The organism is Alkalicoccobacillus gibsonii, from assembly GCF_016798245.1.
GTDB lineage: Bacteria > Bacillota > Bacilli > Bacillales > Bacillaceae_D > Alkalicoccobacillus > Alkalicoccobacillus gibsonii.
In genome coordinates this window covers 1-57,671 of sequence record NZ_JAEUZA010000009.1, presented here as the reverse complement: position 1 = coordinate 57,671, position 57,671 = coordinate 1, and the positions used below count along the sequence as shown (strand labels likewise).

Below are 57,671 nucleotides of genomic sequence, written 5' to 3'. Positions count from 1 at the left end.
CCTTTGTATTCTCTAAAGAGAAATTGAGGGATTGTTGCTAAATAGTCATCAGCAGGTAGTAAATGAAGCTGATCATCAATCATTTTTATGTAGGGTTTTGCATCGCCTTTCTTAATGGCCTCTAAAACAGTCTCTCCTTCAAATTCAGCCAAGTCTTCTACACCGCTTAAGAATTGAGACAAGTTACCTTGTGAATCCATATCTACGGCTAGGACACGAAATCCTTCTTCTTTCAAAAGAAAAGCAGTAACGCCACTTGTCATGGTTTTACCGACTCCACCTTTTTGAATACCAAACATGATAGTATGTGCCATATCATTAATCACCTCACAGTAAATATAACATGGTTTAGCCATACTAACAAGTAAAACTGAACAGTATTAATGAACATTAACAGTATTCATATTAAATACTAAGAAATAGATTACTTATTAAATAAGAGAGTTTAGGAACAGTATCATTGATGAGTACAAGTAAAAAAGATTACTGTTCATTCTTACATTTATGTTTAAGTAATACTACACACTGAAAATTAAACGTATTAATTAGTTTTAATATTATTAAGTTTAATGTTTCATTAATATAATTAATGTTCAGTATTACTGAACATAGAATGTGTTATGGTAAATATTTAATTTGGTGTATAGAGAGATATTTAGCGAATAGAAAAATAAATATAACCAAAAGGAGAGTCTTAGGTGGCTCTCCTTTTGGTTATATTAACAACCTAATTCTAAAATTTATATTAAGTACTACTGTTCATTAATACTTAATCTATTAAATAAAAAGTATTAATAAACCAACTAGGCTAGCACAGAGCACTGCAGGCTTATTCATACACGCAATTTCATATAGTAGGTGCAACCTTGACGTTTACTAGTCAGCTTTTAAAAATACTAACTCAATTTGTTTGATCATATCATAGCAATCAACAATATTTAATCTGGTGCAGTTAGAGTGAAATTTAATGATGTAATTGTATTTTTGTAGATAAACATAGTCATTACGCTTTAATTAAGAAGATAGAGAAAGGTAAAAATGTTCTTAATCAATGAATATATTCATTCTTACTGTTCAGTCATATGTAATACGTCTACATATCACTGATCTACTTTATGGTTACTTTTAAGTGACCATTAAGACTTGCGATCATCCACATAGTAGTGCCATATCTAATAGATTTGAAAGTTCAGAAGGTTAGCCTTCGAATAAAAAAGTAGGATCTTTCCAGTACAGAAGATTCTACTTTTTAACAAGTATATAATGAAAGCTTGCTGTTATGGTAACCCTCATGATGGAGGCCATATTATTCAAATTGTCGACCATTAAAACTTCACATTCAGAGTTTGATTGATTTAACACCGATCAATTTTGTAAATAGAGCTTTAATTAATATTAGCGCGAGTTAAACATATATATATAACATTTAAACTATTACTTTATACTGTTCAGTAAAATGTAACAGTGTTAAGTAATTTTGTTTTAATTATTTTTTAGTCTTCTAAGTACTGGTACATTAAGGTTTTTAAATCTGCAGTTAGTGTAGAATGACAAAATACTTAATGTAAGGGGTTCACATTCTAACAAAATATGCTAGGATTAAACATAATACATACAAAAATAAACAAAAACAAAAAAACCCCCCACTGCATTTTTAAAGTTTGAACTGTTTGGCGACGGTAAACTTTAAAAATTCTCAACCAGTGATGGAGGCTTTTTTCTGTACTCATATTTAGTTATGATTGAGTTAATCATACCATAATATTGGCGTACATTAAAGCTTTTTCCTCTATTTATTGCTGGATGTTAGTGGGCATAAGTAGGAGGATTTTTTATGTCGTACAGAGAGCTGTTACTACATGAATGTCGTTCACTATCCAGGTTTAAGAGCCTTGATGCGTTTAACAAATCATTCATGTATGCCATGAAAGAGTATAAAGATCAATTCAGCAAAAGTGAATTGGTGGCCCTTAAAGAGATTAAGAACCGTGGCGTAACCGCTTACGGTGTGGTAGGAGCCAAGCTAGGAACCATTATTAAAGACGCTGCACACCGTTTAGGTTTTATTTGTCCATCACGTCGTACCTTTGAGCGCGCGATCACGAAGGCAAAAAAGCTAGGTATCTTAAAAGTGGTCAATCGGAAACAAAAGGACCAAGCCGGGAAGGAAAAAAATATCCTCGGTCATAGTATTTATGTATTTGAATTGTTTTCGTCTGATACACAATTGGCGGAGCGAGAGCCGGAAAAATTGGCGGAACGAGAAAATGCTGAAAATCCTTGTCCTACTAGTCATTCTGACGAGAAAGAGGAGTCTGATACTAGTGAAGTTAATACTCGTTCTTTAAAATCTTTAAAGATACGTACCTTAGACGCGTCTTTCACTCCATCTTATGTACCTGTTGAATTTAAAGAACATGTACAAAGATACTTTGATGATGCTGAACTGATTAAAAATCTATGGTTGCGTGTGAAGATGGATAAGAAAAAAGAGAGTAAACGCCAAGCGCAGGTGGAGAAGAATGGCGGGACTCTAGCAGACTACTACGCATTAGAAGTATTGGCCGCAAAAGAAGCATTTAAACAGACGATCTATGCGAAAAAGAAAAATAGAATACAATCGAATCTGTATAAGTATTTCTACGGAACCTTTCACAAGGTTCTCTCGAAACAGATCAATGACCACTATCCGGATTCAGATAATCCATTCTTAAAAGCGATGGATGTCATCTTGAACATGAAAGATGCTGCGGTGAAACCAAAACAACAAGTGACAGCTTTATTTAGCCATGAAGAGGAAACCACCTTAGATGATTTTGAGGCGATTAATGCGGAATTTAACAAAACCACGAAAGGTTGATGTGTATGTATTCGCAAGCGCAAGAGTCGGTAAAGTCGTTTATCTTTAGTCCGAAAATCAAATGGTTCGTGATCGTAGGCGTGGTTCTTTTCCTTTTGGCGACGTATACACAAGAGGTGTTGTTGTTAGGTATGGCAGCTGTCGTATTGTTTATGGGGGCAATCGTTTTATGGTACGTTGCGAAGTATGTCCTACTCATTGGTTTGTTGTTTGCGGGTATATTTGGGTTTATTGTGATTGTAGGGTTTATATTAGGTGTTTTTCTATAAAAAAAGAGCCTTGTAGGGCTCTTTTAAAGTGGGATATCTACTTTTGCTGATGAAGTATTAAAGGGTACAACTGTCTTTCCAGCATTTTGTTCTACACCTTGAAAAGAAAATGCTAGTATACCTAAGATTATTACTGTAAATAAAATATTTTTAGTTTTCATTATGAAATACTGACCTCCTTTTCTAAAGTGATCTTTCTTAGAGTTTTATAATCTCTTGAAAGTTCCATGTACTTATAGGCTTCTAAGAAATTCCCTTTAGAGCTGTAGAAACAAGCAACATCGGCTGATAGCTCCGAAGCCTCGTAAGTCATATTAGCTTCAAGAAAATTATTAATTTGCTTGTTAACAGCCTCAATATCAAAATCGACATATAAGCTATATAGGAACTGACTTCTGCAATTGAATTCAAAATCTTTATGATTGGTTAATGCTTCTATTCCCTGTTCTAAGAATGTACAAGCTTCTGTATAACGGGATTGTTTAAAAAGGACATTAGCAAGATTTATTTTATTTTGCGTGACAAAAAGGTTATTATTTACGCTTAAACTGTACTCTTCCTCACACAACAAAGTAGTAAATGTTCTTTCAGCTTTTTCCAACTGGTTACTTCTAATAAAGTGCATTCCAAATGATCTTAAACAAAAAAAGGTCATATCAGTAACAAATAAACTTTCCTCCAGTAATTCTGTGTACTTCTCTTCTGCTTCTTGAAAGTTTAATGTTTCTGATAAAATACTTGCGAGTAAAAGTCTGCATGAGATTTCATTTAGTTTATAGAAACAATCGGTTGAAAATATATTTTTAGCTCTCTCTAGATATAGACTGGCTATTAGCGTTTCATCAAGTCTGTAATACAGAATACCGATACGTTTCAAAAAGTCAGCTTTTTCAAACGTATCTTCTACTGTGTGAAGAAGTGATTCTACTTTTTGATAATGCTTAATAGCAACAGAATACTCTTCTTTCTGAAATGCTAATTGGCCAGCGTGATCATGTATAAGAATTTCTATTGAATCATCTAAGGTTGATTCTTGATTCTGAGCCCATAAATTAGTTTTATCTTGCAATGTATTTTCGTTAAAAGTGAGATTGTGCTTTGATGACATTAATCTATATAAAGTGTTTAACTTATCACTTGAATTTAAAATCTTCTTCACATCAAAAGAATTATCTAAAAATTCTTTCGAGCTGGTCGCCTTATGTTTCTTAAAAGAGAGTATATAATGATGCCATTCATGGATTAAATTATATAAATCTATTTGGGTAATCTTTTTGCTCAATAGAAACCTCTCCTCGTAATAGGAAACTTTCTACTAATAATACCCTAATACTGTTGTTTTTTATCAAATGATCAGAATTTCCCAACCTTTGAACCATTAGTTATTAATACTTATAAGTAGACTGTGAAAAAAGGTTGAGGAAATTTAGAGGTAATATGTGGGGTTTTTTAAAATTGATCTAAATTCTGAAACTTTTTATATAAAGAATCGTACAATTTTAGAAAGGGTGCTTTAACCCTATTTTTATTAAATTTGTAATTGCTTTAGACTTAGTCTTGATACCATGTACTTCTTGATAATCGTCGATCTTATCTAAGAGGGGCTTGGGGTAAGAGAGATTGAGTTGCTTGAATGAAGTATTCTGTTTGGTTCCATATTCACTTAATGTATTAGTAACAGAATCTGATTGATGGTATAGGCCTAATCGAATTAATTCTAGAATGGCAACATTTCTAAAGGGAATGAAGTGGTTGATCTGATATTCGTCTATTTCAATTAGTAGACTATCGTAAAATCTCATTGATACAATTTCAAGTTTATAGGGGAATTTCGATTCATTTTTAGACAATTTCGACCACGCCCTTGCAATTTTAGGAAAGATATTCTATAATGAAATTGTGTTAGTTAAGCACAAAAAGTAATTTTGTTTTAAAAAAAAGCGAGACATTAACAAGCGGTGTTCCAGCACCACTTGTTAACAATACCAAAAGTTGTGACAACCAACTCTAGGCACTCTGTCCTCGCACTTACTATAAGTATAACGGATTCATGAACTAGCTTCAAGAGAACCCGTGTACGCAAACACTAGTATGTGCAGCCATTGTTCTTGGAGAATGATGGTTTTTTGCCTTTTGAGCTTGGCTTGCCAACGCACAAAGGAGGAAGCACATTGCAAGAATCGACGTTAGCTTATGTAGATATCGCCCGTCAAGCTGATACAGTTAAAACATTTGATGGTCGTATATGGCGGGTTAAGGGTTTGGTTGGAGTGGATGATCAAACCGGGAAGCGTAAACATCTTGCTGAACTTTATTACAATATCGCCTTAATCAAAGATAATAAATGGCGTACGATTGCTAGACGAAAGAAAAGGTGTTTACCCCTTAAACTTTGGGGAAAGTAAATTATGACATGACGCGGTTTTGAACTGTGCTGAAAAGCGCAGGAGTTCTTTCATAACTCCATAAGATGATATCCCTTTGCTTTAACTCGGCTACGTAGCGGGGGATATACGAGACTCTTCTAGGGTTAATTGACAACTAGTGTTAGAAGAGAACAGTTGATAGGTTGATTACGTGAGACCTATCTGTAGTCGTGATCACATAGCTCGTTGATGATGATCGCAAGTTCACCTGGTGAGGCATCGTGTCCGACGAAGCCAGGAGAAGGCGAGATCGCATATCGTCATAAGGTTGCTGAATGTGCCAGATATCAGCATTACATTGTGGCTATACTGCCACAAAGGGTTCCTTGTTCCGGCCATAATACAAGGCGGTAAGTAGGGCGTCGCTATGTCGTTAGCTGCTTATCATGTCGCTTCACCCGTACGATCGGACCAGGTGGTTCATTCCTAGTAATACAGGAGTCCTCTGTCCACATCTCAACGTCAGATATGTCATGTGTCTGTTTGCTTTTCGGTACAGTTCAAAACCGCGTCTAGATAAAATCTCATTGGAGGCAACCTATGCGAAAAAACCGAACAAAACTCAATCAACGAATGCTGCCATTTTTCCTTGGAGGCTTTTTGGTGTTAGGAGGTTGTTCTGTGTTTGGTGCAGGGGAGCCGATACAAGAAATTAATGATGAAGAAGCAACCACTTTTGAAGATGGATTTATCTATATATACCGTGAAGAAACAGAAGAAGAAAAGTATCTTGAACAACTAGAAGAAGCATTTGGTGAAGTTGGGGAACAACTCACTTTATTTAACATAAGAGAACATGCTGATGGTAGTGCTAGAATTTCAGATTACGGCCTTCATAATAACCGTTATGCTGTAGCTTCATATGATAATGGTGAATTAGTTAATCAAATAAAGTTAGATGAATTAAACAATGAAGTCGATCCCGATGTCATTCATCGTGCGTTAGTTGATTTCATAGAGTTTAACCAGGAATAAAAAACAAACAAAAACACGAAGTACGCCTTTTGGTGAACTTGGTGTTTTTTTTATACCTAAAAAAGGAGGATTCATCATGCGTACACGATATATGAACTTAGAGAAGATTGATCAGCTCCACAATGGGTTAGAGATTGAGGTAGTCGGGACAGATCACATCAAGTATAATGGGGCGAAAATTGGAGAGGTTGGAGGGCGCGGAACGGTTCGGTTGACCCACGAAATGCGTCAGCGTCATCCGCTGTTATGAATTCAATATTTCGTTCTATCCGGCGGCGTACGAAACTCTATAAGAAGCCCGATACGATTGGTGATACGTTCAATCTTCATAATGAGACATGGTTAGTCATTGGTATTCAAAATATTTCCATCGTGTACAGTACGCTAGATATCTTGTACGTCTGTCAACGAATTAGTGAAGATGCCATCATCCCCCAACCACTTGTAGGTGTTGGGGAACCGCTTGTACCGTTTACATTGCGTATTGAAACAGGAAAAGAGCACATATTGGAAAATGTTCGCCTTGGTCGACTTTTTTATGATCAACAAAAGCGACCCTATCAATCGGTTGAATATGGGAATGTTGATATTGCGTATACAGATGTTGTAATCACCATTTATGCGCGACCTATTCGAGCTGTATCAAGACATGAAGCTCGATCGAAGTATCGAAATCAACAGAAAAAGACATTACAATTGTTCTCACAGTCATAAATAAAAGGAGGAGTAATGGTGGGGAAGAATGCACACAAAGTTGATACAGAAACGACCCAAGACATGGCCGAGAAGGCAAAAAAGAAACTTTTTCAAGCCTTTGAAGCCAAAGGGGTTCATATTTCAGAGAGCTTCAATGCATCCATACGGGGCGAAATGAAACAGACGGTTGAGCGAGTAAAGATACCGGATTCCTTAAGTCCATTGGGATATATTTTAGAACGTCAACATCGATTAGAAGTATCCAAATTTAGTGACATTAATCAAATGAGACAAGTCTTTATTCTCGCTTATCATTTGGGAATCTATCATGTGGAACAAGATATAGAGAGACTGACCGAAGGTTGGAAAGGGGAGTGGGAGTCCTGGAAGATTAGGAGGAATCGGTATAAAAAGGCCTGGTCTTATGCGTTAAATTGGATGCAAGATGCTGGTTTTATAGATGATTCAACAACTATACCGAAAGAACTGGAGCTGGAGTTAGATGCAGCTAAAGTCGATACGAAACCACTTTCACCCATGAGAAACATTGTGAATGACATGGCAAAAAAACAATTTTTGGGATTGTGAAGCCTGTCTTATTGCTTTATGCGTGGTCTGCGGGGATTTGGATACTCTTTGCGAATCATGTGCCACCGTTTCATTTGTTGTCAACCGATCAAGGATTAGCTGATCTTCAACAGCCTGGTGTATTTACAACTATCATGATCGTAGTTTTAACGTTTATGATTCTCTACTATGCTGCGAAAAACCTATTGAAACAAATGCGTGAGGATGACTTTATTCTTGAAGAATCAAAAACGACTGAGACAACAGTCATTAATGTAATGACCTATCGCGTGTAAATCTTTACCTAATAGTTGAGGTGATTGCTTAAAATGAATGAGAATGAAGGATTAGATTTAGCGTTTGGAAAGATGCAGGACTTTATTTTTATGGAGTTAATTGTTTTTGTAACGGTGGTTTTTGGCTTCTTAGTTATTTACAATCTGTTCATCAATCGAAAAAAAAAGAGAGACTAAGAAATTCCCAAAAATATCAGCTAACAAAATTGTAGTGAGTTTGTGTTTATTGTTTTAGCATTAGGAGGGAAAAGATGCAGATTCATCAAATCGTCGGTCTAACTTCTGCCGGGTTACTTACTTTGCTAGTTGCAGCTTATGCCTATTTTCCCGCATGGTTTCATAATAATGAATGGAGAGAGAAAAAGAGGGAAAAACAAGAACGAAAGCATGAGCTCATAAAAAACCATTTCAATATAGAGGAAAAAGATTATGTACTAAGGGAAGATCGAGGAGTTACCAATCAATACACATTGTATGTTGAAGGAAAGCAATATCACGTTCAATTCCAAGAATCCAATGAGGACACATGCTTTAAAAAACTCGTTCACGTACCGTTGAACACCAAATTTAAATAATTGATAACAGGGAGCACCGTATAAGGTGGTCCTATTTTTTTATCTCTAAAAGGAGGTGAGGCCTATTGGAAATGGCAATCAGCACTCATTCCAACGCCTTTTTATAGTGAAAGGCTCAAACCAACAAACAGGAGGAGATCATATGGCAACGCAACGTGAACAGAAAGACGAAAAGGAATTGACGCAACAGCTTCTACGCTACCAGGGGCAAGACTACCAGGATTGGTTGCATGAGAAACACGAAGAGTTTAACCGAGAGAATAGCGATGTGTTCAAGAAACTACTGACAAAGGCCATCAAGGAAAAAGAAAAGCCGAAGGTTGAGCCACCAATACGCCAGGAACAAGAGAAACCGGAAGCACAAGAGACGAATCAAGACCAAAATCAGTATGAAGGAGTGAATGCGTAATGTTATTAGATATGTTGATGCTGTTTAATGTAGAAAATTCGGATTTATACCAGTCAGGGGAAGGGTTACTTCGTTGGATACAAGGATTTGGAGTTCTTGTAGCCGCTGCCGGGTTTATTGTTGGCGCGTACTTTCTTATGGCTGGTGGGGCGCGTGGAAGAATGTCGTGCATCGGATGGTTTCTTGGAGCCGCCATTGGATTGATGATCTTACTTGGAGCGTATGACATTGTTGACGCACTCACGGATAATGCGCAATTTAGTAATTAAGAAAGTGGGGATGAAATGATCACCATCGGGTTTACTAATTCAACGGTTGAAGGCATTGAAAGTTTTGAGAAATACCCTTTTCGCGAAGCGTATGTGCTTACACATGCGCTAAACGTTCAACCAAAGAATGAAGGGAAAACGGTTGATTTTGTGTTACTTCAAGAAGAAGAAACCTTGTATCGTGGCACGTTTGAATGTGGCCGCGATGAAGTTGAAAATATCTATCAACATATTACCTTTCATTTAAGAGAGCTGGAGGTCAAAGGGAACGATCGAGAAATGCGCGATCGATTACTTGCGACGCTGTACCAATCCTTGCACGACGAAGCACAGGCCTATGAAATTCGTCGGGAGGAACAAAAGGCAGCCGAACAACAAGCACAAGAGGAAGCCCAGGGCGAGAAAGCAGAGTCTCCGCCCTGGTTCAAAAATATTAAAGTGATGTACCCCGCGTTTGGCGGTGTGATAGTCGCGCTTCTTTGTGTCATTTTGCTTACAGGGAACCAACCGCACCCCCAGGCGTTAGCCAATCAGATCGAAGAGGAACCACTTTTAATGGATGAAGAAGCCTATCAAGACATTCTCTTAAACAAAGGAAACGGTACGTTAGCGAAATTAGAAGAAGCAACAGAAGAAGAACGCCAGGAACTAACGGAGGAAGAACAAGAGATTGTCGCCAAACTCTATGTTGATCATGCTGATTATGAGCAAGCGACAAACTACCTTCATGCCGAACAGGTTGCGGAACTAGTAAAAGATAAAGGGATGGATACCCTTAAAACGTTCAACGAGTCGCATCCAACAACGACTGGCCAAGTCACGTTAGCCAAGCATTATTTGAAACAGGGTGAGATTGATGCAGCGAAAGCGGAGGCCGAAGGCACAGACAATGACGCGTTAAACACTGATCTATCAACCTATGAAAGCATTCAAAGTGATATCGCTGGCTTACGTCAAGTGATTGAAGATGAACGCGACCAGGACGAAGATGATCAAGACGAAGGCAAGATCAAAGGCTGGGAAGAAGAAATCAAAGCCAAAGAACAAGAGTTAACAGCTATTAAAGAAAAACAATAAGGAGGTGGTTAAATGGATGTTGCAACACGTGAAAGGTATACGATACGTGAACGATTAGCCAGCTTCCCGGTTCTTTTCCTTTTAGGAGCTGGCCTTTTATTCCTGGTATCGCTCTTAGCCAATTTCATCCTTCGTGCCGGATTACATGCGTGGGAGATGATCGGTAACCTAAGCAATCCGCCGCCTCTCTTTTCCTTAAGGGAGGCGGTATTTCAATGGCAGATTCTCGATTATCCTATCTTTTATGGTGTAGTTGGAGTCATTGCCGGAATTGGGATTGGTAAGGTTCTCTATGATTTGCGCCAGTCCTATAAAAAGATTGGGACTAACAATGAAAAAGGGTCGCAGCGGTTTTCAACGGAAAAAGAGTTGCGGAAACAATACAAGGCAATACCGGAACGAACGCGCACGTTCAAAGGGCAAGGGGGACCAGCCATTTCAAGGACGAATAAATGGAACGCGATTGATAGCTGGCGGAATTATCAACAATTAAGCGGCTTTCAGAAGGTCATGAAGCCCTATCAATTGTTTCAAAAACAATCTTATTTATTGGTCGATGATTCAGCGGTCAATAACTTGATTATCGGGACCACTCGTTCCGGTAAAGGAGAAATGTTTGTGTTTCCAACGATTGATGCGTATTCACGCGGTACAGAAAAGCCGAGTATGGTTTTTAATGACCCAAAAGGGGAACTATACCGCGCGAGTAAGGAAACGCTTGAAAAACGGGGTTATCACCTGGAAGTCATGAATTTGGATAATCCAAATGAGTCCATGAGTTATAACTTACTCCAACTCATTAAAGACGCGTATAAAGACCAGGATTACTCAACGGCTCAATTGTTGTGTCAAACACTCACTCACTCGCTTTATCACGACCCGAACTCAAAGGACCCCATGTGGAATAACCTTGCGGGCCAACTAGTCAATGCCATGATCTTGGCCATCACCGATAAATGCGTAGCCGAAGAGCGAGAAGATCAAATTTGTATGTATGCCGTTGCCAATATGTTGACGGAACTTGGTGGCATGAATATTGAGATTGATGATGGGATTTTCGCCAATGCGCTTGATCTCTATTTTCAGAACTTGCCGGAAGGCACAGTCGCCAAGCTCCAGTATGCGTCCAGCAAATTCTCCGAGGGGAAAATGCGCTCCAGTATCTTTGCGACAGCGATGGATAAGCTCCAAATTTTCACCTTCGATGAAATTGCCCGTATGACCAGTCGAAATTCGATTGACTTAGATAAGATTGGGTACGGGAAGAAGCTAAAAGGAACGGCTGCACCTTATGAGCGTGTTCATGTGACGTTCGCGAACGGTGTTACTGAAAAGGCTAAAGCCGGACCGTCGGGACGATGGAAATTGTTATTTGATCAACCTGTAGCCGAAGGTGACACGATTCAGATCGAAGATCAGTCGTACCGAGTGGAGGCGATTGACCATGAAACGGGCGAAGTCGCTTTTAACCAAGTGAAAGAAGAAGCAGCCAGCGCGGTGACGTTAGAGGAGGTCGTATACTTTAACAAGCCAGTGGCTCTTTTTATTATCATTCCGGACTATGACACGTCGGTTCATGTGATTTCCTCTATCTTCATCCGCCAGCTGTATTTTGTCCTGGCGAAAAACGCCGGACAAACGAAAGGCGGCAAGTGTTATCGCCAAGTGGTGTTTATGCTCGATGAATTTGGAAACATGCCATCGATTCAAGATATGCCTAACATTATTACCGTTTGTTTAGGTCGTAATATCCGGTTCAATTTAATCGTGCAAGGCTTCTCTCAACTACCACAAAAGTACGGGAAAGAAGCCGCAGACACGATTATCGGAAACTGCGGGAACCAAATGTACATTCATTCGCTTGAAAAAGAAACGGCCGAGAAATTTAGTTGGCTGTTAGGGAACAAGACACAGCGCACTACGTCGCGTAGCGGGAACCCGTTAGCGTTGGCGAAGAGTGAAAACGACAGTTTAGATGCGAAGCCACTTTTAACACCAAACGAGCTCATGGAGTTAAACGAAGGGGAAACGGTTGTCTTGCGTAATATCAAACGACAGGACAAAAAACGGAACCGAATTCGTCCGCGACCGATCTTCAATCGAGGCAAAACCGCGATGAAATATCGTTGGGAATATCTCACCGATGATTTTGACACCGACGTTTCCATTATGGATGTGGATATCGCGTGTAGTCACCGAGACGTGAAGCCGAAGGATTTAATCATCTATTTTGAGGGATTCTCTACGCCAAGGCCAAATGGTGAGGCAGACGATTCATTTCAAGACTTTATGCAAACCTTAAATAACAACATCCCGGATACCGCTGAACAACCGGAAGAAACGAACGAATCACCGAAACCAGTTGAGGACGCTTTTTCCTTTGATGAAGAGCTTCAAGACGATGAACAAGAAACCGAGGAAGAGGAACGAATCAAAGATATTTTACCTCAAAAAGTATGGGGTTTGATTGAACAAAAGATTATACCTGTTGTACGTATAAAGAAGGATGATGTTGAAAATTGGACATTGGAAGAGCTAGACGAGCATATCAAGGTGTTAGCTAGCGAAGATGTGATTGATAGTCATACATTGCGATTTGTTCAAAGTGAAATTGATGCTTTAACCCAAAATCACGAGGAGGAATTACCCATATGAGTACTTTATACACGATCATTGAAAAGCACAGAGAGTCATTAGAAGAAGGAAACGAAGTTGTGATTGGCACAAACGATAGTGTGGTCTCCATCATAAAAAAAGAGGACCCCAACGCCATGCCGGATTTAGAAATCTATGTGAGTCCATTTAATGAGACGGTCCCTATGTCGACGGACTGCTTACTAGATCAAGAGTAAAACGGCTAGTGAGCGGAAGGAGGCGAGTGTATGGAAGAAGAAGAACTGTTGAAGAAGTTGCTTCAATTTGAGGATGTGATGACCCTCTCAACACCGATCAGTTGGCTGTTTCGTCAAATTGGGTGGGCGTTGATTAAGGGATTAGCGGTCTTAATGGATGCGATGCAAGGCCTAACTAATTCCATGACGGACATGTTAGGCTTTTTTAATGATGATTCGGTGCAGGATTTCTTAGGCGACATGTTACCGTATATGGTTATTGTCATGGCTCTTTCCCTTGCGTGGATAGGGATTCAATTGATGATGAACCGAAAAATTCAAACGCACCAAATTGTTTTTAACGTGTTCGTCGCGGTGTTTGTCATCATGGGGCTTTCAACCGTCATGACTCATTTTGAGACATTCACCAAAGCCGCAAACGATGAAGTGAGCACAAGTGGCGACGGAATGATGTCCGATGCCGTGATCAAAGAAAATCTAACGGACGTAACGCTCTATGATCAAACTGGATGGGAAACAACCGACTTAGACTCACTTGACGATGTTGAGCCAAACAATATTCAAGAGAGTCGCGTGCGGAATATTGATATGGTTGAAGTTATAACCGAAGATACGGAAATAACACCCGGTCAAGAACTATCCGAAGATGGTCAACAAATGATGCAAGCAAAAATAATTACAGACGCAATGGGTAATACAGGACTTGAAAAGATCGATAATGGCGGCATGTTTTCAATGTTTTCGTTCGATGAATATTACTACCGATTTGAGTACAACTTTTGGACGATTTTCGTCACCTTGTTTGTCGGGGCAGCAACGCTGTTATTCGCCACATACAAATTGGCGCGTCTGGCGTATGAAATTGCTTTCAACAAGATTTTAGCGTCAATCTTAGCCTTTGTAGACCTGCAAAACGGACAAATGTTAAAGGCAGTCTTAAAGAACATCGTGAATATGTTTGCGATTGTGATCATGATTTTCCTATCACTCCGGCTCTACAACATTTTCATGGCCTACCTTCCGACAACGGATATGAACCCGGTAGCGAAGCTCATTGCGATGATCGCCGTTAGTGCAGCGGTCGTTGATGGACCGAAAGTGTGTGAACGTATTTTCGGTATTGATGCCGGCTTAAAATCCGGATGGGGCATGGTCGCTGGCGGTTATGCGGCTTCACGCGGAGCCACAGGGCTTGGTAAAGCGGCTGCGGGTCTTGTCACGAAAAGTGCAAGTGGAGGCGTAGTGGCTGCGGCCAGTGCGCTTGGAGCTGTTTCGGGATTAAAAAGTAAAGGCAACCCATCGAATGATGGAAAAGGAGGTCCGGGTCAAGGACAAGGTAACGCACCGACAGGAGGGAACGGGTCCGGCACACCAGGCAAGGTCCAACAGGATATGGAACAAGCAAAGGGAGGCAAACAACCTGGAGGCAAGGACACCGAAGCTCAACCAGCCTTGCATACGCAAATGAAAGGGAACGATCAACCGAATGCACAAGGCCCGAAAGGGAAACCAACGCCTGGAACGACGGGAGATACGAGCGCGCCTTCTTCCCTTCATAGCGATATGAATGAGAAACAGAATACCGAGGGTGCAGGAACTGAACCAGGACAAACGACATCGAATGGAACCAATCCAATCCATTCCGGAATGAACGAGACATCGTCCGGTCCACAAAAGCCGTCGTTACATGCCGATATGAATCAAGGGTTAAAGACAGCCGGAGACGTTGGAAAAGCGGGCGTTCAATCGCAAACAGCACCAGCAAACGCGGCAATAGGAGCGGCTGGAGCAGCTTCAAGAGTGATGCCGACTGGTTCACAGCCGACAACCACGCGTTCAAATGGGTCACCAGGTACACCAAAATCAAATGCACCACTCCATAAACCAAGCGCACCGGCTGCGTCAACAGCACCTGTACAGGGACCGGCGATGCCGGAAGCTCCATCACAGGGTCCAGCGGGTCACGTTTCGAGTATGAATGAACCAGGTGCATCGAGTGAACCTGTACATGGCTCGGCACCAACACCAGGAGCCTTTGATACACCAACAGGTGGTGAGTATGTGCCTCGACCGTCTGACATTCCTTATCAGCCACCGAGTGCACCTGTGAATCATGGAACGGAACCAATGGAGCCGGCTCAATCAGCACCACACCAACCGGAGATGCCACAGGCACCGCAGCAATCGGCACCACAACCACATGTCGAACAACGAACACTTGGCCAATACTTCGGACAACGAAGTCGTGAAATGGTTCAAGGCACGAAAACGTATCAACGTGCGAAGCGCAGCTATGATCTAACGAACAACACCACAAGGAATTGGAAGCAAACGCGTATTAATGCCAAACAATTGGAGGCCAAGCGTCGGCAAGAAATTAAAAATCGAAAACGTGCATAGGGAGACTCTAATGAGTCTCTTTTTGCATCTAAAAAGGAGAATGCGATATGAGACATTCATCTGTAGTGATTGGTACCTTGGGAAAAGGTCGAAAGACCACCATGTTTAAAGAAATGGTCAAACGACATCCACATTCCATTCTGGAACAGTTCTTTCCCATTCAAGCAAGGTACCGTTTATGAGTAAATACATCATTCCAAATGACATCAAAACGGAAATCAAAATGTATAAAGAAATTTATATGTTCGACTTTTGGATGGTCGTTGGTACAGTGGTCATTTCATGGGCTCTTGGACGACTCATTGAGCCAGGGTTTAAAATTCCGTTTTATCTCTTCATGGTGGTTGTCATTGTCACATTATTATGTCGGCCACGATCGAACCCGAAAAAACGGATGTATCAAGCCATGACTTACGCACTGAATCGGTCAAGACAGACCTATCAATCCATCGATGAACCACGGAACCGAGAGGAGGGCTAATATGTTTGATGAAAAACAAATGAAAAAGAAACGGTCCAAGTGGTTTTCAAAAAAGAGAGACCAGGAACAACAGGCCGTTTGGTTTGATGAATCCAGTAAAGGTACACGCGAATGGAATAAGCGGTTTGGTTCGAGACAGGAGAAACCGATCAAACGGAAAGTCGAGTCCTCTACCCGAGATATTCACCCGTTGGCTGATTACGTCGAAGGCGTCTATCAATTACGGAATAACAATGGGTATCTTGATATCTTTCAAGTGACCACAAAAGACCTTTACGCGCAGAATGAACAGGATACGGACTTAGATGTTTATACGTTTGAGCGTCTCATACGAGCGAACAGTGAAGATATGAAGGTCGTCGGCTTAACGTATCCCGTTGATACAGGAGGGCAACAGGGGCATTTGATTCGCAAGCGTGATCGGGCGACAGACCCGATACAAATTCAGTTCCTCCAACAGAAAATCGACGAGCTGGCGTACCTTCAAGCCAACCGTACCAATAAAGAGTTTTTCTTGTTCATCTTTGGAGAAACTCGGCAAATTCTTCAGGAGCGAGTGAAAGTCGCTAAGAACCTAACGAGTGTCAGTTTTCCCTTACAGGAACTAACGAAGAGTAAGCGCGACAATTTGTTGTATAAGCTCGGGAATCAAAATTCTAAACTGGCTATGAGGTGATGGCATGAGTCTACTACAAGAACGGAATCAACCGAACGAACAAGAGAAGAAGAAAAAGAAAAAGCATCAAATGAATGATGCGCTGCTGGCCACGATTCAACCGGCTGGCGGGGTAAAGTTCGAGGAATCGTTTATTAAGAAGGGAGATGGATATGAAGCGTGCTTGCACGTATACAAGTATCCGAAACGTGCGAATGACTTTTGGCTCGCTCCTCTCTTTGATATCGAGAACTGCATCACTACACTTGATTTTGCGAGGGAAGATACATTTGAGATTCGCGAAGCGATGAACAAGTCTATGGCTGAACAAAATGCCCGCTACATTCAAGAGACGGACAATTTAAACAAGATGGAGGCGCGTGATGCGTATGACGAGTTAGCAAGTGTCTACAATGCGATACGAGACGATGGGGATGTGATTAAGAGTATCACGCTGCGGATGTACGTACACGGTCGTACGCTTGTTGAATTGGAACAGCATTTAGCGAATACCGTTCAATTCTTAGAGAACTTAGATTTTCGCGCCACGGTGTTACTGAATGAACAAGAGTATGAGTGGAAAGCCTTGTTTCAAGGCTATAGTACACAATTAAAAGACTATAACAAACGACAAGGTAAGCAACTCCCATCCAGTGTGTTGGCGGGTAGCTTGCCTTTTTATTTTACCCAGCTTCATGACCCGTACGGGTCTTATTTTGGTCAAACGAACACCAACGGCTATGTGATTTTGGATGTCTTTCATAAGGACAAACAAAGACCTTCATACAATGGCGTGGTGATCGGAAGTATGGGAAGTGGTAAATCAACCTTACTCAAAAAAATTGCGTCTGACCGAGCCGATCGGGGGGACTTTATTCGAGGATTTGACGTGACGGGCGAGTTTCGTCCAATGGTTGAGGCACGTGGAGGCAAAATCATTAGTTTAGATGGGTCGGAGGGAAGCATCAATCCTCTTCACGTTTTTAAAACGCATGAAAATCAAGCCACGTGCTTTACGCAGCACTTATCGAAAGTGGCGAACTTTTATCGCTTTATTGCGCCGGAAGCAACCGATATGGAGATCAAAGAATTTGAGAATCTAACCAATCAGATGTATGTGGAATGGGGGCTATGGGCCGAAGATGAGAGCGTGAGGGTGACTGATCGACCAAGTAACGAATACCCCATTTTAAGTGATTTAATGATGCGTATCAAACAAGAATTATATAGCGACATTGAGAAAGAAATCATGCATGAAAATTTAAGTAACAACCGAATGACACGCCTGGAGAACATCATTTTAGTGTTAAATACGATGGTTCGTACGTATGGACGATTGTTTAATCAGCACACGTCATTGGATAATTTCCAGGCACAACAGATCGTCTATTTTGAGATTAAGAGTCTAGCGCAGATGCAAAGCAGCGTGTTCCAAGCGCAGTTGTTTAACGTCATTAATCTTCTATGGGATGAACTTCTGCAGAAAGGGGTTCCGCAGTACGAAACCTTTAACCGAGGGGAATTAGCCGTGGAGGATGTGGTGTATTACTTGATTGAAATTGATGAAGCGCACGCGATCGTCAATACCAAACAAGAATCACAGGCTGCGCTCGGTATGTTAACCAACTTTGCCCGTCAAGCGCGTAAGTATTTTGGTGGGATTATCTTTGCCTCTCATACGATACGTGATTTTGTCCCGGAAGGGTCATCCATGGAAAACATTGCGGCAATCAAGACCCTATTCAACCTTAGTTCGTATAAGTTTTTAATGAAACAAGATGCGGAGAATGTGCAACAGCTGCGAACCGTGTTCAATGATGAATTATCTGATCATGAGATTCAATCGATACCAATGCTTGAAACAGGGAGTACGATTTTGACGATTGCGGGAGCAGGCAATATTCGCTTCTCCATTGAATGTTCACCGGAGGAGTTGGCCTTGTACGGAGGAGGGTTGTAAGTGTGGCTTTTAACACTCATTCCACCCAAGTGGTGGGCGGTCATTATTGGGTTAATCCTGGCTTGTTTGTTCCTTATCGGAGCGACAAGCTTTTTCTTCTTTTCGGCCTTACAAGGTGATCAAAACGAAAGTGAATTGGTTGGTGAAGAAGGTGGTCATGATGGCATCGCGCAAGTGAGTGCAGAGCTGGAAGCACTCCGACCCATCTTTAATCAATACGCGGCTGAACACGATATGGAGGACCATATTGATGTGTTAATGGCGATGGCCATGCAAGAAAGTGGAGGACGATTAGAGGACGTGATGCAGTCTAGCGAGTCGCTCGGCCTACCGGTGAATACACTTGGCCAGGAGGAATCGATTGAGCAAGGCGTGAAGTATTTTAAGCAAGTGCTTGGCGAAGCCAATGGCGATGTGAAGCTCGCGCTTCAAAGTTATAACTTTGGTTCGGGCTTCATTAATTACGCCAATCAACACAACGGCGGCGCGTATTCAAAAGACCTCGCGATCGACTTTTCACGCATGATGTATAACAAGCTAAGTCACACCGGAGCCTTCTCGTGTATTCGACCGGAGAGTGAATCAACGGGCGCGTGCTACGGCGATATTGGCTATGTCGATGCGATTTTCTCGTACCTCTCAACCCCGAACGTTGGTGGTGGTACAGGCGATGGAGAAATGGCGTTTCCGGTCGATGGAGAGGTACGGAAAACGTCTGATTTTGGCTACCGTACCGACCCCTTTGATGAAAAACAAACCGTGTATCACAAAGGAACGGATTACGCGTGTACGGAGCACATTACACCGATTCTATCGATTGCTGATGGCCAGGTAACGAACGTAGAAGTACAAAGCGGCTACGGCAATATCGTCATTATTAATCATGGGGATTACTATAGCGCGTACGCTCATTTATCGTCCTTTGATGTGTCACCAGGTGACCAAGTATCCGCCGGGGATAAAGTCGCAACGTGTGGAAATACAGGGACCTCAACTGGACCGCATTTACATTTAGAAGTGCGTCAAAGTCAATACGGAGATCATGTGGACCCGGTCGAATTTATGGGACTCGCTTCGTAAGAAAGGAGAGCAACATGGATAAACGGTACTTACTATTTGGGAGTGGATTGGTGGTATTGGCTGGAGTCACGGTCCTTAATTTATGGGCGATGAATCAAACGAATGACCCTGTTGATGTGGCTCCGCTACATGAACAAATCCGAGAGTTAAACGAAGATAACACGCTCCTAACGGAGCGACTGGAACGAATGGAACCGGAACAAGTCGCAGCTGAACGTGAAGCGATCACGAACGTTGCCTATGAGTTTATTCAGTTAGCGTATAACCGAGATTTTAATCAGTATGAGGAAGAGAGAGCAGCGGGTCGAGCGATTATGAATGATGAATTGTATGATCGCTTTTTCCCCGCCGATCAGATCGAAGCCAATGAAGAAATTGAAACGGATGTCATCATGAATCACTTGTATTTAGAAGATAAAGAACCGACCGCCGATGTGTTGTATGCGGTAGCAGACTTTCACCATATCATCGATGATACCGAGATCGATCGGCAAGAAGAACGCGACGTTCTCGTGTCGATCACGATCGAAAAAACCGGAGAAAATGAGTGGATGGTGAACGATTTATCCCTCATTCAATCCGAAGTATCTGAGTAACCGAAGGGAGGGTATTCATTGAAATCATTTAAGAAACTCTTGCAGAAAAAGTTACGAACCAGTCGGAATAAGTCCTTTGTGTATATCGTTGTCTTGGCTTTATTCTTTCTTGGATTCACGGTCTTTATGTCCTCCAGGTTATGGGCCGGAAGCGAGAACGAAGTGGTCGAAACGCCTCACCAATCAGCCATTTCTTTAAATAATACAGGTGATATCTACATTGAAGAGTGGGTCTACAATCCGACAACGAACAAGGCTTATCTCACCTTACAAACCGATGGGATGAAAGCAGAAGAGTCGCTCTCCTTTGTCCCCCAAGAGGCAGCCAATCCACGTCAGATGTTGCCGCACAATGTCGTGTTTGAATCGCGTCATGGCTTAGTGTTGGAGATTGAAAACCTTAGTTCCGAATGGGAGGTTCTAGCGGTTGGGTTGGTCGTGAATCGTCCAACGTATTCGATTGTAAACGAAGAGGAAGAGGAGGAAGAGATTGAACAAAGAAGTCCCTTGGATGATGTTCAATACTTCTTACAAACCGATCAACGAATCGTTGAAACGGACTCAACAATAGAAGTCAAAAGTGATGAAGAATACGCCGCTTCGTTCGTTCAATTTGAAATTGATCAAGCCGAACGAGACATTAAAGTAGAAGAGAATCAGCGACAACAAGCACAAGAACATCGCGATCGTTTATATCGAACATTGACTGATTTAGAAACCGATCAAGCGTATCAAACGGCAGAAGAAAAGGAGGAAACCCAAGTAGAAGTTGATCGAATCAAAGGCGATATTCGCACGATCGATGATGCGATCTACGATTATAACATCGCCATTCAAAACCACGAAGCGAAGATCGAAAATCTTCAAGAAAAGAAGCAAGAAACCGCTCAAACAACATCAGACAATGATCAAAATTAGGTCAATAATTGATAAAAAGAACGAAAAAAGAGCCAAAAACGGCTCATTTTGAGACACTTACAAGACACATCAAGCAAGATAATGGAAATTGAGAGACACTTGCAAGACACACGGGAATTCATTTTCCTTTGATTTGGTGTTTATTGTGACACATGAGAGACACACAGACCGAAAGGGATATAAAAATCGTGACACATGCGTGACACATACTTTGAATTTCTTGTACCCGCGGTTTCGTCAGGCTCTGCCTGACTTTCCACGTTATGTGGGAACAAAAACCCCTTATGCTCTTCACTCTCTCTTGCCCTTGTGCAGTTAACTTATGGAGGTGTTCTTATGGAAATACGTGTACGAAAAATGGACGCAGCGGCGGTCAAAAAAATAGATCAACTTGCAAAAGAAATTGGAGTATCGCGGGAAGAATTTTTGCGCCGCCAATTGAACACGATGGCGTTTCATCACTTCAATCAAGATAAGGAAACGAAGTATAACGAAGTCATTCAACAAAACATGGTGATCATGGAACATTGTATTGAAGTCATGCAACAGTATCACGAAACGATTCAAGAGTTGATGGGTACTCATGAGCGTAGATGAACAGGCTCCGGGTGTCGTACTCAAATCACGATTTACAACAGCCGATTCTCAATCGTTTCAAAACTACGTTGACTATGTTGATCGTGAAGTTGCTACGATGAAACAAGATGGAGCGAACAAAATGTTTTCGCTCTACCAGGACTACATGAGCGACCCGGATAAAACGTCATCCTTGTTCACGAAAGAGAGTGACCACCTATCAAAAGCCGACAAGGGAAAAATGAAATCACTGTTCGAGCAAGCACAATCAAATGGTAGTGTCATGTGGCAAGACGTGATCAGTTTTAATAATGATTGGTTGGTGGAGAAAGGCATCTATAACTCCAAGACAGGTTCACTAAATGAACAGAAGTTAAAGGATGTAGCGAGAAAGTCTATGCACAACATGCAAGAGAAAGAAGGTCTTTCCGGTAGTGCGGTATGGTCGGGAGCGATTCACTACAACACGGATAATATTCACATTCACTTGGCGATGGTCGAACCCCATCCAACGCGTGATCGAGGCAAGCGGAAACCACTCACTTTAGATCGAATGAAATCAACGGTTGTGAATGAAATCTCGAATCGGCAGCCACACCAGGAGCGTATCAACGACATGATCAGAAAACATATGGTTCATGGCAAACAGAAGAACTCGACGTTAAGGTTTCGCAATCGTGATCTGAAGGATGGTTTCTTGCAAGTGATGAAGCAACTACCCGCAGATAAGCGACAATGGCAATACGGGTATTCCACGTTAAATCCTGTACGCAAACAGCTTGATCAACTGACGACCGATTACTTAAAAAAGTATCACGGACAAGACCTTCAATCGTTGCACAAGATGCTTGATAAAGAGGTACTAGAAATCAAGAAAGCGTATGGAGGTGGGCCGAAAGATTCGTTCCGGTTTGATCGCTATAAGCAGACCAAACTTGATGATCTATATAAGCGCATGGGGAATGGGTTCTTAAAAGAAATGAAAGAGTTTGCGAAGGACCAAGAGCATATGAAAAAGCTCGCGTATCGATCAGATAAATGGCAAACAGCGTATGATAACTCACGAACCTATCAATCGTTACGGCAAGCCTCTTACCACATGGGACGTGACTATGAAGATTGGAAAGAGCAGCGCGCATATGAACAACTCCAGCGTGAGATTGATCAATCGAAAGAGAGGGATTAGTAACATGACCACTCGTACACGACGCAACTTAAAATTGACAGAAGAAACGAACGTTTATATAGAGGAAGTAATGAAGAAAGAGGGCATCATGAAGCCCGCGGATGCAATTGATCGTATTTGTTCAGAGCATAAGCAATTCAAAGAAAGAGAATGGGACGTTGAGTATTTTTCCAAGATATTCGGTCAAACGATTAACGATTTATTCTCTAATGAATTAAAGAAAATACTAATGGCGGCCAATCACGCTGATAAGACATCGCAGATCAATTTAGAGCTGTTAAATACGATGTTCACCATTCAACGTGAGCTGAAAGATTTAGACGTTTGTTATGTGACAGACAAGGAAGATGGATTTTGGGAGGCAGCACTGACACGACAAGCTAGAGAGGCGGTCGAAGAACGTATTTCAACGAAACGTCAGAAGCGCATTGACTCACAGAAAGGAGCCAATTAGATGCTTGTCGCACATGGAGTCGAGAAGGTAGGAAATGATACTCGCTTCATTAAATCACATTACGGATTTAATTATGTGTTTGTTCATCAATATGGAGAGTATGGACTCGATACACACGCCATTCTCCCTGTATTAAGTGTGTCATCTGATAGTGTGTTAGTTGGAGAAAAGAAAGACCCATCCAGGGCAAACGCGTTTGATTATGCGATGTCGACATTGCTTCATCCTCAAATGTTTGTGGTTGGTTCGTTCTCATTTTTGCCGGGTCCTGGCCCGTATAAGATTGGAGTATGTGATCACTGCGAACGTGATGATCAGCCGTTAGCACCGGGACTTGATTCAATGGATTCTCATGTGATGGATGTTTGTGTCATGGGGTGTACATTTATTCGCAATATGAAAGCCTATTATGCTTTTAAGGAGGTGAAATAGATGGTCTTGTTTTTCGGAGAAGATATGGAAGTCGGCGTTGTTCAATCAGTCTATCAAGATGAAACCAAGAACAGTGTTGTGTTGATAGTCAGAGACGAAGAGTACACAATCTTTCTATCAGATGAAGAGTTTCGCAAACTGCAAATCCATTTTCAAAATCAAGAAAACCTCGTCATTCCTATTAATATGAAAACGAAAGAATTGTTCCTGGATACCGACCAAACGGAACTAGAGGAAGCCCTAGAGGAGCTTGTCGAGGCAGCCGATCGAGGAGGCGAAGAGTAGATGGCCAAGTACAAAAAGAAAACAGCGGAGGAACGAAAACAAGAGATTGAACAGATTACAAGCGGGATGCAAGATCGAATCGATTCCTACTTTCATACGCCGGACCAGGTGAAAGATTATCTTTCCTTTATGGGGAAATTTCATCAATACTCGCTGCGTAACTCGGTGTTGATCGACAACCAGTTTCCTGGAGCCGAAGCGGTCGGTTCGTTTAAGTTTTGGAAAGACAAAGGCTTCCCCGTTAATAAAGGGGAGAAGGGGTTAAAAATCCTAGTCCCGAATCGATTGGAGAAAGAATTTAAGGACGAAGAGGACCAGTGGAAAGGCTTAAAAAAAGCAACCACTACACAAAAACAGAAGATTGAACGTGGCGACCTTCCAACACGCGAGGGTCGTCTTTATTTTTCCGTTGGGTCGGTATTTGATGTCTCACAGACGAACGCAACCGCCCAGGACTTGCCGCAAATCTTCCCTAATCGGTGGCTTGAGGGAAGCGTCCCAAATATGGATTCCTTGCAGCAGGGCATGGAGGATGTGGCCAAAGAAAATGGTATTAAGATCATCCCACCAAAAGAGGAGCTTGGCGCAGCTAAAGGAGTTAGTTACACACTGACGAACGAAGTGGCCTTGAACCCACGGAATTCGGATAAGCAGAATGTGAAAACATTGCTTCATGAGTTGACTCATGCGAAGCTCCACACGAAAGAAACGCATCACAAGTACACGGCACCGGAGAAAGAGTTTCAAGCTGAAATGACGGCCTATACGGTGGCCAAGAAGTTTGGGATTGATACAAGTGATTACTCGTTAAATTACCTCCATAGCTGGACCAGTGGCCGCAAGATGGAGGACAAAGAACAGCTTTTAAAGGAAGTACATGAAACGGCGCATAGCTTCATTGATACGATTGAAAAACGATTAGTCAGCGATCGAGAGAAGGAACAAGGCCAAGAGAAACAACAACTCGCCCAGGAGGGCGTGTATTACGATGCTTTTCCATATCAGTTGAACAAGAACACCCAACCTCAACCAACGAAAGGGAGCGATCACATGAACACGAACCAACTAGAGGCCATGAGAATGTATGCGTTTGAACGAGTGAAGGCGGTTCACGACCCGCGCGACTTAGACCAGGATTATAAGCAAGCAGCCTCAATTAAAGACACAGACAAAGAAGCGACGTATCGTTTGGAATCCAAAGTGAAAAGCCGTCCAGATTTTGAGTTGGTTCATGACAAAGAAAGCAACCAGGTAACGGCGTATCAAGTCAATGAGCGAGACGATTCAAGAACGCGTTTAAATCGAAAGCCTGTTTCCATGGATTATATTTCGAGTAAGCATGAACGGGGCACATTTGAGTTGCAGCAACTAACTCCATTAAAAGAGGAGCCAGTGAAAGAAAAATCTGAACCAACCCAAGAAAAACAAGAGCCAGTGAAAGAGAAAGCCGAGCCAAGCCAGGAAAAACAAGAACCGTCCATGTCCAAAGAGGACTATAAAGAAACGTACAAAGACCAGGTGGCCGCAGCTGTCACGCCAGCCGGAGAAAAGCCGCTGGAACAAGAAAGCGATCAACGTGAGGAGTACAAAGCCTTATTTAAAACGAATGTCTTAAACGTCTTGGAAGGAAAGAAGTCGGAGGCTAAAGAGGCCAAAGAGCCGGAAAGGGAAAATGGCGAGCGTACCAATCCATTCCCGGCGGTATCGAAGGAGCAGCGTCAACAAATGATGGATTTTGAAGCGTCTCATTCGTACCATGACGTATATAAGCTACGCAAAGAAGCCTTGTCCGAGATCAAAGAAATGGATTTGTCACCAAAAGCTGCGGAGAACTTGAAAAAGCTCGAAGCGCAGCTTGATAAGGAGTATAAGCAAGACAAGAAAAAAGACCCGAATGAGAAAGGATTTTTTAAGTTCCGTGGGATGGGTCGCTCACAATCCAATGAACAAGAGTTAGAACGAGCGTAACAATGAAAGACCCCCTTCCCCATCTAGGAAGGGGGTCTTTCATACATCAAATTACATGAGAGGATGATGAACATGAAAACGGTCATTTTAGCGGAGAAACCAAGCCAAGCGCGTGTGTATGCGGAGGCTTTTCAGAAAACGAATAATAAAGGAAAGTACATTGAGGTCCAGGACACGAAGCTCTTTCCCAATCAAACGGTGGTCTTAACGTGGGCGATTGGCCATCTTCTTCAACCGCAGCCACCAAGTGGCTATAAGGAAGAATGGGAAAAGTGGTCCCTTGATCAATTGCCGATGTTTCCGGACTCGTTTGTATTGGAAGTGGCACCGGATAAGAAAGACCAATACCAGGTTGTTGAGCGCGAACTAAAAGCCGCTGATCATATCATCATCGCGACGGATATCGACAGGGAGGGTGAAAACATCGCCCGCAGCATCATCCATAAAGCGGGCTGCATGAACAAAAAAATCTCACGCTTATGGATTAATTCCCTGGAGGCGGAGGAAGTCCAGCGAGGCTTTTTAAACCTTCAACCCGGCGAACAATCAGAACGCTTATATACGGAAGCACAGACGCGTCAGATCAGCGATTGGTTGGTCGGAATGAACGCCTCTCGCTTATACAGTTTGAGCCTACAGCAGCGCAGCGGGAAGGGTGATCGGTATTCCGTCGGTCGCGTACAGTCGAGCCTTCTCATGTTGATTTATCAACGTCAATTAGAAGTGGAGTCGTTTCAATCGAAGCCATTCTTTGATGTGAAAGCGGAGATTCAGACCAAGAATGGTTCGTTTGAAGCGAAAGTCCATGATCGTTTTGAGACGGATGAGGAAGCCAAAAAGCTGCTTACTTCTCATGGTGTCACAGCTGATCAAAAACAAAAAGGAGCTATTGACCGTGTTCAACGCGACATGAAAGAACAGAAAGCACCGAAGCTCTTTTCCCTTTCGGGCCTACAATCAGCGATGGGGAAACGGTACGGCTACTCACCGGACAAAGTGAAACAAATTGCGCAATCTCTTTATGATCAGAAGGTTTTATCGTATCCACGAACAGGTTGCGAGTACATTACGAAAAATGAATTGAGCTACTTAAAGGCGCAGCGTTTCGCGTATCAAGAATTACTGAACGTCGTCGTCGACGTGGCGCATCCGGAAGGGCAAAAACGCCATGTGAACGGTGAGAAGGTCCAGGAACACTATGCCATTGTGCCAACGAAAACGATTCCAACGGACTCGCAGCGGGCGAAATGGAGTGAGGAAGAATGGATTGTGTATCTGGAAGTAGTGGCCACAACCCTTACGACGTTTGCGCCACCGTATGAGTATGAAGAAACGAGCGTGGAGGCTTCTATCAACGGGCTTTCCTTCTCTGCATCGGGAAAGGTACCAAAAAAGGAAGGCTGGAAAGAGCTGTTTTCCTTCCGGAAATCGCTTGACTCCAAACAAGAAGAATCCGCGGAACAAGAACCTAAGCTACCCCCTCTCCAGGAAGGGGAAAACGCGAATATAAAGCCATTCATCCATGAAGGGAAAACGAAGCCGCCTCGCCTGTACACAGAAAGTCAGTTAATTAATGTGATGAAAACATGCGGGAAAGCCGTTGAGGATGAAGAACTGACGGGGATTTTAAATGACATTGAAGGCATTGGAACAGAAGCCACACGCGACGAAACGATTAAGAAGATTAAAAAGGGTCGGTACATTGAGATTAAGAGTAAAAAGGTCCATATCACACCGAAAGGCCGGGTCTTGTGTGCAGCGGTTAAAGGGTCCTTACTCGGTAGTCCGGATATGACGGCCAAGTGGGAACAATACCTGGCCAAAATCGGAGAAGGAACAGGAAGCCAAGACACGTTCCTGGCGAACATTCGCAAATTTATTCGTCATGAGATTAAGGAAGGTAGCTCACGGGTTGTGGGTGACACGCTGGTTGGCCAATATCTTCAAACGATTGAACAAGAGACGTATGTAGGCAAATGCCCGTCGTGCCAGGATGGAAAAATGGTTGATCGTAAGACGTTCTATGGATGCGATCAATACAAAAATGGCTGCAAGCAGACGTTGCCAAAAACGATCTTTGAAAAGAAGTTGACGCAGAACCAAATTCAAACGATCTTATCCGGCCAAACCACCGGAAAGCTCAAAGGCTTTAAAAGCAAGCAAGGCAAGTCATTCCAAGCCAAATTGACGTTAGAAAATAAGCGCATTAAGCCTGTGTTTAACTAATGACAAGGGAGGTGGAGCTGCATGGCCAAGCGTGCTGGTGCAGACCAAATTATGGAGGCTCGAAACGTTGATTTAATCGACTATTTGGAGAGTAAAGGGGAAACGTTCACGAAAGAGGGGAACTATTACCGCCATACCGAACATGATTCGTTGTTAATTCGTGACAATATGTACGCCTGGAACTCCCGTGGCGAAAAGGGTCACGGAGCGATCGATTTTGCGATGATGTATTTCAATATGAGTTTTCCGCAAGCCGTCATGGACTTAACAAATGGAGACTACCGATCTGTAGAGAAACAAACACAACAAGAAAAGGTAGAACCCTACAAGTACCCGAAGCATTACGAAGTAGATTCAACGAAAGAGCTGAAATCCTACTTGATGGAAGAGCGCAAGATTCACCCGAAAGTCGTTCAATGGGCGTTGAAAAACGAGTACATTGTCCAGGACCAAAAGAAAAACATCGTCTTTCCTTGGAAGAACGAAAAAGGAGAGATTGTTGGAGCCAATCGTCAAGGAACCGTCGACATGGGAAATGGTCGTCGGTTTAAGGGCGTTGATAAGCATAGCCAGCAACCAGGAGGCTTTCACTTTGATGTCGGGAAGCCGGAGAAATTGATCGTGTTTGAGGACGCGATCGATGCGCTTAGTTATTATTCGATTAAACAAAAAGACGTTCAGAACGCGCGCCTAGTGAGTATGAGTGGGGTCAAACCAGATGTCATTACGCAACAAGTCAAACAGATGGTAGCCGAAGGTCACCAGGTGAAACAGGTTGTGCTTGCGGTAGATAACGATAAGGGCGGTCATGAGTTCGTTGAGACGATTACAAGTAAAATGCGGCCGAGCGATAAGCTAGTCAAAGACGATGCGGCTAAAGAACAGTTCTTCCAGGTGGAGCAGCCAACTAAGAAGGATTGGAACGATGATTTAAAAGCCAAAGTGAAAAAGCAAATGGCCCGTAAGGAAATAGAGGCCGAGCATGAACGCTAATCATAGACTATAGGAGGCGATAGGATGGTGTTAGAGAGCTTGTTTAGAGTGGTTATGTGGGTGTTTTTCCTTTGGGTGGGGTGGAAGCTGGCCAAGTTCCTCTTTCGCACCATCCAACGCCGTCGTATCCTCAAACGTATGAGTAAATCGGGGATACGGGACATTGATCAAATGGACGGTTTTCAATTTGAGTTTTACCTGGTTGCGTTGTTTAATATGCTTGGGTATCGTCCGGCTGAAACGCAGCAAAGTCATGATTATGGAGCCGATTTGGTGTTAAAAGGACGAAACAAGATCGTCATTCAAGCCAAACGCTACAAATTTAAAAATCGGGTAGGGATTGATGCCGTTCAGCAAGTCTACGCGGCCCAAGCGTATTATAAAGCGCAAGAATCTTGGGTGATTACCAACAGTCGCTATACCTCCGGAGCCAAAAACTTGGCCAAAGCGTGTGGGGTGAAGCTGCTTGATCGGGTGGAGCTTCAAGAGTTTATTAATAAGGTGAATCCGGAAGTCAAAGCGGCCGACGTGTATCACCAGGTCGAGCCGGAGGCGCGTGTTTGTCCGGAATGTGGTCAAGCGTTAGTCGTTCGTCATAGCCGAGACAAAGGGAGTCGATTCTTTGGGTGTACATCGTTTCCTCAATGTCGTCATACCGAACAAATTAATGCTTAAAGGGTGTTAAAAGGATAATAAGAATAAATGGGATATTTTTATTAAAAGGGATAATTTTATCCCTTTTAGCTTGGATATCTGGTGTTACGTTTGATATAGTATAAGGTACAGTTTAAAGTCATGATTCTATCGAGGAGCGTGATAACATGAATGAAGAACAAGAAAGACAAGAGCTATTAAAACAATTAAACAAGGCGGATAAGTTGTTTAAAAAAGCGAATCCGAACCCTAAAAAATTAGAAGTAAACGCGAATGGAAATGTTGAATTAGATTTGCGTGACCCTTCTGATCGTCGTTGGTATGAAGGATAAGTTTGAACGATTCGGAGAAATCCGGAAATGCTATATCGAACACCTTAATGAAAATCGCACCGAACGAGGGAAAAAAAGACCAGTAATGATTGTGTCAGAAGAGGATGGGCTATGCACCATTGCACAAGTCACAACGTCGAGTTCCCCTTTTAATATCATAAACGGGTATAAAGTGAAGGATTGGGAGAATGCTGGCCTTGATAAGCCTTCCTATGTAAACTGTCATCCAAAAGATACCCGACAAATGAGCCTTCAAGACATGGAAAGTGTCGGAAGGCTTTCTTTACGTGATCAGAAGCAAAGTTTCGTCAAAATGGTTCAAGTTGCAGATAAAACCATGAGACGCAACAATCAATTAGATAAGAAACGAAACCGAGGACCGGAGAACGATGGACCCGAATTATAGGTAACGGAGTTGAATGGAAAGTTGATGAATTAGGACCCTTGTGGTCATTACAATGGAACTAAGACGTACCCTAGATATTAAATTGAAAGACCCGTTTGAAACTTATGTCGATGACGAGCACATTATCTTAAAGAAGTACCAGTCTAATAGTTAATGTATGATTACAATAAAAAAACCAAATAGAGCGATTATGGTCTTTTTAATTACGGTGAGAGTATTTCGTAGCGAAAATGAACTGATGATATGTAGTACAAAGAATTTTTTAGTGTTGTTTGATTCATTCAAGTAATTTCATAAAAAAAGACGACTAAATTAGTCGTCTTTTTTCTTATTAAGTCCATGGACCGAACATTGAGTAAGCACAACCGCCTACAGTTACGATGACAAATACAATTATAATTATAGCTATTATCTTGAATGCTTTCTTACTCATTCATTATCGACCTTCTATCTTAGTAATTCTTCACTAAATTTCCTGATACGTGTCCTCTACGGTCAACGTTCATTGTTTGAATTTTCGACCAGTGCATAGGTGAGTGTTTTGCAAAAGTGAATTTCCAAACAACTTGTGATGTAGCCTTAGTAGCCGTATAGGTTGCATTACCAAGAGAACCTGATACAGCCGCACCTGGATTTAAATTTGTTGACCAAAAACTACGACCGTTTATACCAATTATGCTAACTCCTCTTCTTAACACGCCTATCTGCTGGTATAGAGATGTAATAGAAACATCTAAAACCTTTTGTTCAGACTTAAATGTTCTGAATCTTGTTTTGTCCATAGTACTAAATTCAGCATCGTCTTCAACGATTTCATGTGTAATTACAATATCACCGTTGTGCGAGGTTTGAACTTCATTGGTTGAAAGCGTCATTGTAGCGTCAGCAAATTCTTCAATGACCTCTGGATCATTGAGGTAGTTAATGAGTTTTTCCTTATCTTCATCAGATAAGGCATTGAACGTTTGAAGATTTTCAGCTTCCTCTTTACCCTTATCAGCGTCCGCTTCAATAATTTCAGTGAATTCTTCAAGCGTTGTGTCTCCGTGTGGTACTTCTTCGTTATCTTGGGCGAATGCACCAGTAGAGAATAAGATAACACTTCCTAAGCTAATGGACAATGTAGTAAGTAATTTTTTCATATGTTCCTCCTGAAGTATTGGGAATAATTCCACTACAAAGGCTAACATAATTACCAGTAAATTTTTTACCTAATTTAGATACTTTAGACTTTCTTTAGAATGGGAATCAGTATGTTTTTCAGTCAAAAGAACTACATTATCCCCTAAAATATGTGAGAGTGTGTGAACTGATAAGTTGGCTTGTAAAACACCCGATTACAATTATTTAAAAGGTAGGTAAAGATAATGATTATTTTTTCTGTATAGGCTAAAAGTCATGAACCGAGATAAATCACAAAGATTCTTTAGATGTACGTCGTTTCCCCGTTGAACGAAGGACCCGAATTATAATATGTTATAATCAGAAAAAACAGATAATTTAAGAGGAGTGATTAGTATGAAAGCAACGGGAGTTGTACGAAAAGTCGATGAATTAGGACGTGTGGTCATTCCTATGGAGTTAAGGCGTACCCTAGATATTCAAATGAAAGACCCACTTGAAATTTACGTCGATAACGAGCGCATTATCTTAAAGAAGTACAAGCCGAATAGCCAATGTATGGTCACAGGTGAAGTAAGTGATCAGAATATCAGTCTTGGCAACGGGAAGATCGTTTTGAGCCAGGAAGGAGCGGCAGAAGTGCTGCGCCAATTAATGCAATATGTTAAGAAAGAAGGGGCTGTTTAAGCCTCTTCTATTAGGCGTACTATAAAAGGAGAGCATAAAACCGCTCTCCTTTAAACTTATCCTAAATATCCAATTTATCAAATTTGATAAATTTATCCCTTTTATCCTTATTTTCTGTTGACTTATCGTACTATATATAGTACGATATAAATAGATAAAGGAGGTGAAAACATGTTGGACTCTATAGAGCAAATCGCTCGAATCCTCGCTTCTTTAGCAACAACGGTTGGCATCGTAGTAGCGCTTAAGAAAACGGATTCGAACGAAAAGAAAGATTGAGGGTAAGGGGCTTAGCCCCTCCTCATGCTCTATAATACAACATGACATATGAAAAAGAAAACCTTGTATATCTTGTTGTTGATTCTAATATGGGTAGCGTTTATCTTTAGAAATCTCGTATTAGATTCAATCGTTTTATTTGGCACAACGTTGTTTATCATGGACCAGCTAGGAGTGTTTAAGAATGGACGAGGAAGAAAAAACTCTCACACAGACCGAACGTAACAAACGTTGGCAAGAGAAGAACAAAGAACGAACGAAATACTTGCAGAAGCGTTCAACAGCAAGAAGTTTCATTAAGAACCATGCAACCTTAGATGATATAGAGGAACTAGAAACGTTGCTGAAAGAGCGTTATGCAGCATTAAAACAGATTGATGGGTCATAAACTCGGTAAGTGGACAGGCTAACGTTGTTAATACAAGAATCAGGGAATGATGTGCTCAATCACACCCTGGTTCTTATTTTTCCTTTCCGGCATTTTGTTTTTCTAAGTTAAGCTCAAAATATATTGTTGAACATAGAAATGTTAAAAGAAGTGGCTATCTTGGCCTCTTCTTTTTATTTTGTGATTGACTCTAACGTAGCGTGATACTTTACTCTTTAAATCAGAGGAGGTGAAGGTCCTGTATACAACAGGTGATCTGTATAAACAAACTGGGATAACTGAACGATCTATACGGTACTATTCAAATTTAGACTTATTAAATACCATAAAGAATAATAGAGGACAATTAGTTTTAGTACAGTCAGATTTGGTTAATTTAGTTCAAATCCTTGTCTCAAAGATATTGGGATATAGGTTAAAAGAGTTAAAAGGTTCAACATTTCAAATGAATGATTTAGGAATTGAATTACATCAGAAGATCGCAGACCTTGAGAATATACTAATTCATTTAGATAACCAGGAAAATGATGAAACACTACTAAATACGTTGTATTTACTTCATAGATTTAATATTAAATATTTACCACAGAGGTGATGAAATGAAGTATGAAATAATCAATTCATTAGATCAATACAGAAATATATTAACTTTTGCTACGCATGAAGAAAGAAAGAAGTATTTTCGTTATACTATGATGTCTCCGCTTAAAGAAATGTGGAATCTTATCAATGTGCCAATCAAAGCTAAACAAGACAATGGTTACGACGTATTGATGGCTACAGGAATGTTAGGTTACATAGATATTATGGATGACTCTCATATCAGAGAAGGAATTTCTTTATTAGAAGCAAACAGCATTTTTGATACAGCAGAAAGTTCATTGAAAACCTGTATAGAAAAAGCTAATAAAGCTAATTTGAAGGTTAATGCTAATGAAATTATGTTAGGCATTTACCTCGCAGATTCGAACAAATTAAAGTTACAGAAAGGTTATACAGGTTTTGGCGGGATACCTGGTTATATTACGATAAATATATATCCAAATGAATATAATATACCGAAAGTTCCAGCTGTTATTGCTCATGAATTTCATCACAATTTACGCTTCTCTTATTTTAGTTGGGACCATGGAAATGTAACCGTTGGAGAGTATCTTGTTATTGAAGGACTAGCAGATTCGTTCGCAACAGAACTTTATGGTATCGACAGTTTAGGACCCTGGGTAACCAATATTGATAGCGAGGATTTAGAGTATTCCATCAAGGTAATTGAGGATGCTTTAAATGTAAAAGGATTCGCGGAAGTAAGTAGTTATATGTTTGGTGACGAGATCGCTAAACAAGAAGGTTACGCACCGGTTGGTCTTTCTTTTTGTGCTGGATACGCTGTAGGTTACGAGGTTGTACAGTCATATATGAAAAAGAATAATAAGACCATTTACGAAGCAACGTTAGTTAGCAGTGATGAAATTATTAGAGATTGTGGCCTATTTTCTTTAAAGAGGTGCTAAATGCCTCTTTTTTTTCGCCCAACTAATTAATTTCACATACCGTAATAATTATATAAATTACTTTCTGACTCTCTAATTGGTTATAATAACCACTTTTAAGGGAACGTATATTCGTATATACTATAGAGAAATATGTGACGAGGTGTACGATAATATGAGTGAGGTTATTTTTTTAGTGGATATGCAGAGTTTTTACGCCTCCATTGAGGTGGCAAAACATCCTTCTTACGAGGGAAAACCACTCGTTGTGTCCGGTGACCCAAACAGACGAAGCGGCGTGATCTTAGCAGCGTCAAAAGAAGCCAAGAAATTTGGGGTTAAAAACGCAGAACGTCTTTGGGAAGCGCAGCAAAAATGTAGTGATTTGATTATCGTCCCTCCTCATATGCAAGACTACATCGATGCGTCGATGGAGATTACCAGGATATTAAAAGAGTATACCGATCTCGTCGAACCCTACTCAATCGATGAACAATTTATGGATGTTACCCACTCCAACCATTTATTCGGTGGCTATATGCAAACCGCAAAGAAGATTCAACAGCACATATGGGATACCATGCGTGTGAGAGCTAGGGTAGGGATTGGAGCCAATAAAATCTTGGCCAAACTTGCTTGTGATAACTTTGCGAAAAAGAATGAGTCGGGTATTTATGAACTTAAAGCCGATAACCTGGAACAAACCCTTTGGAAACTCCCTGTTGAGGATATGTTTGGCGTAGGGAGCCAAATGAAAAAACACTTATACAATCGAGGGATTCGGACCGTTGGCCATTTAGCCAATACCGATGTCGAGTTCTTTAAGAAACGTTGGGGGATACATGGCCAAGTCTTATGGATGAGTGCCAATGGGGTCGACTATTCGCCTGTCAAAATCTCCACACACGATGGCCAAAAAGCCATTGGTCATGGAATGACGCTTCCTTATGATTACGCGACGCGTAAAGATATTTGCGTGGTGTTACTAGAGTTGTGTGAGGAAGTGTGTTTGAGAGCGCGAAAAAACCACGTTCAAGGTTCGACGGTTTCATTAAGTGTTGCTGGAGCCAGTTATGAAGTGAGAACCGGATTTCACCGTCAATTCACGATGCCCTATGCAACGGATTCTTCCTTAACGTTGTTTAAATATGTCTGTCAGTTGCTCGATCAATTTTGGGACCATCAGCCTGTACGTAGAGTCGGTGTATCCTTATCAAAGTTTACAAATGGCGACGCGGTACAACTTGATTTATTTGATCACCAGCAGCAACAAGACGATCGACAGCTTGGAGAGGTCATGGATACGATCAAAGCGAAGTTTGGTAAGACCTCCATTTTACGTGCCTCTTCCTTGCTTCCAGCGGGTCAAGCATTGGAGCGAGCGGCGAAGATCGGCGGTCACTATAAATAAAAAAGGAAGAAGGAAGCTAAAAGAATAGTTCCCTTCTTCTTTTAGATTAATAACGTATTAACCCTGTGAATATAGACCTAAAATAATAATATTTCACAACCTATATATATCCAATTAGATAAATCATGCAAGATTACAGATACAATCGCCCAGGTAATTATACAGACTTTATCTTTAATTCTAATAAATTCAATTTTTTTTAGAATTAAACGTTTAGAATTACTTATTAAAGGTTAGTCAGACAGTAAATCTGAATGGGAGGGATTTACATGGATGTTAGAAATAAAAAGTTATTTCTATTTTTGTTTGTTGTGACGTTTGCTTTTGCATCAGCATTTTTACTGAACGGTAATACTGGTCAAGCTGCTGGAGAATCAGATTCAGAATTTTTGACGGAGCTACATGTAGAACCACAGGATAATACAATCCCGATTAATGAGAACTTTCATGTAGAATTGCCCGAAGGGAACTATAGCGCAGAGCAAACATCAGAGGGAGCAAAGGATATTGTTAGAATTATCGACAATGAAACAGGGGAATTATACAAGGAGATTACCATTGAAGAAGAATTGCAATTAAACAATTTTGGTGCGTTAAACGAATCTTTTTTTGTGGCCACTTCATCAACTACCCACAATGGACTCACAGTAACACTAAATTGCAGATTACTTTTATATCAATCTGGTTCTTTCGTACAAATTGAAAATGTGGATGATGTTTGGTGGACTACTGGGGGAGGAGCACACACGCTACAAGCTTCTAATACAGCTTATACTCCAACTAGCTTCCCTACACAGCGTGTTGAAGCTACTGGTCAAACAACAATGCAAATTGAAATTGATGTAGATTTAAGCGCAGAGTTTGAGGCGGCCGGTTTCACTATCGGAGCTGGGGCTGGATCATCAGTATTTGCTAGAAAGACTGTAAATGATAGCTTGGTGTATAGTACCGAACGATAGGTATATCAAAGAATAGTGTCCCAACGAGCTTTATTGCTTGTTGGGATATTGTTTTATTACTTTTACTATTTAAAGATTAGGGTATTGATTTATAAATATATAATATGGAGGAGATTTCATGGAGCTTAGAATGGATTCACTCATTAGAACTTTACAGGATCACTTTGAATACTTTAACATTATACTCACGATCTTCCTTGTGCTTTACGCAATAAATACTGGCATTAAAGTCTTAGAAATGTTCAAGAAAAGATAAATTGAATCAAATGCACGTATCTGTACAATTGATATACATTAGCCAAACTGCTTCTAATTCCGGAGTTTGGCTTTATTTATTATGGACTAATGTATCATTGTCCACTTGTGTTACTGTGTTATTGTAGTATTTTTATAAGTAATCCCTGACGCTAGTTGTCAGGGGTTACTTCAATTAAGACCGGAATACATAGCAACCCTTTTTTCGTGAGGTTACGGTATTTCACCCGACATGGCAGCGGGTCGATTTCAACATAGTTTGTATCTTCTTTTCTTACTTTTGCTAAAGAATAGAGGCTTTTACGCAGCGGAATACTTGCGTGTTCAATCGTACCTAAATAATGGCCTTTTTCATCGGTAACAACTAAACCAAACTCTTTTTTGCGTAGTTTTGTGACCAAGACATCACGGTACGAATAATTAATAATCTTATGCCAGGCCTTACTTCTTGTATTGATTTTATAGACCGAATTAGGGTCTTTTACAACTATGCCTTCCAGGTCCATTTCTTTTACTAATTGAAAGTAATTTTGAGCCTGTCCGATTACAAAGTTATGTGCAACAAGGGTTTGCTGATTTTTAGGGAGAGAAATGGCCACTTTTTCTTTGCGCTCGTGTAGCGGTTTGGATGTCATGCGTTTGTACTGGTGGTAAAGGCTATCAAAAGCCACAAATTGGAGAGGAACTTGATGAAAGAGCTTCTTAGAACGGGACCGCAGCTGTAAGGATTCAAAGTCCGGCTTGCCTTCATCATCCAGGGCAACAAGTTCCCCATCTAGCATGGTTCCCTCTTCAATCTCATGTTCCAAGAGTTCCGGATACATTGTCGTAACCTCGTTTTGATGCCTGGTGTACAGTCTTGTTTTTCCTTCAAAGCGGCTCATAATCATTCTATGGCCATCGAGCTTTAATTCTGTGATGCACTCTATATCGTTATCCGGTGGTACCGGTAAGGATTGTAATAGCATAGGAGATTTAAACAATATAATCACCTTCCTTCCTATATTATATAATAAATAAGGAAGGTGAACGGTGGTAAGTAATACCGTATCTTTTGACTCCCAAGTATATTAATGGTAAATTTTAAACTAAAGTATGTCGCTCATTCACCAAGCGACTAATAAACGGTGGGATTCATCATCGCAAACCCCTTACGCGATTCATAAAATGGGGGCCGGAAGGTATATCGCTTGCTCACCAGGCGATCAATAAATCGGTGGGATTGAATATCGCGAACCCCTTATGCGATTCATAAAATAGGGGCTTGTAAGTATCATTAAATGATGTCGCTCATTCGCCAGGCGACGAATAAACCGGCGGGATTCATCATCGCAAACCTCTTATGCGATTCATAAGATGGAGGCCTTTAATGAAAATCAATAAAAGCAGCAACGGTTTTATGCCGTAGCTGCTTTTTTAGTCCTACTATATATAGTGATATCCTTACTCTTCAAACACTCGACTCATAGATATTTTCCGATATAAAGCGATCACTTTTCTGTTGTTACTCTCCCATTCGGGGTTCTTAAGCATAGGTATTTGATACTCTCCTTCCATATAAGTCATGAGCATGGAAAGTTGATTTGTTTTAATATTCTCCGGGCGATTCGAATGAATGATTTCCTCATATCTTTGATTCAGTTCTTTTATATCCATTGAATTGATGCGCCTCCTTGTAAAATAACATTTAATAAAGATGCTTGTGTATTTGATACTCGTTGTACAATAGCCAAAGGTTTTTTTTATTTATAGACTCTTTTGTAGATAAGACATTTAATAATTTCTTAAAACCATCAGCATGATTTTTAAAATCATTTATTCCTGCTGAAGCCATCATGTTATTAAAGCTACTTTCAAACCTTTCAGATTTGCGTACATAGTATTTAAAGTTCATGACCCATAGTTTCATAAGATGAATCCATTTATCATTTTTAAAATCATCTTTATTATAGAATTGCGCCTCATTGTTAATGATACCTATATCAATGAATTTAAAGGGGGTCGTATTTTCAAAGTACATAGATACCAAGAACTTATTTGGCATTAAACTATTAGCATAGTCATACCAAAGTGGTGAATATTTTTCACATAAAAAATAAGAGATTCTTAATAAAGCTTTATCTGCGGGTTCGTCTAAGACATGAACGACTAAATCTACATCAGAGTATTTATCATTAGTGTCGTTGCTATGGCTACCAACAATATCTACGGTGCATACGAAATTCAAGCTAGATATTGATTGTATAATCTGATCGACATGGTTCATTAATAGAGTTCCCTCCTTTTATGCTGTGCTTCTCACAGCATGAATGATTTTAAATTGTTTTCGACCTCTTCTTCCAGGATACCGATATACGTCAAAGTGACTTTAGGGTGCGAATGATTAAAAATCATTTGAAGCTCGGCCACGTCTTTAAATTGCTTATAGTGCCAATAGCCAAAAGTTTTTCGCATCGTATGCGTTCCAACTCCCTCCAGAATATCGGCCATATCTCCCGCCTTAATCAATTGGCGATAAGCTTGAACCCTTGAGATCGGATTTTCTCCTTTTCGACTTGGAAACAACCAGGCGTTTTCCGGAAGAGATTCAACATACTCGGCCAACTCGTCATAAACGTTCGATAAATAGATGGTACGTGGCTTTCTCGTTTTTCCTTCTCGGATTGTGACCTTTTTCTTTCCTTTAATATCGGCTACTTTTAACCGCAGTAAATCCCCAACCCTTAAACCCGTATTAATGCCTAAAAGGAAAAGAATATAATCGCGCTCTGAACAGTGACGTTTGAGCGACCATTTCATGTCTTGGATTAATTCAAGCGATCGTAACGGCTGCACATTCTTAATTTCGTCTGCTTTTGAAGCCATAATTGTTACCCCTTATAAATCAGCGTTTTGAATGTAACTTATTTTAGTCTTTTTAGTATAACACAGACAAAAAGAAAAAAGGCTATAAATTAGCCTTTTCTAATGTAACAAAATAAGTATTTTGTTACATTTGTTCGATTGCTACAATAACACAGTAATCTCATTTCATATTCATGAAACACTGTATTACCTTTAGTGTTAAAATGGTTCATATTGACAACGTTTATTTAAAGGAGAATTTTAATGTACATATATTTAGATGATTCCGGAAACATAGATTCAGAAAATGGCCCACTTTATGTATGGGCCGGTTTTTCTATTGAAAGAGGGTTTAAACGTTTACAAGATAATCTAGATGAAATTTTTAAAAATTTTCCTTATAAAAATGGAGAACTTAAAGGTAAAGATGCTACCCCTCTTCAAAAGAAAGCAGTATTTGAAAAATTAATGGAATGGGAATCCCTAAGGATTTGCTATATAGTGGTTGATAAGCAGTTAGTAACTGAAAATCAAAGAAGTTTCACTGAGGCTACAGCACGTAACAAAGAGCAAAGCGAAAACTATTTTTTAAGCAAAGTGATCAATAGAATTATTGAAGAACCTTACTCCCAAAGAGGTAGACGAGCAATTATCTCTATTGATGGTTCTCCAGCTAGAGGAAATGAGTCTAAAACAAGGCTGCATGAATATCTATCCCTTCGAGTTAATTTCCCAAAGTGGAACAATCGATTTAATTGGAATAACTTCGATATAAAATATAATACTCAAAAGAATGATAGACTTATGCAAACAGCAGATTTTTTGGCAAACTTCATTTTGGAGTACTATAAATTTATGTATTACAAAGATCAAAGACATCCTAATGACGTTCGTAACAATTTAGAATTGTACCACTTAATCCAACCAAAAATTTACCATAGAGTACTTGGAATGCCTAAAACTTCTCTTATATAATTGTTTTTTTTCTTTAGATCGAGTAAAATAGGCTTGTACCTGAAAAAAAAAGGTATAAAGAGAGCATTAGCATCTTATACTAAAGACGACAGACTAAATCCAGTGTAAAGAATGATTAGCACAGCTGTGCTTAAAGTCCTCTTCAAAGACCTTCTTTATAGGGTGCTGTCAAAGCGCGCGAAAATTTTTGTTCTGAATAACAACACAACACGTAAGGATAAGTCCAGTGAGAGATTTGAGAACGCAGCTGTGTTCACGCCGCAAGGCCAACTCTAAGGGCACTTACGTGTAACTAGTTAACTCTTAAACCATTCAACAATTGAATGGTTTTATTTTTGGTTTTACTACTTACTCATAGCCCTGATTTTTATCCCAAGCATCCCATTTAATAAATTAAATTTAGTTAATCTTAGCAAAATTAAGTGGCTTCTTTCATTATTTTAATTATCTTGTTGTATTTAAGGCGACTGAAAACTTTTCCTGTGTAATATTGTAATTGGGATTTACTTACCCTTCGTTTGTGAAAGTTCCCAGGTAACACTTAGTGAATATCTATCATTCTTAGGAGTCGTGATAGGAGCGTTAAATTTAGGACTTTCATTCTTAACTTATATAAGAAAATAAAAAATGTTATCTATGATCTCACTCATAGATAACGCACAGATGATCTCTTATCATTCTGAACAACAAATTAAAAAAGATTGTCTTACATGTAACAATCTCGATTCACCAACATACACGGCCATGTATGTTGGTTCTTTGTTGTCTATAATTAAAAGACTTAAAATCAAATTACTTATCCCACTTATCTTGTTTATCCCGTTTGATTTATTTATCCCTATTTTCCTTTAACAATAATACAAACTTATCTATGTAAAAATTTGTATTATATTAAGGATATTTGACGATTGAAAAACCTTGTAAAACAAAACTATGAATATATAATAAATCTTGTAAGTAGTTTACAAAAAATTGAATATCGGAGGGATTACTGGATTGAAAAAGTTAAACTTTTTTTGGTTGTTGAGTGTTTTAGTAATTTCATTTTCTTTTTTCGCAACTAGTAACCATGCAGCTGCAAGTACAGACCAAAATATTGATGGTTTCTTGACTGATGAAGAGGTCGAGTCTCTAAACGAAGAGTTGCAAGTACTAGTAGAACAAGCCAACGAGCAATTGGCTAAAGGAGAAAATGAAGTTAATTTATCTTCTGAAAATCTTGAATTAGTATTTTCTGAAGCACCTTCCACTAATGGGTTTGGAATTCAATCAGTTGGTTCAACAAGTTATCAAGCTTATGTTTCTAACACAAAGGGTTTTAACTTCACTCATGCAGTTAGTGGCAAGTTTTCCTACAATAAAGATAAATTGACGGCTGTATCTTATAAAGCTGATTTAACGGGGAAAATGTATGATAGATCTTCTACAACATGGGTGACTGGAATGGATGGAACTGTTGGTAGCGGCGCGAAAATTGCGCGAGTAACTAGTCAAGGTTCTTTTAAGGCTGCGAAATACTTTAAAGGCTACTACACAACACTAATGGTTGATGTATTTGCTCCTACCAAGAGTTATAAGATTGTTGAAGCAAAAATTACTAGTTGATAAGGAGATATAATGAAAAATTTTATTGCAAAAATATTAGTTTCAGTTTTTGTCCTTTCGCTCTTTATTGGTGCATTCTCACATATGGCCGAAGCCAATGTGCATATTACTAATTTCACTGGAACTACTAGCTCTGCAACTGATAGAATGCCTTCTCCAAAATTTCACCATTTCTATTCTTCTAAGCCTAAAGTACAAGTGAAAATTAAGGTGGATGATTGGGTAATAAACAAAGGTAAGAAGAATGAGTTAAATGTTCAATTACAAAAAGACAACGGTTTATGGTGGTCAACAGTTGAAACAAAAAAACTAACTAATAAAACGCAAGTCTCATTTACCGTCAATAAAGGTACAGGTGATTATCGACTTAGAGTTGCGGATACTAATGAAGTTACTGGATACGATAAACCTCCATTAGTAAAACAAAAACAAACTAAATACTCGGGTAGTGTGACTGGGTTAGATTGATGAAAAAACCGATGTAAACATACATCGGTTTTTCTAATTTATGAAATCAATAAAGCAAAAAATGTAGAGATTAATGAAATTATTAAAGAAGCTAGAAACCACCGCTTTATATTAGTTCCTGTCTTAAAGATCAAATCAAGAATTCCATTTAAAACAAAAACAACTATAAAAACCATAAAAAAGACATACAAATAACCCATTCAACCTGCCCCTTTTTTTTGGTCGTATTTTCTTCGCATATAATCAGTTTTTAACTTTATAAATGGCGAATTTATTAGTAATTTGTTATCTCTATTATAAAGACATAGTCATTTAAAATCAATAAATTTTATCCCATTTATCCCTTTACTCTATTTTTTTAAAATGGTATACTTTATATAGAAAGAAAAGCAAGAGAAAAGTTTACCTTATATCAAGTGTTTCCATTTTATTTAATTCTTTTTTCCTTCGTTCAGAAAGGGTTTTTCTGCCAGTGATCCATCCTGAAATAAGAAATGCCAAACCAAGTAAAAGTTCATTACGAATTCGGGATCTTTAAAAGAAATCGCTAAGATATATGAGGTCTCTTATCCCACGGTGAGAATTAAGTTAGATAGATTAATTGAGAAAATAAAGTTAAATGATTCTGTAGATAATGAGGAATTTATTCAATTTATCAAAAAACTATCAATAGATGATCGAATTAATTTGGAAGAAGCAAAACTAATTATCGATAAATATAAACAAGAAAGGAATGATAAATAATGTTTGGTTATGGTATTTTAATAATTAAGTATGTTTAATGAGTTAGCAGTTAAATAAACCAGCTAATTATATTCGAGGTGAAATAACATGGCACAAGATCAACCGTATGAAGTCAAATCTACTTCAAATTCTCTGAAAAATCCTCAACGAAAAGAAGAAAAGTCAACTTTACATTTTAGACGCAATATCAAACTTCCTGATAATGTTTTTTATCGTTTAAAAGCTCTACAAAATGTATTACCTTATAAGCAATACGAACTGATTGAGAAGATGATAAATGCAATGGTCGCGGATTTAAGTGAGCGAGATCAACAATATTTTATTGACCAGTTAGCTAAGATAACAGCTATTGAAGAAGAAAAGAAACAAGGTAAATGATTGGGGTTTAGTTTGTTTACATTTTATAAAAAGGCAGGCACTTCCACTTAAGAAGTGCCTGCCTCTTGTTTATGTTCTTTAAAAACTAAAGTGTTCATTGTATTCAACTAAGGGCGATTTTATAATATTTAGCAGCCATTTTATACGCGCGAGCTTCATTATAATGATCTGCTAGTTCTATACTGACTTCCTTGATTAGTAAGGGATATTTACCTTCTTGTGCTAATTGAACAGCTTGTTGCATTTCCTTCTCATACGAAGAGAAATCGAACCTTGTTTTGTAAATTTGAGAACGTAAATGAAGAAGATGGATGTGCATATTTGGAAGGTGGAATTTACTTGTTAAAGAAAACCCATTTTCCAGATAATCATTAGCTTCTTCCCATTTTTTTTGTTCGATACTTATCTCAGCAAGACACTTAATTGCATAGATTGTATTTTCTTCTCCCGATAATTCGTCAATTCGTATGCTATTAAAGTAATGTTTAATGGCTTGGTCGTATTTTTCTAACTTATGATAAACTCTGCCATAGTTATATTCTAAGATTGGCTTATAAAACTCTTCTCTGTAATCAAGAGAAAAAAGTTTTAATTCGTCTAATACCTCAAGGGCCTCAGTATATAAACCATTTCGATGATATTGTATGGCTAGTTCTGTTAATGTAAATCCGATACCCAATTTAAAATTTTCTCTTTTAAAAATATGCAGAGCTTTTTTACTATATATCCTAGCAAGCTCTAAGTCCTCATCCATTTTCGTACGAATTGAAGCTAAGTTGAAATAGGCTTTAGCTTCACGAAGTTGATCATCATCTGTCGGTAAAGATCGGAGATGTAGATCTGCATACAGCAAAGCTTCTGTATAATTTTTTGTGAAATGAAAGTACTTAGAAAGACTATTAAAGTAGTTAGATAACTCACTATCAGATCCTGTTAGATTATGTGAGATGATATTTTTTGCTTGTTCTACGAATGGTTTAGCCTCGATAATATCTGAGTTTATATGGTAAGAAATCAATACATAGAAGATCTTAATTAGTGAGGAATTAGAATGGGTTTCTTTAGTATGCAGTTTTAAGAATGATAAATCCTGTGGATTAATGTTTTCTTTTTCAAAATAATCGTTATATATCCTATTAATTTCTGGTTCTATATTGGTTCTATCCATGTTAATCAAAAACTCTGGCTCTACATTTAAGACCTTTGCTACTTTTAGTATAAAAGAATAAGACGGTTTCGTTTTACCGCTCTCTATCTTACTAATATATGTATTTGAACAAATACCCTTAATTAATTCAGTTTGAGTTAATCCCTGATGAATGCGTATTTGGCGTATTCTTTCTCCGATCTCCAAGTTCTTCACTCTCTTCGTCTCAGTTTAGCAAGGCTTCATCTGAAAAGTAGAAATTCACCTATTACAGTAAAAAAAACGTAATTATAGATAATAATATCTCAATTATACAACATTCCGCCATTTTGCGAAGTATTCGAGTATTAAGATTCGTTATATTATTCAGTTAGCAAGTAAGCACAATCAAAAATTTAAATGATTAGGGGATGAACTTAATGTCAAAAGAAGAACAAATTAAAGCGCTCAAAAATCCTGAAAACCACGGGAAGGTAGAAAGCCCAGTAGGAAAAACGTTAAACGAACTATCACCGGAAGAATTGGCAGGAATTCAAGGGGCTTCGGATGTGAATCCTGAAACAACGCCATTATGTGTTGCCTATTCAGTAGGAGCAACCATCGTCTTTTCGGTTAAACATTGCAGAGGATAATAAACTTAAAAAATTATTGGAGGTATGACAAATGACTAACAAACAAATTATTGACGCGTGGAAAAATCCAGAAATTCGTGAGGCGATTCAAAAAGTACAACCCCATCCTTCTGGAAAGCCATTTAATGAACTAACTCTTGAAGAATTATCTGAAGTACAAGGAGCTTCTGATGTTGCTCCTGAGACAACACCTGCGTGTGCAGCGGCTATTGCTACCGGTATGCTATTTTCTATCAAATTTTGCTAAATTACATAACAGTAGTGGAATCAAGGGTTCCACTACTGTTCATACAATTGAATAGAATTGAGAATGTCTATGAAAGATCCTAGACATTCTCAATTCTATTAATAAGGAGTGAGGACATGAAAAAAGTTAAAAAACAACTTAATTTTGAAGAATCGGTCCATGCATTATTTAGCCATGAAAGAAGAGAAGTATTAGATAATCAAGAATTTGACTCAACTCACGCCATCACTAAATGGCGCAGTCGAGTCTCTATGAACTCAGATTCGATGTTCCAAATAAAATTAAAGAATATGGGTTTAACCGAAAATATTTTTGGTGAAGGAATTATTCCCTTAGAGGAATTAAAACTAACAGATGAACAAGTTAACGAACTCCAGTCTTTATTAAAGACAAAAATGAATACTTCTTTATTAGCTGAAGGATTCAAGCTTTCTGAGATGAAAGTAGACACCGACCAGCCTTTAGATTTAGGATTCTTTATTCATCCATTTCTAGTGTATATCTCAGATAGGCTTGATAAAATGTTTGAAAGCATTCATGCAAAGCTTAAGGTAAACAAAGATAGACTTAAAGAGACATTTCTATACGCAATTGGAAGCCAGTTGTTGACCCAAGCTTCCAGATCAATTGTTTTAGAGATGCACATATCTAAATTAAAAGATGAACTTTATGGTGAAACAGGAGAAGAAAGATTTCAATCATTTATCCGCGAGAAAGCCTTAAATTCGTCTGAACTCTTAAAGTTTTATGAAGAATATGCAACGTTATGCAGAATTCTTACACTTCGTAGTGAATTTTTCCTTGAAAACACAGAAATTGCTTTAAGAAGATATGCTCATGATTTTAAAGAGATGTCAAAAACATTTAATCTAAAGAATAATAAGTTGGAAGCAATTGAATTTGGTCTTGGTGATACTCACCAAAAAGGAAAGACAGTTGGTAGATTTGTCTTTGATGATGGTAAAACGATTATATATAAACCAAAAGGGCTATCAATCTCAATTAAATACCATAACTTATTACAGTGGATTGCAGATAGAGCAGAATTTCCAACACTAAAACCTTATAAGATACTTGATTTCGAAACACATGGATGGGAAGAATGCGTGCCTTACAAGAGTTGTAATTCTGAAGAAGAAGTAAAAGATTACTTCAGACGTTTCGGGGTATTATTAGGCCTAATGCATTCAATAAAAGGTGCAGACTTTCACTTAGAAAATATTATAGCCAGTGGTGATACTCCTTTTATTATTGACCACGAGACACTATTCCATCAGAGTCCGAAATTAGATTTACCAGAGTCGGTCGAAGTCGATTTAAAATATGAACAAGCTAACTCAGTTGTCGGAACCGGATTATTACCTTTTGCTATGTTTAAGAACGCTGAAGGGAAGGGCGTTGATCTTAGTGCTCTAAATGGAAAGGAACAAGACCTGCCTTTCAAAGTGTTACAACTCGAAAGTAATATGACAGATGATATGAAGTATACGATGCAATCAAGTAAATTTTATGGGGCTAATAATCTAACGAAGTTAAATGATGAAGTCATTAACTCTAAGGATTATGTAGAGGACATTTTAACTGGTTTTGAGGACATATTTAGATTCTTTATGGATCATAAAGAAGAAATTTTAAAGACAAATGGGCCTCTTGAAGAGTTTAAAGGCGAAAAAATTCGTGTAGTTGCACGAGCAACCCAACAATATTTTAACTTCCTGAACGAATCTAGCCATCCAGATTACATGAGAGATGCTTTGTATTTAGAAAATTTATTCGATCGTTTATGGTTTTATCCGTATATGGACAAACGAATCGTCCCTTATGAAATTGCTGACTTAATAGAAGGAGATATACCGTTCTTTAACTCGAAGGCAGATTCAACAGACCTCTTTGCGAGTAACGGGAAAAGGATTCCAAACGTCTTCGCTCAAAGTGGATATGCACTTGTGATTGAAAGAATAGAAAAATTCAATGAAGACGAATTAAAAACTCAACTTGATTGGATTAGAACATCTATAGCAGGTGTGAAAGAAGAAACGTCTTCTCAGATCAATTGGGATGAAAAGCTCGTACCAGAAAAAGTAGAAGATCAGTTTTTATCAGAGGCTAAATTAATTGGTGATGAAATTTTAAGCAAACTTCGCTATTCAAACATTAAAGGGAAGTTATCAGCGTCTCTACTTTGTTTAGTACCAAGTGGGGAAGACTGGACAGTAGCCCCGGCAGCACAAGGGCTTTATGAAGGATTAGGAGGAATATCTTTCTTCTTTCAATATCTCTACAAAGAAACGAAAGAGGAGCGGTACAAAGAAGCCGCAGAAGCAACATTACGAGCCGCAATTTCACCAATGAACATCAATCGAGGATTAACTTCAGCTTTCTCAGGGGATTATTCTCTTCTATACCCGCTCATACATTTTCATAAGAATTTCCGGAGTGAAGAGTTTAAGTGGAAGATCGATGATATTAAAAATGGCTTAAGAAATAATGTACAGAACGATGAAACATTTGATTATCTTGGGGGGGCTGCAGGTGTTGCTCACTTATTAATGAACGCCTATGAATGGACAGGAGATCAAGAATATCTCGAGATCGCTGATCTTTATGGTGAACACCTTGTAGCACACAGTCATCCAATTGCACAGGATAGAAAAGCATGGCCGTCTAATGGGGTAGCAAAATATTTGGGTGGGCTATCTCATGGTACAAGTGGCATTGCTCAGACTTTGTATCGTTTATCTTTATTTACATCAAAGTCAAAATACGTGGAAGAAGCAGAAGCAGCTCTAAATTTTGATCAATCTCTTTTTAACGTCAATGATGGTGCCTGGCAGGATAATCGTGATTCAGAGGACACGTATGTACATAATTGGTGTCATGGATCTAACGGTATAGGACTAAGTAGAATTGTTATGTCCAAGTTTGTTAATAATCAATTGCTGGAGCAAGAAGCGCGTCAAGCAATAAATAATGTTAGGGGTAAGGGATATAGTGCAGATGATTCACTATGTCACGGAAACTTTGGAGACACAGAACTATTGATACAAGGTAGTATCTATTTAAATGATGATCAATTGATGCAAGAAGCTAAAAGAAAGGGATATAACCTAATTTTGCAGAAAGAAGCACGGGGGATTTACCAAGTTGATGGTCCTAAAGGATTTATACAACCAAGTTTATTCACTGGACTTTCTGGTATTGGATACCAGCTTATAAGACTTTCAAATCCACAATCAGTACCAGCAGTTTTACTATTAGCCTAAATACAATAAAGAAAACACTCTTAGTAGGTCTAAGAGTGTTTTTTGCGTTTGAAATTTTAATAATTACCATAAAAAGTATATTTAGTTTAAATAGACATCCATTTATTAAGATTTTTGTAGTGTTTTTTCGTTGTATTTTACTTATTCTTTTCACCTTCTCTTTTTCCTTATAGTAAGTGTAGAAAGAAACTTAACTATTCATGGAGGAAAAATCTATGGGAATTAAGGAACTCAGTAACAGAGAACGTGATGTAGCCGTTTTAGTCGCTAAAGGAAAAAAGGATGTAGAAATAGCAAAAATATTGTTCATTAGTCGGAGGAGAGTGGGGGAATTGATTTTCAATATTAAGGAAAAATGGAGACTAACTTCTCGAGTTGAAATTGGCATTGGCGCTTACTACTTTGGTTGGCTCAATGATCGACTAAATGAGGAAGCTGTAGCACATCCATTTTATACAACAACACATATGGAAAAAGTTCAAACTTAGAAGGGGGAGGGTTCCATGGCTAAAAGAGTTCCTTTTATTGAACAAATGGAGCACAGCGAATGTGGATTAGCCAGCTTAGCAATGGTGTTTTCATTTCATGGTAAATATGTTCCATTAGCGGAACTAAGAGAGAAATTTGGTGTTCCCAAGGGTGGGACTTCATTGTACCAATTAAGTATCATAGGCAAACATTACAACTTAGATGTTAAAGGATTTAAAACCAGTAAAGAAGCCCTTGAAGATATGCCTTTGCCGGCTATTATTCATTGGGAGAACAAACATTATATTGTATTAGAATCGATTTCTAAAAACCATATTAAAGTGGTTGATCCAGCATTAGGAAGACGAAAGATTAACCATAGTGAGTTTGACGAAAAATTCACTGGCTTTGCGCTTTGTATTACTCCTACCCAAGACTTCGTGAAAGAGAAAGGTCCATCACATATTAAGTTCTTTTTATCTTTTGCTTTAAGCAAACCAAAATTAATTGTCTTTATTCTTTTTGGATCCTTAATGTTGCAACTATTAACTTTAGTGGTGCCATGGATGACAACTTGGATAACTGACAATATTGTCATCCCAAAGAATGGGGATGCAATGAGCTCAATAGGCATAGGTTTGTTCGTCTTATTTATTGGATTTCTAATCCTTTCCTGGTTTAGAGGATATTTAGTCGCGAAGCTCCAAACCACCATAGATAAGTCACTAATGGAACGATTTATAGGTAAATTATTTAGTTTACCTTATAACTTTTTTGAAAACCGTTCGGTAGGTGAGTTGTTGTTTCGAGCAAACTCAAATGTCTATATCAGACAAATTCTATCTACAAAAGTCATTTCCTTCTTAATTGATGGGATCTTAATTTTTACGTATCTAGCGGTAATGTATCGATACTCAGTTGAAATGGCCACGACGGTTTTGTTGATTGGTATCGCTGTGTTCCTATTATTAGTAACAAGTACAAAAGTATCAAAGAAATTATCGGATCAAGATGTATCAGCACAATCAAAGGTTCAAAGAATTTTATCAGAAAGTATAAACGGAGTTAGTGATGTGAAGGTCATGGGTCTTGAAAAGATGGTGTTTTCTGAATGGAGAGGACTTTTCCATACTCAATTAAAGAGTGCTGAAAAGCGAGCGATCTGGGTTTCATCCATTAATACCGTAGCATCTTCCGTACAATTTATACTACCTGTGTTCTTATTATGGTTTAGCAGTTCAGCCATTCTTAATGGCTCTATGACCTTAGGAACTGTACTTGGATTCAATGCATTAGCTATGGCCTTTATCACACCAATTATATCGATTGGCAGTGGATACGGTGAGCTAACGTATTTAGGCTCATATCTACAGCGATTGTATGATGTCATGCAAGCTAAATCTGAGGTAAATGACCAGGAAGAGTTAGAGGGAAGTCAGGCGCAGTTTAAAGGTGAGATTGAATTTGAGAATGTAACCTTCCGTCACAATCACTTTAGCGATTTAGCCGTTAAAGGTTTGAACTTTAAGATTGAAGCAGGTGAAAAAGTAGCTATCGTTGGATCTTCTGGTTCTGGAAAAAGTACTGTTGTAAAGCTTCTTTTAGGGTTATATGCGCCTACTTCAGGAGCAATCAAATTCGATGGAAAAGATAGTTCAAAAATTAACCTATCTTCTTGGAGAAAATCGATGGGAGTTGTATTTCAAGAGGCTCGCCTTTTTAATAAGACAATTGCCGAGAATATTACAGCCCAGCGACCACACATACAGAAGTCTAGTGTTATGGAAGCTGCTATAAAAGCTAACATACATAAGGAGATCATGGATCTTCCTTTGAATTTTGATACAACGGTCTCTGAATTTGGTGCAAATTTTTCCGGAGGTCAAAGGCAACGATTATTAATCGCTAGAGGGTTAGTTGCTAAACCACCTATTCTCATTCTGGATGAAGCAACGAGTGCTCTAGATACGCTGTCGGAAAGTGTAATTGATAATGAACTTAATTACATGTCATGCACCAGGGTTGTCATTGCTCACAGATTAAGTACAGTCCAGAACGCGGATAAGATCATCGTAATGGATAACGGCCAGATAGTAGAAGTTGGAAATCACGAAGAATTAACAAAAGAAAAAGGATACTATTTTAACTTATGTAAAGCTCAAACTTTGATTGGAGAGATTGAAAATGAACGTACGGCTTAAAGCAAAACCATTGTTAGTTACATTATCATTAGGCACTATTTTTAGTATAAGCAACCCCTCAAATGTGGTTGCTGAGTCATCAGATGAACTGGATTTAGAGAGAATCTATTTGTTTCAAGAAGGTGAGAGTCTAGATGGAGTTGTAGAGGACATTTTAGAGATGAATGCAAGTACAACCGTTGATCTAATTGATGAAATATCAACGATAATGGTCAAGTCACCGACTGAAACTGATGAAGCAGCCATTGAGGAGCTTATTCAAAATAAGTACTCAACTGTACTTGAGGAATCAGGATCAGTTCAATCAATCGATTACGGTGATATCCAGCCAACGATTTTGAACTCTTTTCCTTCTAGTGACTTGAGTCAGTTTAATGGACTTGAGAAGAATGCCTCATCCATGTTTAGTATTCAAACCATAGAAGAGGAAGACGATGATGAATCGTTATATAAAAGCTGGTTATGGGATATTGACCTTGTGACAAATAATGGAGCAAGTTACGAGATTGAAAGCGGCAGTCATGATGTAAAGGTTGGGATTGTTGACAGCGGGATTGATTTTAATCACCCAGACTTGAAAGACAACATCATTTCGCCAGGAGTATCGCTAATTGATGGGATTACAGATACACAAGATTACATGGGTCATGGGACCATGGTAGCCGGATCAATTGCTGCCAACGGAAATTTAAAAGGGATCGCACCTAACATTGGTATAGTCCCTTATAAAGTGTTCCATACTGGGAATGCAAGCACTAGTGACGTGATTGAAGCGATCGTAGTGGCTGCGAACGATGATATGGACGTTATTAACTTAAGTCTAGGAGTATACAAATCTTTAAAAGATAAAGAGGAAAAGGCGGAGTTTAAAGCGTATAACCGTGCCTTAAAACATGCGAAAAAGAAAAATAGTTTTGTGGTTGCTTCGTCTGGTACAGAGTTAGTAGGGCTTGATCTATCAAATGCCAAAAAGTTAGCAGAAGCCAGAGGATTCCCAGGTGATAAACAACTTCATATGCCTGGCGGCCTAGATGATGTATACACAGTGGCAGCGACTAATAAAGAAAACATCTTAAGCGATTACTCTAATTACGGAAAGAATGTATCCGTAGGGGCTCCTGGTGGAGATTATGGCCCCCTAGCGGACCAAGGATTGTATGATGTCAGGCATATGACTCTTACTACCTATCCAACGAATCTACCTCAGTCTGAGATTAGCGAATATGCGGGCTTTGACCCAGGGTATGAATTTATGATCGGAACGAGTTTAGCGGCCCCAAAAGTTTCAGCAACTGCAGCTGTTGTCATTGCTAAATATAAGGAAGTGCATGGTAAAAACCCATCTGTAAAAGAAATAACGAAGATACTAGATAAGGGCGCTACGAAAACAGATTCTAAGAAACGATTCGGATCTGGGATTATAAATGCATATGATTCTCTTGAATTAATTGAGAAAAAGAAAAAATAAATGGGAGGAATGACTATGAATAAGTTTATGTTTGGCTTCTTAAAGAAGAAAGAAGTAACCAGAAAACACCAAGGTCATACATCAATAGAACTTTCGGATGAGGAAATGATGGGGATTGAGGGTGCTTCCAACGATTTTATTGATCACTTTTACGAGCAGGACCGAGTCAAAGGGATACTCGATCCAATCTATCAAAAAACTTTATAGAAAGAAAGAAGTCATTCAGTTTTACAACTGAATGACTTCCAAAAAAATAGTTTTAATTACAAGTGTCCATTGTGAGATCTATCATCATCTAAAATATTAATTTCGCCGTCAGATGCCGACACAAATGCTTTTTCAATAGTAGCAATATTCGTTGAAGCTACGTTAGCGGTTAAAAGAGAAGCAAAGATAGTAAGAGTTACAAGAATGTTTTTCATGATTATTTATCCCCTTTGTTTGTTGTTTTCTTCTTGTAACTAGCATACTGCGATTGGAATGTTTAAAAAAATAAGTAAAAATATCTCTTTTTTTCCTAGTAAAATTCTATTTTTAAACACGTCTTTTTACCCAACATGATTGTAATAGAAAAGGAGGAATATAGTTGGAGATCGCATATCCTTTTAAGATTTATAAAAATATTCAAGAAGAGGTGGGCTTAAAAGAACCTTTAGTTCATATTAATACGCTTGCTCAAATTTGTTTTCGCGCTTCTTCACAAGCACCAGATTACCCCGTACCACAGCTCATACTCTTAGATGAGAGCGTGGTAGAAGGTGTGAATGAATCTGGAGCATTTGAAATAGATTTTGCGAACAACTATCTAAGAAAGCTAGAGAAGATTAATTCTGTTCATTCCAATGAAAAGGGTTATAGGTTAGGTCTATTTTATGAAGGAGAGTCAAGTAACTCCCTTCATCCAATTGCTAAACACTATGAAAAAGCCATTCTTCTACACGGTGAATTAAAAGTAACGCCTCAGAGGAAAGTTTTTCCTTCAAGTACAAAAGACGTAATTATACAATGGATTACCTTATAAAGGAGCTGAAATGATGAAGAATCTACTTTTATTAGGGTTATGTGCATTAAGTGGTGTAGTTCTTGTGGTAATGTATAAAACATTTTTCTAAAAAGAGGAGAGAGAATAACCATGAACCTAACAATTAATAAACTAGATAAGAATTTTGGTCCGTATCATGCGGTTAAAGGTCTTTCACTATCAGTAAACCAGGGAGAGGCCGTTGGTCTCCTTGGCCGTAATGGAGCTGGAAAAACAACGACAATTCGTATGATCTTAGGGCTGTTAAAACAAGACGCGGGACAAATTCAGTGGGGAGGAAAAACATTCTCTCGAGATGAAGTAAAACTGGGGTATCTACCAGAAGAACGCGGATTGTACCCTAAGATGAACATGCTTGATCAATTAATCTATTTTGGTCAACTTGAAGGAATGAGTAAGCGTGCTGCTAAACAAGAAAGCTTGAAATGGATAGATCGACTGGGGATCAACGAGTACATCAAGAAAGATACAGGAGACTTATCAAAAGGAAATCAACAGAAAGTACAGCTTATCGCTGCTGTGATCCACAATCCTGATCTTATTATCCTAGATGAACCGTTTAGTGGACTGGATCCAGTGAATGCACAAATATTTGAGAGTGTTATTGAAGATTTAATCGCAGAAAAGAAAACCATGATCTTTTCAAGCCATCGGATGGAGAGTGTAGAAAGATTCTGCGACAAAGTGTATTTAATGAAGCATGGAGAGGTTGTCCTTTCAGGTTCAATTAATGAGATTAAGAGTCGATACGGTGTTAAGTATGTAAATATTGAATCTTCAGAGCCCTTAGGAGAACATTTGACTGTGTTAGACAAAGCATTTATTAGAAAAGGGAAAGAATATCAAGTTCAAGTGAGCACGATGGAACAGGGGTTACATCTGATTGAACGATTAAAGAGCCTGGCAGATATTCGGAAAATTAATATCGCAGATCCCTCTCTAAATCAAATTTTTATTGAAAAGGCAGGGGATTAATCATGAAAAGTTTTTATTTAGTCTTTAAACAAGCGTTTCAAGAGCGTGTAACATCAAAATCTTATCTCTTAACCACACTCTGTTTAATAGCGATCTCAATTTTAGTCATTTCTCTTCCTACACTCCTTGAAAACATCACTTCCACAAAGGAAGAAGAAGTAGTGGTTGTCCTTAATACGTCGGACATTCAAGTAGAGAATCTTGAAGAACAATTGACAAGTTGGTCTTGGAAGGAGATACAGGTGGACCAAGTTGACTCTTATAAACAAGAGGCTCAAGAAGGCAATATTCTAGGTGTATATGTAGTAGATGAAGGAGCAAGTAATTATGAAGTGAACTACTTTTCTAAGAGCAATGCGGCTGAATTAAATTCGGAACTAGCAATGTTTCTTCAATCCATGAACATGCAACGTATATCTGTTGATAACCAACTATCAGTAGCGGATCAACAAGCACTCTTTGTTCCAGTTGCAATGGAAAGAGGAACATTTACTGAAGAAAGTCAGGTATCAGTCCTGATAACGTATCTTATGCTGATGTTTATCCTGATGGCTGTCATGATGTATGGAAATACAATCGCTACCGGTGTCGCATCTGAAAAAGCGACAAGAGTTATGGAAGTAATGGTGACAAAAGTTCATCCACTAGCGATGATATTCGGTAAAATCTTTGGTATCGCATTAGCAGGTCTTTTACAATTCGTTGCTTTCTTTGTTAGTGTAGGTCTGTTTCTAAAGTCGGGGATTGTAGAACCAGCTCAGAGCATTGGTGGACTTGAATTAAACCTTTCCGCCCTCACTATACAGCATTGCGTATTATTCTTTGTCTTCTTTTTGCTGGGGTATTTCTTATATGCCTCTTTATATGCTGTATTTGGATCGATGGTCAGTCGTCCAGAAGAATTAAACGGATCTACGACGCCGCTTACGCTTCTTTTAATGGCTAGTGCCTTTTCAGGTATTCTTTTCGTCATATCAGATCCGACTTCAACACTAGCAAAATACTTGTCGGTAATTCCTTTCACCTCGCCTTTTAACATGATTATTCTGGTTACTCAAGATGCGGCATCTATTCTGGATATCAGCATATCCATTGGTGTTCTTTTAGTCACAACCTTTGTGGTAGGGTACTTTGCAGCTAAAATATATCCAAAAGGCATTCTTCACTTTGGTGAAAGTTTAAAGATAAGCCAGCTTATTATGAGAAAATAAAAAACGAGAAGAGCAGCTTTAAACCTATAGAGTTTAAGCTGCTTTTTGTTTAGTTTATGTATTAAATTTAAAAATAAAATATCTTAGCAACTTTGCGAAGTATTACAAATGTTGTAATTAACTTAATATTTAAGTAAGCAATTTATGTTATAGAATAAGGAGATGAATAGAATGTCAAAAGAGGAAATGATTCAAGCTTTTAAAAACTCAGAAGCAGGCAACGAAGGTATTAACAGTCCAGTTGGCAAGAGGTTAGATGAACTATCACCTGAGGAGCAAGCATCCATTCAAGGGGCAGGTGATGTAAATCCTGAAACAACTCCGGCTTGTATTTATGGAGGAATTGCTATAACCATAGGTGTAGTTTCTGTTGCAAAGTGTAGAGGTTAAAAGAATAAAAGTATAAGTGCTATTTTAATATTCATTACGATTTATCTATAGCTAGCTTCAATTATGAAATAGGGAGATGAATAGAATGTCAAAAGAGGAAATGATTCAAGCTTTTAAAAACTCAGAAGCAGGCAACGAAGGTATTGACA

Annotated in this window: 66 protein-coding genes and 2 pseudogenes (1 of these 68 running past the window's edge); 58 read left to right on the top strand and 10 right to left on the bottom strand. The window is 39.2% G+C overall.

Going from position 1 to position 57,671, the window contains the following annotated elements; all coding sequences use genetic code 11:
• Positions 1-314, bottom strand: partial view of a ParA family protein gene (locus JNO66_RS20155; RefSeq protein WP_203091005.1) — the 5' end (the start) only. 457 nt of this gene lie to the left of the window's left edge; 314 of the gene's 771 nt are visible here — the first part of the coding sequence; it begins with the start codon at positions 312-314; the stop codon falls past the left edge of the window.
• Between the two features lie 1,520 nt (positions 315-1,834).
• On the opposite strand from JNO66_RS20155, the gene JNO66_RS20150 reads away from it, so the two are divergent.
• Positions 1,835-2,860, top strand: a complete 1,026-nt coding sequence (locus JNO66_RS20150; RefSeq protein ID WP_203091004.1) for a hypothetical protein — start codon at positions 1,835-1,837, stop codon at positions 2,858-2,860.
• Between the two features lie 5 nt (positions 2,861-2,865).
• A complete protein-coding gene (locus tag JNO66_RS20145; protein ID WP_203091003.1) occupies positions 2,866-3,129 on the top strand; it encodes a hypothetical protein in 264 nt (87 codons plus the stop codon).
• Between the two features lie 23 nt (positions 3,130-3,152).
• Here JNO66_RS20145 and JNO66_RS20140 read toward each other — a convergent pair whose 3' ends face one another.
• A complete protein-coding gene (locus JNO66_RS20140; protein WP_203091002.1) occupies positions 3,153-3,290 on the bottom strand; it encodes a hypothetical protein in 138 nt (45 codons plus the stop codon).
• Entirely contained in the window at positions 3,290-4,411 is a 1,122-nt protein-coding gene (locus JNO66_RS20135; RefSeq protein ID WP_203091001.1) for a tetratricopeptide repeat protein, read from the bottom strand. Before JNO66_RS20135 ends, JNO66_RS20140 begins: the two co-directional genes overlap by 1 nt.
• 889 nt (positions 4,412-5,300) lie before the next feature.
• Between JNO66_RS20135 and JNO66_RS20130 the strand changes: the two genes are divergently transcribed.
• From JNO66_RS20130 to JNO66_RS20955, 34 genes and pseudogenes are all read left to right on the top strand, one after another.
• Complete coding sequence (locus tag JNO66_RS20130; RefSeq protein WP_203091000.1) at positions 5,301-5,534, top strand: hypothetical protein; 234 nt, start codon at positions 5,301-5,303, stop codon at positions 5,532-5,534.
• Positions 5,535-5,744: 210 nt separating this feature from the next.
• Positions 5,745-5,909, top strand: a complete 165-nt coding sequence (locus JNO66_RS20485) for a hypothetical protein (protein WP_210340964.1) — start codon at positions 5,745-5,747, stop codon at positions 5,907-5,909.
• 186 nt (positions 5,910-6,095) lie between these two features.
• Positions 6,096-6,530 carry a hypothetical protein gene (locus JNO66_RS20125; RefSeq protein WP_203090999.1) on the top strand — a complete coding sequence of 145 codons (435 nt, stop codon included), beginning with the start codon at positions 6,096-6,098 and terminating at the stop codon, positions 6,528-6,530.
• A gap of 76 nt (positions 6,531-6,606) precedes the next feature.
• A complete protein-coding gene (locus JNO66_RS20120) occupies positions 6,607-6,780 on the top strand; it encodes a hypothetical protein (RefSeq protein WP_203090998.1) in 174 nt (57 codons plus the stop codon).
• Complete coding sequence (locus JNO66_RS20115; RefSeq protein WP_203090997.1) at positions 6,777-7,244, top strand: hypothetical protein; 468 nt, start codon at positions 6,777-6,779, stop codon at positions 7,242-7,244. The genes JNO66_RS20120 and JNO66_RS20115 overlap by 4 nt, the downstream gene beginning before the upstream one ends.
• Before the next feature lie 18 nt (positions 7,245-7,262).
• Positions 7,263-7,814: a hypothetical protein gene (locus JNO66_RS20110; protein ID WP_203090996.1), complete on the top strand. Its 552-nt coding sequence runs from the start codon at positions 7,263-7,265 to the stop codon at positions 7,812-7,814.
• Positions 7,811-8,089: a hypothetical protein gene (locus JNO66_RS20105; protein WP_203090995.1), complete on the top strand. Its 279-nt coding sequence runs from the start codon at positions 7,811-7,813 to the stop codon at positions 8,087-8,089. The genes JNO66_RS20110 and JNO66_RS20105 overlap by 4 nt, the downstream gene beginning before the upstream one ends.
• A 33-nt stretch (positions 8,090-8,122) precedes the next feature.
• The gene (locus tag JNO66_RS20100) at positions 8,123-8,266 is read left to right on the top strand and encodes a hypothetical protein (RefSeq protein ID WP_203090994.1); all 144 of its coding nucleotides are present in this window, start codon (positions 8,123-8,125) and stop codon (positions 8,264-8,266) included.
• Between the two features lie 74 nt (positions 8,267-8,340).
• Complete coding sequence (locus tag JNO66_RS20095) at positions 8,341-8,664, top strand: hypothetical protein (protein ID WP_203090993.1); 324 nt, start codon at positions 8,341-8,343, stop codon at positions 8,662-8,664.
• A 142-nt stretch (positions 8,665-8,806) separates the two neighbouring features.
• On the top strand, positions 8,807-9,073 hold the full coding sequence (locus tag JNO66_RS20090) for a hypothetical protein (RefSeq protein WP_203090992.1): 267 nt from the start codon (positions 8,807-8,809) through the stop codon (positions 9,071-9,073).
• Positions 9,073-9,342, top strand: coding sequence for a hypothetical protein (locus JNO66_RS20085; protein ID WP_203090991.1), 270 nt, complete (start codon positions 9,073-9,075; stop codon positions 9,340-9,342). The genes JNO66_RS20090 and JNO66_RS20085 overlap by 1 nt, the downstream gene beginning before the upstream one ends.
• A gap of 15 nt (positions 9,343-9,357) precedes the next feature.
• Positions 9,358-10,419, top strand: coding sequence for a hypothetical protein (locus JNO66_RS20080; RefSeq protein ID WP_203090990.1), 1,062 nt, complete (start codon positions 9,358-9,360; stop codon positions 10,417-10,419).
• Positions 10,420-10,431: 12 nt separating this feature from the next.
• Positions 10,432-13,074, top strand: coding sequence for a VirD4-like conjugal transfer protein, CD1115 family (locus tag JNO66_RS20075; protein ID WP_246483382.1), 2,643 nt, complete (start codon positions 10,432-10,434; stop codon positions 13,072-13,074).
• Positions 13,071-13,271: a hypothetical protein gene (locus JNO66_RS20070; protein ID WP_203090989.1), complete on the top strand. Its 201-nt coding sequence runs from the start codon at positions 13,071-13,073 to the stop codon at positions 13,269-13,271. Before JNO66_RS20075 ends, JNO66_RS20070 begins: the two co-directional genes overlap by 4 nt.
• 30 nt (positions 13,272-13,301) lie before the next feature.
• Complete coding sequence (locus JNO66_RS20065) at positions 13,302-15,671, top strand: pLS20_p028 family conjugation system transmembrane protein (protein ID WP_203090988.1); 2,370 nt, start codon at positions 13,302-13,304, stop codon at positions 15,669-15,671.
• Between the two features lie 47 nt (positions 15,672-15,718).
• Positions 15,719-15,853 (top strand): hypothetical protein, encoded by a 135-nt coding sequence (locus tag JNO66_RS20855; protein WP_273753827.1) that lies wholly within the window; start codon positions 15,719-15,721, stop codon positions 15,851-15,853.
• Positions 15,850-16,152 (top strand): DUF5592 family protein, encoded by a 303-nt coding sequence (locus JNO66_RS20060; RefSeq protein ID WP_203090987.1) that lies wholly within the window; start codon positions 15,850-15,852, stop codon positions 16,150-16,152. The genes JNO66_RS20855 and JNO66_RS20060 overlap by 4 nt, the downstream gene beginning before the upstream one ends.
• Before the next feature lies 1 nt (position 16,153).
• Entirely contained in the window at positions 16,154-16,828 is a 675-nt protein-coding gene (locus JNO66_RS20055) for a hypothetical protein (protein WP_203090986.1), read from the top strand.
• 4 nt (positions 16,829-16,832) lie between these two features.
• Positions 16,833-18,767: a VirB4 family type IV secretion system protein gene (locus JNO66_RS20050; protein ID WP_203090985.1), complete on the top strand. Its 1,935-nt coding sequence runs from the start codon at positions 16,833-16,835 to the stop codon at positions 18,765-18,767.
• A complete protein-coding gene (locus JNO66_RS20045) occupies positions 18,768-19,847 on the top strand; it encodes a lysozyme family protein (RefSeq protein WP_203090984.1) in 1,080 nt (359 codons plus the stop codon). It abuts the gene before it with no gap.
• A gap of 14 nt (positions 19,848-19,861) precedes the next feature.
• Positions 19,862-20,443 (top strand): hypothetical protein, encoded by a 582-nt coding sequence (locus JNO66_RS20040; protein ID WP_203090983.1) that lies wholly within the window; start codon positions 19,862-19,864, stop codon positions 20,441-20,443.
• Positions 20,444-20,461: 18 nt separating this feature from the next.
• A complete protein-coding gene (locus JNO66_RS20035) occupies positions 20,462-21,361 on the top strand; it encodes a hypothetical protein (protein WP_203090982.1) in 900 nt (299 codons plus the stop codon).
• Positions 21,362-21,697: 336 nt separating this feature from the next.
• The gene (locus tag JNO66_RS20030) at positions 21,698-21,958 is read left to right on the top strand and encodes a ribbon-helix-helix protein, CopG family (RefSeq protein ID WP_203090981.1); all 261 of its coding nucleotides are present in this window, start codon (positions 21,698-21,700) and stop codon (positions 21,956-21,958) included.
• Positions 21,945-23,123: a MobP2 family relaxase gene (mobP2, locus tag JNO66_RS20025; RefSeq protein ID WP_203090980.1), complete on the top strand. Its 1,179-nt coding sequence runs from the start codon at positions 21,945-21,947 to the stop codon at positions 23,121-23,123. Before JNO66_RS20030 ends, mobP2 begins: the two co-directional genes overlap by 14 nt.
• A gap of 4 nt (positions 23,124-23,127) precedes the next feature.
• Positions 23,128-23,577 carry a hypothetical protein gene (locus tag JNO66_RS20020; protein WP_203090979.1) on the top strand — a complete coding sequence of 150 codons (450 nt, stop codon included), beginning with the start codon at positions 23,128-23,130 and terminating at the stop codon, positions 23,575-23,577.
• On the top strand, positions 23,578-24,009 hold the full coding sequence (locus tag JNO66_RS20015; RefSeq protein WP_203090978.1) for a hypothetical protein: 432 nt from the start codon (positions 23,578-23,580) through the stop codon (positions 24,007-24,009).
• Positions 24,010-24,294: a hypothetical protein gene (locus JNO66_RS20010; protein WP_203090977.1), complete on the top strand. Its 285-nt coding sequence runs from the start codon at positions 24,010-24,012 to the stop codon at positions 24,292-24,294.
• A complete protein-coding gene (locus tag JNO66_RS20005) occupies positions 24,295-26,262 on the top strand; it encodes an ImmA/IrrE family metallo-endopeptidase (RefSeq protein WP_203090976.1) in 1,968 nt (655 codons plus the stop codon).
• Positions 26,263-26,334: 72 nt separating this feature from the next.
• Entirely contained in the window at positions 26,335-28,488 is a 2,154-nt protein-coding gene (locus JNO66_RS20000; RefSeq protein ID WP_203090975.1) for a type IA DNA topoisomerase, read from the top strand.
• Positions 28,489-28,509: 21 nt separating this feature from the next.
• A complete protein-coding gene (locus JNO66_RS19995; protein ID WP_203090974.1) occupies positions 28,510-29,481 on the top strand; it encodes a DUF3991 and toprim domain-containing protein in 972 nt (323 codons plus the stop codon).
• A 24-nt stretch (positions 29,482-29,505) separates the two neighbouring features.
• On the top strand, positions 29,506-30,156 hold the full coding sequence (locus JNO66_RS19990; protein ID WP_203090973.1) for a restriction endonuclease: 651 nt from the start codon (positions 29,506-29,508) through the stop codon (positions 30,154-30,156).
• Positions 30,157-30,302: 146 nt separating this feature from the next.
• Positions 30,303-30,467, top strand: coding sequence for a hypothetical protein (locus JNO66_RS19985; protein ID WP_203090972.1), 165 nt, complete (start codon positions 30,303-30,305; stop codon positions 30,465-30,467).
• A complete protein-coding gene (locus tag JNO66_RS19980) occupies positions 30,457-30,873 on the top strand; it encodes a type II toxin-antitoxin system PemK/MazF family toxin (RefSeq protein WP_203090971.1) in 417 nt (138 codons plus the stop codon). Before JNO66_RS19985 ends, JNO66_RS19980 begins: the two co-directional genes overlap by 11 nt.
• Positions 30,867-31,021: pseudogene (locus JNO66_RS20955) on the top strand (AbrB/MazE/SpoVT family DNA-binding domain-containing protein); the annotation flags it as partial. The gene JNO66_RS19980 and the pseudogene JNO66_RS20955, both read left to right, overlap by 7 nt.
• 304 nt (positions 31,022-31,325) lie before the next feature.
• Here JNO66_RS20955 and JNO66_RS19975 read toward each other — a convergent pair.
• Positions 31,326-32,015, bottom strand: coding sequence for a hypothetical protein (locus tag JNO66_RS19975; protein WP_203090970.1), 690 nt, complete (start codon positions 32,013-32,015; stop codon positions 31,326-31,328).
• Between the two features lie 376 nt (positions 32,016-32,391).
• Between JNO66_RS19975 and JNO66_RS19970 the strand changes: the two genes are divergently transcribed.
• The 6 genes from JNO66_RS19970 (at position 32,392) to JNO66_RS19945 (ending at position 37,209) form a co-directional block, all read left to right on the top strand.
• On the top strand, positions 32,392-32,682 hold the full coding sequence (locus JNO66_RS19970; RefSeq protein WP_203090969.1) for an AbrB/MazE/SpoVT family DNA-binding domain-containing protein: 291 nt from the start codon (positions 32,392-32,394) through the stop codon (positions 32,680-32,682).
• Between the two features lie 463 nt (positions 32,683-33,145).
• Entirely contained in the window at positions 33,146-33,349 is a 204-nt protein-coding gene (locus JNO66_RS19965; RefSeq protein WP_203090968.1) for a hypothetical protein, read from the top strand.
• A 229-nt stretch (positions 33,350-33,578) separates the two neighbouring features.
• The gene (locus tag JNO66_RS21020; protein ID WP_203090967.1) at positions 33,579-33,944 is read left to right on the top strand and encodes a MerR family transcriptional regulator; all 366 of its coding nucleotides are present in this window, start codon (positions 33,579-33,581) and stop codon (positions 33,942-33,944) included.
• 4 nt (positions 33,945-33,948) lie between these two features.
• A complete protein-coding gene (locus JNO66_RS19955; protein WP_203090966.1) occupies positions 33,949-34,860 on the top strand; it encodes a DUF2268 domain-containing putative Zn-dependent protease in 912 nt (303 codons plus the stop codon).
• A gap of 154 nt (positions 34,861-35,014) precedes the next feature.
• Positions 35,015-36,250, top strand: a complete 1,236-nt coding sequence (locus JNO66_RS19950; protein WP_203090965.1) for a DNA polymerase IV — start codon at positions 35,015-35,017, stop codon at positions 36,248-36,250.
• Between the two features lie 269 nt (positions 36,251-36,519).
• Positions 36,520-37,209: a hypothetical protein gene (locus JNO66_RS19945; protein ID WP_203090964.1), complete on the top strand. Its 690-nt coding sequence runs from the start codon at positions 36,520-36,522 to the stop codon at positions 37,207-37,209.
• 407 nt (positions 37,210-37,616) lie between these two features.
• Here the strand turns inward: JNO66_RS19945 and JNO66_RS19940 are convergent, their stop codons facing one another.
• The 4 genes from JNO66_RS19940 to JNO66_RS19925 form a co-directional block, all read right to left on the bottom strand.
• Positions 37,617-38,432 (bottom strand): ATP-dependent DNA ligase, encoded by an 816-nt coding sequence (locus JNO66_RS19940; protein ID WP_210340963.1) that lies wholly within the window; start codon positions 38,430-38,432, stop codon positions 37,617-37,619.
• Between the two features lie 475 nt (positions 38,433-38,907).
• On the bottom strand, positions 38,908-39,120 hold the full coding sequence (locus tag JNO66_RS19935) for a hypothetical protein (protein WP_203090962.1): 213 nt from the start codon (positions 39,118-39,120) through the stop codon (positions 38,908-38,910).
• 31 nt (positions 39,121-39,151) lie between these two features.
• A complete protein-coding gene (locus tag JNO66_RS19930) occupies positions 39,152-39,730 on the bottom strand; it encodes a nucleotidyltransferase domain-containing protein (RefSeq protein ID WP_203090961.1) in 579 nt (192 codons plus the stop codon).
• A 32-nt stretch (positions 39,731-39,762) separates the two neighbouring features.
• Positions 39,763-40,329 (bottom strand): tyrosine-type recombinase/integrase, encoded by a 567-nt coding sequence (locus JNO66_RS19925; RefSeq protein WP_203090960.1) that lies wholly within the window; start codon positions 40,327-40,329, stop codon positions 39,763-39,765.
• A gap of 243 nt (positions 40,330-40,572) precedes the next feature.
• Between JNO66_RS19925 and JNO66_RS19920 the strand changes: the two genes are divergently transcribed.
• The 5 genes and pseudogenes from JNO66_RS19920 (at position 40,573) to JNO66_RS19900 (ending at position 44,478) form a co-directional block, all read left to right on the top strand.
• Positions 40,573-41,283: a DUF3800 domain-containing protein gene (locus tag JNO66_RS19920; RefSeq protein ID WP_203090959.1), complete on the top strand. Its 711-nt coding sequence runs from the start codon at positions 40,573-40,575 to the stop codon at positions 41,281-41,283.
• Positions 41,284-42,279: 996 nt separating this feature from the next.
• Positions 42,280-42,888, top strand: coding sequence for a hypothetical protein (locus JNO66_RS19915; RefSeq protein ID WP_203090958.1), 609 nt, complete (start codon positions 42,280-42,282; stop codon positions 42,886-42,888).
• 12 nt (positions 42,889-42,900) lie between these two features.
• Positions 42,901-43,356: a hypothetical protein gene (locus tag JNO66_RS19910; protein ID WP_203090957.1), complete on the top strand. Its 456-nt coding sequence runs from the start codon at positions 42,901-42,903 to the stop codon at positions 43,354-43,356.
• 513 nt (positions 43,357-43,869) lie between these two features.
• Positions 43,870-44,100: pseudogene (locus JNO66_RS19905) on the top strand (DUF2089 family protein); the annotation flags it as partial.
• 87 nt (positions 44,101-44,187) lie between these two features.
• Positions 44,188-44,478 carry a hypothetical protein gene (locus JNO66_RS19900; protein WP_203090956.1) on the top strand — a complete coding sequence of 97 codons (291 nt, stop codon included), beginning with the start codon at positions 44,188-44,190 and terminating at the stop codon, positions 44,476-44,478.
• 103 nt (positions 44,479-44,581) lie between these two features.
• Here the strand turns inward: JNO66_RS19900 and JNO66_RS19895 are convergent, their stop codons facing one another.
• Positions 44,582-45,832 (bottom strand): helix-turn-helix domain-containing protein, encoded by a 1,251-nt coding sequence (locus tag JNO66_RS19895; protein WP_203090955.1) that lies wholly within the window; start codon positions 45,830-45,832, stop codon positions 44,582-44,584.
• Between the two features lie 212 nt (positions 45,833-46,044).
• Between JNO66_RS19895 and JNO66_RS19890 the strand changes: the two genes are divergently transcribed.
• From JNO66_RS19890 to JNO66_RS19860, 7 genes are all read left to right on the top strand, one after another.
• Positions 46,045-46,257 (top strand): mersacidin family lantibiotic, encoded by a 213-nt coding sequence (locus tag JNO66_RS19890; protein ID WP_203090954.1) that lies wholly within the window; start codon positions 46,045-46,047, stop codon positions 46,255-46,257.
• A 31-nt stretch (positions 46,258-46,288) separates the two neighbouring features.
• The gene (locus JNO66_RS19885; protein WP_203090953.1) at positions 46,289-46,504 is read left to right on the top strand and encodes a mersacidin family lantibiotic; all 216 of its coding nucleotides are present in this window, start codon (positions 46,289-46,291) and stop codon (positions 46,502-46,504) included.
• Between the two features lie 116 nt (positions 46,505-46,620).
• A complete protein-coding gene (locus JNO66_RS19880; protein WP_203090952.1) occupies positions 46,621-49,767 on the top strand; it encodes a type 2 lanthipeptide synthetase LanM family protein in 3,147 nt (1,048 codons plus the stop codon).
• Between the two features lie 215 nt (positions 49,768-49,982).
• Complete coding sequence (locus JNO66_RS19875; protein WP_203090951.1) at positions 49,983-50,255, top strand: response regulator transcription factor; 273 nt, start codon at positions 49,983-49,985, stop codon at positions 50,253-50,255.
• Between the two features lie 15 nt (positions 50,256-50,270).
• A complete protein-coding gene (locus JNO66_RS19870; protein WP_203090950.1) occupies positions 50,271-52,436 on the top strand; it encodes a peptidase domain-containing ABC transporter in 2,166 nt (721 codons plus the stop codon).
• Positions 52,420-53,904 carry a S8 family serine peptidase gene (locus JNO66_RS19865; protein ID WP_203090949.1) on the top strand — a complete coding sequence of 495 codons (1,485 nt, stop codon included), beginning with the start codon at positions 52,420-52,422 and terminating at the stop codon, positions 53,902-53,904. Before JNO66_RS19870 ends, JNO66_RS19865 begins: the two co-directional genes overlap by 17 nt.
• 15 nt (positions 53,905-53,919) lie before the next feature.
• Complete coding sequence (locus tag JNO66_RS19860) at positions 53,920-54,111, top strand: hypothetical protein (protein ID WP_203090948.1); 192 nt, start codon at positions 53,920-53,922, stop codon at positions 54,109-54,111.
• A gap of 56 nt (positions 54,112-54,167) precedes the next feature.
• Here JNO66_RS19860 and JNO66_RS19855 read toward each other — a convergent pair whose 3' ends face one another.
• Entirely contained in the window at positions 54,168-54,326 is a 159-nt protein-coding gene (locus JNO66_RS19855) for a hypothetical protein (RefSeq protein ID WP_203090947.1), read from the bottom strand.
• A gap of 164 nt (positions 54,327-54,490) precedes the next feature.
• Here JNO66_RS19855 and JNO66_RS19850 point away from each other — a divergent pair, with 164 nt between their 5' ends.
• The 4 genes from JNO66_RS19850 to JNO66_RS19835 all read left to right on the top strand — a co-directional run bounded on the left by JNO66_RS19850 (position 54,491) and on the right by JNO66_RS19835 (position 57,522).
• The gene (locus JNO66_RS19850) at positions 54,491-54,925 is read left to right on the top strand and encodes a hypothetical protein (protein WP_203090946.1); all 435 of its coding nucleotides are present in this window, start codon (positions 54,491-54,493) and stop codon (positions 54,923-54,925) included.
• Positions 54,926-55,036: 111 nt separating this feature from the next.
• Positions 55,037-55,921 carry an ABC transporter ATP-binding protein gene (locus tag JNO66_RS19845; protein WP_203090945.1) on the top strand — a complete coding sequence of 295 codons (885 nt, stop codon included), beginning with the start codon at positions 55,037-55,039 and terminating at the stop codon, positions 55,919-55,921.
• 2 nt (positions 55,922-55,923) lie between these two features.
• Positions 55,924-57,132 (top strand): ABC transporter permease, encoded by a 1,209-nt coding sequence (locus JNO66_RS19840; protein ID WP_203090944.1) that lies wholly within the window; start codon positions 55,924-55,926, stop codon positions 57,130-57,132.
• Between the two features lie 171 nt (positions 57,133-57,303).
• Positions 57,304-57,522 (top strand): lichenicidin A2 family type 2 lantibiotic, encoded by a 219-nt coding sequence (locus tag JNO66_RS19835; protein ID WP_246483381.1) that lies wholly within the window; start codon positions 57,304-57,306, stop codon positions 57,520-57,522.
• Positions 57,523-57,671: the final 149 nt, after the last annotated feature.

Excerpts from the sequence above, each read along its gene's own strand:
- JNO66_RS20150 (WP_203091004.1), top strand. The coding sequence starts at position 1,835 with ATGTCGTACAGAGAGCTGTTACTACATGAATGTCGTTCACTATCCAGG.
- JNO66_RS20145 (WP_203091003.1), top strand. The coding sequence starts at position 2,866 with ATGTATTCGCAAGCGCAAGAGTCGGTAAAGTCGTTTATCTTTAGTCCG.
- JNO66_RS20140 (WP_203091002.1), bottom strand. The coding sequence starts at position 3,290 with ATGAAAACTAAAAATATTTTATTTACAGTAATAATCTTAGGTATACTA.
- JNO66_RS20485 (WP_210340964.1), top strand. The coding sequence starts at position 5,745 with ATGATGATCGCAAGTTCACCTGGTGAGGCATCGTGTCCGACGAAGCCA.
- JNO66_RS20125 (WP_203090999.1), top strand. The coding sequence starts at position 6,096 with ATGCGAAAAAACCGAACAAAACTCAATCAACGAATGCTGCCATTTTTC.
- JNO66_RS20120 (WP_203090998.1), top strand. The coding sequence starts at position 6,607 with ATGCGTACACGATATATGAACTTAGAGAAGATTGATCAGCTCCACAAT.
- JNO66_RS20115 (WP_203090997.1), top strand. The coding sequence starts at position 6,777 with ATGAATTCAATATTTCGTTCTATCCGGCGGCGTACGAAACTCTATAAG.
- JNO66_RS20100 (WP_203090994.1), top strand. The coding sequence starts at position 8,123 with ATGAATGAGAATGAAGGATTAGATTTAGCGTTTGGAAAGATGCAGGAC.
- JNO66_RS20095 (WP_203090993.1), top strand. The coding sequence starts at position 8,341 with ATGCAGATTCATCAAATCGTCGGTCTAACTTCTGCCGGGTTACTTACT.
- JNO66_RS20090 (WP_203090992.1), top strand. The coding sequence starts at position 8,807 with ATGGCAACGCAACGTGAACAGAAAGACGAAAAGGAATTGACGCAACAG.
- JNO66_RS20085 (WP_203090991.1), top strand. The coding sequence starts at position 9,073 with ATGTTATTAGATATGTTGATGCTGTTTAATGTAGAAAATTCGGATTTA.
- JNO66_RS20080 (WP_203090990.1), top strand. The coding sequence starts at position 9,358 with ATGATCACCATCGGGTTTACTAATTCAACGGTTGAAGGCATTGAAAGT.
- JNO66_RS20075 (WP_246483382.1), top strand. The coding sequence starts at position 10,432 with ATGGATGTTGCAACACGTGAAAGGTATACGATACGTGAACGATTAGCC.
- JNO66_RS20070 (WP_203090989.1), top strand. The coding sequence starts at position 13,071 with ATGAGTACTTTATACACGATCATTGAAAAGCACAGAGAGTCATTAGAA.
- JNO66_RS20065 (WP_203090988.1), top strand. The coding sequence starts at position 13,302 with ATGGAAGAAGAAGAACTGTTGAAGAAGTTGCTTCAATTTGAGGATGTG.
- JNO66_RS20855 (WP_273753827.1), top strand. The coding sequence starts at position 15,719 with ATGAGACATTCATCTGTAGTGATTGGTACCTTGGGAAAAGGTCGAAAG.
- JNO66_RS20060 (WP_203090987.1), top strand. The coding sequence starts at position 15,850 with ATGAGTAAATACATCATTCCAAATGACATCAAAACGGAAATCAAAATG.
- JNO66_RS20055 (WP_203090986.1), top strand. The coding sequence starts at position 16,154 with ATGTTTGATGAAAAACAAATGAAAAAGAAACGGTCCAAGTGGTTTTCA.
- JNO66_RS20050 (WP_203090985.1), top strand. The coding sequence starts at position 16,833 with ATGAGTCTACTACAAGAACGGAATCAACCGAACGAACAAGAGAAGAAG.
- JNO66_RS20040 (WP_203090983.1), top strand. The coding sequence starts at position 19,862 with ATGGATAAACGGTACTTACTATTTGGGAGTGGATTGGTGGTATTGGCT.
- JNO66_RS20030 (WP_203090981.1), top strand. The coding sequence starts at position 21,698 with ATGGAAATACGTGTACGAAAAATGGACGCAGCGGCGGTCAAAAAAATA.
- mobP2 (WP_203090980.1), top strand. The coding sequence starts at position 21,945 with ATGAGCGTAGATGAACAGGCTCCGGGTGTCGTACTCAAATCACGATTT.
- JNO66_RS20020 (WP_203090979.1), top strand. The coding sequence starts at position 23,128 with ATGACCACTCGTACACGACGCAACTTAAAATTGACAGAAGAAACGAAC.
- JNO66_RS20015 (WP_203090978.1), top strand. The coding sequence starts at position 23,578 with ATGCTTGTCGCACATGGAGTCGAGAAGGTAGGAAATGATACTCGCTTC.
- JNO66_RS20010 (WP_203090977.1), top strand. The coding sequence starts at position 24,010 with ATGGTCTTGTTTTTCGGAGAAGATATGGAAGTCGGCGTTGTTCAATCA.
- JNO66_RS20005 (WP_203090976.1), top strand. The coding sequence starts at position 24,295 with ATGGCCAAGTACAAAAAGAAAACAGCGGAGGAACGAAAACAAGAGATT.
- JNO66_RS20000 (WP_203090975.1), top strand. The coding sequence starts at position 26,335 with ATGAAAACGGTCATTTTAGCGGAGAAACCAAGCCAAGCGCGTGTGTAT.
- JNO66_RS19995 (WP_203090974.1), top strand. The coding sequence starts at position 28,510 with ATGGCCAAGCGTGCTGGTGCAGACCAAATTATGGAGGCTCGAAACGTT.
- JNO66_RS19990 (WP_203090973.1), top strand. The coding sequence starts at position 29,506 with ATGGTGTTAGAGAGCTTGTTTAGAGTGGTTATGTGGGTGTTTTTCCTT.
- JNO66_RS19985 (WP_203090972.1), top strand. The coding sequence starts at position 30,303 with ATGAATGAAGAACAAGAAAGACAAGAGCTATTAAAACAATTAAACAAG.
- JNO66_RS19980 (WP_203090971.1), top strand. The coding sequence starts at position 30,457 with ATGAAGGATAAGTTTGAACGATTCGGAGAAATCCGGAAATGCTATATC.
- JNO66_RS19975 (WP_203090970.1), bottom strand. The coding sequence starts at position 32,015 with ATGAAAAAATTACTTACTACATTGTCCATTAGCTTAGGAAGTGTTATC.
- JNO66_RS19970 (WP_203090969.1), top strand. The coding sequence starts at position 32,392 with ATGAAAGCAACGGGAGTTGTACGAAAAGTCGATGAATTAGGACGTGTG.
- JNO66_RS19965 (WP_203090968.1), top strand. The coding sequence starts at position 33,146 with ATGGACGAGGAAGAAAAAACTCTCACACAGACCGAACGTAACAAACGT.
- JNO66_RS19955 (WP_203090966.1), top strand. The coding sequence starts at position 33,949 with ATGAAGTATGAAATAATCAATTCATTAGATCAATACAGAAATATATTA.
- JNO66_RS19950 (WP_203090965.1), top strand. The coding sequence starts at position 35,015 with ATGAGTGAGGTTATTTTTTTAGTGGATATGCAGAGTTTTTACGCCTCC.
- JNO66_RS19945 (WP_203090964.1), top strand. The coding sequence starts at position 36,520 with ATGGATGTTAGAAATAAAAAGTTATTTCTATTTTTGTTTGTTGTGACG.
- JNO66_RS19940 (WP_210340963.1), bottom strand. The coding sequence starts at position 38,432 with ATGCTATTACAATCCTTACCGGTACCACCGGATAACGATATAGAGTGC.
- JNO66_RS19935 (WP_203090962.1), bottom strand. The coding sequence starts at position 39,120 with ATGGATATAAAAGAACTGAATCAAAGATATGAGGAAATCATTCATTCG.
- JNO66_RS19930 (WP_203090961.1), bottom strand. The coding sequence starts at position 39,730 with ATGAACCATGTCGATCAGATTATACAATCAATATCTAGCTTGAATTTC.
- JNO66_RS19925 (WP_203090960.1), bottom strand. The coding sequence starts at position 40,329 with ATGGCTTCAAAAGCAGACGAAATTAAGAATGTGCAGCCGTTACGATCG.
- JNO66_RS19920 (WP_203090959.1), top strand. The coding sequence starts at position 40,573 with ATGTACATATATTTAGATGATTCCGGAAACATAGATTCAGAAAATGGC.
- JNO66_RS19910 (WP_203090957.1), top strand. The coding sequence starts at position 42,901 with ATGAAAAATTTTATTGCAAAAATATTAGTTTCAGTTTTTGTCCTTTCG.
- JNO66_RS19900 (WP_203090956.1), top strand. The coding sequence starts at position 44,188 with ATGGCACAAGATCAACCGTATGAAGTCAAATCTACTTCAAATTCTCTG.
- JNO66_RS19890 (WP_203090954.1), top strand. The coding sequence starts at position 46,045 with ATGTCAAAAGAAGAACAAATTAAAGCGCTCAAAAATCCTGAAAACCAC.
- JNO66_RS19885 (WP_203090953.1), top strand. The coding sequence starts at position 46,289 with ATGACTAACAAACAAATTATTGACGCGTGGAAAAATCCAGAAATTCGT.
- JNO66_RS19880 (WP_203090952.1), top strand. The coding sequence starts at position 46,621 with ATGAAAAAAGTTAAAAAACAACTTAATTTTGAAGAATCGGTCCATGCA.
- JNO66_RS19875 (WP_203090951.1), top strand. The coding sequence starts at position 49,983 with ATGGGAATTAAGGAACTCAGTAACAGAGAACGTGATGTAGCCGTTTTA.
- JNO66_RS19870 (WP_203090950.1), top strand. The coding sequence starts at position 50,271 with ATGGCTAAAAGAGTTCCTTTTATTGAACAAATGGAGCACAGCGAATGT.
- JNO66_RS19865 (WP_203090949.1), top strand. The coding sequence starts at position 52,420 with ATGAACGTACGGCTTAAAGCAAAACCATTGTTAGTTACATTATCATTA.
- JNO66_RS19860 (WP_203090948.1), top strand. The coding sequence starts at position 53,920 with ATGAATAAGTTTATGTTTGGCTTCTTAAAGAAGAAAGAAGTAACCAGA.
- JNO66_RS19855 (WP_203090947.1), bottom strand. The coding sequence starts at position 54,326 with ATGAAAAACATTCTTGTAACTCTTACTATCTTTGCTTCTCTTTTAACC.
- JNO66_RS19845 (WP_203090945.1), top strand. The coding sequence starts at position 55,037 with ATGAACCTAACAATTAATAAACTAGATAAGAATTTTGGTCCGTATCAT.
- JNO66_RS19840 (WP_203090944.1), top strand. The coding sequence starts at position 55,924 with ATGAAAAGTTTTTATTTAGTCTTTAAACAAGCGTTTCAAGAGCGTGTA.
- JNO66_RS19835 (WP_246483381.1), top strand. The coding sequence starts at position 57,304 with ATGTCAAAAGAGGAAATGATTCAAGCTTTTAAAAACTCAGAAGCAGGC.